Annotated in this window: 43 protein-coding genes and 1 pseudogene (1 of these 44 running past the window's edge); 23 read left to right on the top strand and 21 right to left on the bottom strand. The window is 71.4% G+C overall.

Annotated features, from left to right (window positions below):
• The 3 genes from AB0H52_RS21680 to AB0H52_RS21670 all read left to right on the top strand — a co-directional run.
• Nucleotides 1-577: the 3' portion of a hypothetical protein gene (locus tag AB0H52_RS21680; RefSeq protein WP_357949556.1), read on the top strand. It extends 527 nt beyond the left edge of the window; only the last 577 of its 1,104 coding nucleotides appear in the window; the start codon falls outside the window, past its left edge; it ends in the stop codon at nt 575-577.
• A gap of 64 nt (nt 578-641) precedes the next feature.
• Nucleotides 642-965, top strand: a complete 324-nt coding sequence (locus AB0H52_RS21675; protein ID WP_231640156.1) for a hypothetical protein — start codon at nt 642-644, stop codon at nt 963-965.
• Nucleotides 966-1,035: 70 nt separating this feature from the next.
• Nucleotides 1,036-1,833 carry an alpha/beta hydrolase gene (locus AB0H52_RS21670; protein WP_151490935.1) on the top strand — a complete coding sequence of 266 codons (798 nt, stop codon included), beginning with the start codon at nt 1,036-1,038 and terminating at the stop codon, nt 1,831-1,833.
• A 4-nt stretch (nt 1,834-1,837) separates the two neighbouring features.
• On the opposite strand, the gene AB0H52_RS21665 is transcribed toward AB0H52_RS21670, so the two are convergent.
• From AB0H52_RS21665 to AB0H52_RS21655, 3 genes are all read right to left on the bottom strand, one after another.
• Entirely contained in the window at nt 1,838-2,938 is a 1,101-nt protein-coding gene (locus AB0H52_RS21665) for an AI-2E family transporter (RefSeq protein WP_357949569.1), read from the bottom strand.
• Nucleotides 2,939-3,028: 90 nt separating this feature from the next.
• Nucleotides 3,029-3,217: a DUF397 domain-containing protein gene (locus AB0H52_RS21660; RefSeq protein WP_151490934.1), complete on the bottom strand. Its 189-nt coding sequence runs from the start codon at nt 3,215-3,217 to the stop codon at nt 3,029-3,031.
• Nucleotides 3,208-4,017: a helix-turn-helix transcriptional regulator gene (locus AB0H52_RS21655; protein ID WP_357949552.1), complete on the bottom strand. Its 810-nt coding sequence runs from the start codon at nt 4,015-4,017 to the stop codon at nt 3,208-3,210. Before AB0H52_RS21655 ends, AB0H52_RS21660 begins: the two co-directional genes overlap by 10 nt.
• A 314-nt stretch (nt 4,018-4,331) precedes the next feature.
• On the opposite strand from AB0H52_RS21655, the gene AB0H52_RS21650 reads away from it, so the two are divergent.
• On the top strand, nt 4,332-4,661 hold the full coding sequence (locus AB0H52_RS21650) for a hypothetical protein (RefSeq protein WP_151490945.1): 330 nt from the start codon (nt 4,332-4,334) through the stop codon (nt 4,659-4,661).
• An 89-nt stretch (nt 4,662-4,750) separates the two neighbouring features.
• On the opposite strand, the gene AB0H52_RS21645 is transcribed toward AB0H52_RS21650, so the two are convergent.
• The 4 genes from AB0H52_RS21645 to mce form a co-directional block, all read right to left on the bottom strand.
• Entirely contained in the window at nt 4,751-6,961 is a 2,211-nt protein-coding gene (locus tag AB0H52_RS21645; RefSeq protein ID WP_151490933.1) for a hypothetical protein, read from the bottom strand.
• Nucleotides 6,962-7,138: 177 nt separating this feature from the next.
• Nucleotides 7,139-8,401 carry a DivIVA domain-containing protein gene (locus tag AB0H52_RS21640; RefSeq protein ID WP_151490932.1) on the bottom strand — a complete coding sequence of 421 codons (1,263 nt, stop codon included), beginning with the start codon at nt 8,399-8,401 and terminating at the stop codon, nt 7,139-7,141.
• Between the two features lie 286 nt (nt 8,402-8,687).
• The gene (gene ccrA / locus AB0H52_RS21635; RefSeq protein ID WP_151490944.1) at nt 8,688-10,043 is read right to left on the bottom strand and encodes a crotonyl-CoA carboxylase/reductase; all 1,356 of its coding nucleotides are present in this window, start codon (nt 10,041-10,043) and stop codon (nt 8,688-8,690) included.
• A 364-nt stretch (nt 10,044-10,407) separates the two neighbouring features.
• Entirely contained in the window at nt 10,408-10,881 is a 474-nt protein-coding gene (gene mce / locus AB0H52_RS21630; RefSeq protein ID WP_357949548.1) for a methylmalonyl-CoA epimerase, read from the bottom strand.
• 62 nt (nt 10,882-10,943) lie between these two features.
• Here mce and AB0H52_RS21625 point away from each other — a divergent pair, with 62 nt between their 5' ends.
• From AB0H52_RS21625 to AB0H52_RS21600, 6 genes and pseudogenes are all read left to right on the top strand, one after another.
• The gene (locus AB0H52_RS21625) at nt 10,944-12,143 is read left to right on the top strand and encodes an acetyl-CoA C-acetyltransferase (RefSeq protein ID WP_151490930.1); all 1,200 of its coding nucleotides are present in this window, start codon (nt 10,944-10,946) and stop codon (nt 12,141-12,143) included.
• Between the two features lie 44 nt (nt 12,144-12,187).
• A complete protein-coding gene (meaB, locus tag AB0H52_RS21620) occupies nt 12,188-13,123 on the top strand; it encodes a methylmalonyl Co-A mutase-associated GTPase MeaB (protein ID WP_225854600.1) in 936 nt (311 codons plus the stop codon).
• A 93-nt stretch (nt 13,124-13,216) separates the two neighbouring features.
• A complete protein-coding gene (locus AB0H52_RS21615; RefSeq protein WP_357949543.1) occupies nt 13,217-13,627 on the top strand; it encodes an Asp23/Gls24 family envelope stress response protein in 411 nt (136 codons plus the stop codon).
• 94 nt (nt 13,628-13,721) lie between these two features.
• Nucleotides 13,722-15,410 carry a methylmalonyl-CoA mutase family protein gene (locus AB0H52_RS21610; RefSeq protein ID WP_151490927.1) on the top strand — a complete coding sequence of 563 codons (1,689 nt, stop codon included), beginning with the start codon at nt 13,722-13,724 and terminating at the stop codon, nt 15,408-15,410.
• 182 nt (nt 15,411-15,592) lie between these two features.
• A complete protein-coding gene (locus AB0H52_RS21605; RefSeq protein WP_151493346.1) occupies nt 15,593-16,516 on the top strand; it encodes a tetratricopeptide repeat protein in 924 nt (307 codons plus the stop codon).
• Nucleotides 16,517-16,585: 69 nt separating this feature from the next.
• Nucleotides 16,586-17,551 (top strand): annotated as a pseudogene (locus AB0H52_RS21600) (arginase family protein); the annotation flags it as partial.
• A 563-nt stretch (nt 17,552-18,114) separates the two neighbouring features.
• Here AB0H52_RS21600 and AB0H52_RS21595 read toward each other — a convergent pair.
• Complete coding sequence (locus AB0H52_RS21595) at nt 18,115-20,082, bottom strand: penicillin-binding transpeptidase domain-containing protein (protein ID WP_357949539.1); 1,968 nt, start codon at nt 20,080-20,082, stop codon at nt 18,115-18,117.
• Between the two features lie 290 nt (nt 20,083-20,372).
• Between AB0H52_RS21595 and AB0H52_RS21590 the strand changes: the two genes are divergently transcribed.
• A complete protein-coding gene (locus AB0H52_RS21590) occupies nt 20,373-25,454 on the top strand; it encodes an NAD-glutamate dehydrogenase (protein ID WP_151492695.1) in 5,082 nt (1,693 codons plus the stop codon).
• Nucleotides 25,455-25,524: 70 nt separating this feature from the next.
• Here the strand turns inward: AB0H52_RS21590 and AB0H52_RS21585 are convergent, their stop codons facing one another.
• A complete protein-coding gene (locus AB0H52_RS21585; protein ID WP_151492694.1) occupies nt 25,525-26,229 on the bottom strand; it encodes a class F sortase in 705 nt (234 codons plus the stop codon).
• 1 nt (nt 26,230) lies between these two features.
• A complete protein-coding gene (locus tag AB0H52_RS21580) occupies nt 26,231-27,364 on the bottom strand; it encodes a hypothetical protein (protein ID WP_357949534.1) in 1,134 nt (377 codons plus the stop codon).
• Between the two features lie 612 nt (nt 27,365-27,976).
• Between AB0H52_RS21580 and AB0H52_RS21575 the strand changes: the two genes are divergently transcribed.
• Nucleotides 27,977-29,731, top strand: coding sequence for a glycoside hydrolase family 6 protein (locus AB0H52_RS21575; RefSeq protein ID WP_357949531.1), 1,755 nt, complete (start codon nt 27,977-27,979; stop codon nt 29,729-29,731).
• A 122-nt stretch (nt 29,732-29,853) separates the two neighbouring features.
• Here AB0H52_RS21575 and AB0H52_RS21570 read toward each other — a convergent pair whose 3' ends face one another.
• From AB0H52_RS21570 to AB0H52_RS21550, 5 genes are all read right to left on the bottom strand, one after another.
• The gene (locus AB0H52_RS21570) at nt 29,854-30,240 is read right to left on the bottom strand and encodes a hypothetical protein (RefSeq protein ID WP_151490012.1); all 387 of its coding nucleotides are present in this window, start codon (nt 30,238-30,240) and stop codon (nt 29,854-29,856) included.
• 83 nt (nt 30,241-30,323) lie between these two features.
• Nucleotides 30,324-30,632 carry a hypothetical protein gene (locus tag AB0H52_RS21565; RefSeq protein WP_357949528.1) on the bottom strand — a complete coding sequence of 103 codons (309 nt, stop codon included), beginning with the start codon at nt 30,630-30,632 and terminating at the stop codon, nt 30,324-30,326.
• A gap of 15 nt (nt 30,633-30,647) precedes the next feature.
• A complete protein-coding gene (locus AB0H52_RS21560; protein ID WP_357949525.1) occupies nt 30,648-32,306 on the bottom strand; it encodes a sodium:solute symporter family protein in 1,659 nt (552 codons plus the stop codon).
• A gap of 190 nt (nt 32,307-32,496) precedes the next feature.
• Nucleotides 32,497-33,570, bottom strand: a complete 1,074-nt coding sequence (locus AB0H52_RS21555; RefSeq protein ID WP_357949522.1) for a hypothetical protein — start codon at nt 33,568-33,570, stop codon at nt 32,497-32,499.
• Between the two features lie 11 nt (nt 33,571-33,581).
• On the bottom strand, nt 33,582-34,178 hold the full coding sequence (locus tag AB0H52_RS21550; protein ID WP_151490016.1) for a hypothetical protein: 597 nt from the start codon (nt 34,176-34,178) through the stop codon (nt 33,582-33,584).
• 445 nt (nt 34,179-34,623) lie between these two features.
• On the opposite strand from AB0H52_RS21550, the gene AB0H52_RS21545 reads away from it, so the two are divergent.
• The 7 genes from AB0H52_RS21545 (at nt 34,624) to AB0H52_RS21515 (ending at nt 43,278) form a co-directional block, all read left to right on the top strand.
• Complete coding sequence (locus AB0H52_RS21545; protein ID WP_357949519.1) at nt 34,624-37,122, top strand: nitrate- and nitrite sensing domain-containing protein; 2,499 nt, start codon at nt 34,624-34,626, stop codon at nt 37,120-37,122.
• A complete protein-coding gene (locus tag AB0H52_RS21540; protein WP_151490018.1) occupies nt 37,122-37,544 on the top strand; it encodes a roadblock/LC7 domain-containing protein in 423 nt (140 codons plus the stop codon). Before AB0H52_RS21545 ends, AB0H52_RS21540 begins: the two co-directional genes overlap by 1 nt.
• Nucleotides 37,531-37,923, top strand: a complete 393-nt coding sequence (locus AB0H52_RS21535; RefSeq protein WP_151490032.1) for a DUF742 domain-containing protein — start codon at nt 37,531-37,533, stop codon at nt 37,921-37,923. Before AB0H52_RS21540 ends, AB0H52_RS21535 begins: the two co-directional genes overlap by 14 nt.
• Nucleotides 37,904-38,506: an ATP/GTP-binding protein gene (locus AB0H52_RS21530; RefSeq protein WP_151490019.1), complete on the top strand. Its 603-nt coding sequence runs from the start codon at nt 37,904-37,906 to the stop codon at nt 38,504-38,506. Before AB0H52_RS21535 ends, AB0H52_RS21530 begins: the two co-directional genes overlap by 20 nt.
• A gap of 139 nt (nt 38,507-38,645) precedes the next feature.
• The gene (locus AB0H52_RS21525; protein WP_151490020.1) at nt 38,646-39,683 is read left to right on the top strand and encodes a lactonase family protein; all 1,038 of its coding nucleotides are present in this window, start codon (nt 38,646-38,648) and stop codon (nt 39,681-39,683) included.
• Between the two features lie 138 nt (nt 39,684-39,821).
• Entirely contained in the window at nt 39,822-41,579 is a 1,758-nt protein-coding gene (locus AB0H52_RS21520; protein ID WP_151490021.1) for a substrate-binding domain-containing protein, read from the top strand.
• A 232-nt stretch (nt 41,580-41,811) separates the two neighbouring features.
• Nucleotides 41,812-43,278, top strand: coding sequence for a sugar transferase (locus AB0H52_RS21515; protein ID WP_225854502.1), 1,467 nt, complete (start codon nt 41,812-41,814; stop codon nt 43,276-43,278).
• 9 nt (nt 43,279-43,287) lie between these two features.
• Here the strand turns inward: AB0H52_RS21515 and AB0H52_RS21510 are convergent, their stop codons facing one another.
• Nucleotides 43,288-44,418: a PP2C family protein-serine/threonine phosphatase gene (locus tag AB0H52_RS21510; protein WP_151490023.1), complete on the bottom strand. Its 1,131-nt coding sequence runs from the start codon at nt 44,416-44,418 to the stop codon at nt 43,288-43,290.
• A gap of 97 nt (nt 44,419-44,515) precedes the next feature.
• On the opposite strand from AB0H52_RS21510, the gene AB0H52_RS21505 reads away from it, so the two are divergent.
• A complete protein-coding gene (locus tag AB0H52_RS21505) occupies nt 44,516-45,160 on the top strand; it encodes a MarR family winged helix-turn-helix transcriptional regulator (RefSeq protein WP_151490024.1) in 645 nt (214 codons plus the stop codon).
• Nucleotides 45,161-45,210: 50 nt separating this feature from the next.
• On the opposite strand, the gene AB0H52_RS21500 is transcribed toward AB0H52_RS21505, so the two are convergent.
• Both AB0H52_RS21500 and AB0H52_RS21495 read right to left on the bottom strand, forming a co-directional pair.
• Nucleotides 45,211-46,872, bottom strand: a complete 1,662-nt coding sequence (locus AB0H52_RS21500) for a PP2C family protein-serine/threonine phosphatase (RefSeq protein WP_357949516.1) — start codon at nt 46,870-46,872, stop codon at nt 45,211-45,213.
• A gap of 125 nt (nt 46,873-46,997) precedes the next feature.
• Nucleotides 46,998-48,236 carry an ROK family transcriptional regulator gene (locus AB0H52_RS21495; protein ID WP_357949514.1) on the bottom strand — a complete coding sequence of 413 codons (1,239 nt, stop codon included), beginning with the start codon at nt 48,234-48,236 and terminating at the stop codon, nt 46,998-47,000.
• A 78-nt stretch (nt 48,237-48,314) separates the two neighbouring features.
• Between AB0H52_RS21495 and xylA the strand changes: the two genes are divergently transcribed.
• The 3 genes from xylA to AB0H52_RS21480 all read left to right on the top strand — a co-directional run bounded on the left by xylA (nt 48,315) and on the right by AB0H52_RS21480 (nt 52,466).
• Complete coding sequence (gene xylA / locus AB0H52_RS21490; RefSeq protein WP_151490026.1) at nt 48,315-49,502, top strand: xylose isomerase; 1,188 nt, start codon at nt 48,315-48,317, stop codon at nt 49,500-49,502.
• A 9-nt stretch (nt 49,503-49,511) separates the two neighbouring features.
• Nucleotides 49,512-50,939 (top strand): xylulokinase, encoded by a 1,428-nt coding sequence (gene xylB / locus AB0H52_RS21485; protein WP_357949512.1) that lies wholly within the window; start codon nt 49,512-49,514, stop codon nt 50,937-50,939.
• A 93-nt stretch (nt 50,940-51,032) separates the two neighbouring features.
• Entirely contained in the window at nt 51,033-52,466 is a 1,434-nt protein-coding gene (locus AB0H52_RS21480) for an MFS transporter (RefSeq protein ID WP_151490028.1), read from the top strand.
• Between the two features lie 497 nt (nt 52,467-52,963).
• Here AB0H52_RS21480 and AB0H52_RS21475 read toward each other — a convergent pair whose 3' ends face one another.
• The 3 genes from AB0H52_RS21475 to AB0H52_RS21465 form a co-directional block, all read right to left on the bottom strand.
• Nucleotides 52,964-54,247: an aminotransferase class III-fold pyridoxal phosphate-dependent enzyme gene (locus tag AB0H52_RS21475; protein ID WP_192580274.1), complete on the bottom strand. Its 1,284-nt coding sequence runs from the start codon at nt 54,245-54,247 to the stop codon at nt 52,964-52,966.
• 58 nt (nt 54,248-54,305) lie between these two features.
• Nucleotides 54,306-55,838 (bottom strand): GMC family oxidoreductase, encoded by a 1,533-nt coding sequence (locus AB0H52_RS21470; RefSeq protein WP_151490030.1) that lies wholly within the window; start codon nt 55,836-55,838, stop codon nt 54,306-54,308.
• An 88-nt stretch (nt 55,839-55,926) separates the two neighbouring features.
• Nucleotides 55,927-57,174: an MFS transporter gene (locus tag AB0H52_RS21465; RefSeq protein WP_357949508.1), complete on the bottom strand. Its 1,248-nt coding sequence runs from the start codon at nt 57,172-57,174 to the stop codon at nt 55,927-55,929.
• Nucleotides 57,175-57,671: the final 497 nt, after the last annotated feature.

Here is a 57,671-nt window from a genome sequence, read left to right as displayed (position 1 = left end):
GTCCTTCGACGGCACGATCCACCCGACGAGTGGCGGCGCGAGTGGGCTGGTCACGTCCTGGAATCCCGCACCGGGTCTGTACGCCCGTGCCGTCATCCTGCAGGGGGACCGCGCCGGGCTGGAGCGGGCGGTCGGGGCACTGCGCTGGAACGAGGCCCGCTCGTGCGCCGTGCCGCTGCGGCTCGACGCCCTGCCCGACGGCGCGCCGATCAACACCTGCTCGGTCGACGTCAGCGCGTACCCGAAGCTGGTCACCTCGGACTTCACCCTCGGGCGGGCGGCGAACCAGATCATGTTCGTGACCTACCGTTACGCGAGCGGGGCCGGCACCCGGACCGAGGGGAACCGGACCATCGCTGGCCGCCCCGCGAACCTCTCCGCGGACGGGTCGACCCTGGATCTGCTCGGCATCCCCCGGACGACGGTGAGCGTCAACTTCAACTGGCAGTGGGAGGGGCGGCGGCCGGCCGACGCCGAGCCGGGCGCGACGAGCGGCTTCACCGAGGCGGACGCGACGACCGTGCTGGCGGGGGCGCGGGTCGTCGACGACCCGACGCGGCCGCAGAGCTGGAAGTGAGCGCAGCCGTCGGACGGACCGCCCCCGGGGCTGGTCCGTCCGGCGGAACGTACGCTTGGTGACTGTGAGCCCCCGTCGCAATCGCCCTCGCCGGGACGAGAACGCCAACCTGGATGCCGACCGGGTCCGGCAGGGTGTCGCCTCGGTGCAGCAGTGGACCGACGGTGCCTGGCAGGTGCGCGGGATCGGCGCGGGCGCGTCGGTCAAGACGTACCGCTGCCCCGGTTGTGACCAGGAGATCCGACCCGGGGTGGCGCACCTGGTGGCCTGGCCGGCGGACGGCCTGGGTGACCTGACCGACCGGCGGCACTGGCACAGCGGCTGCTGGCGTGCCCGGGAGCGGCGCGGCCCGGCGGTGCAGCGCGGCCGGGGCACCCCGCGCTACTGAGCGAGCGACCTGGATCACCCTCTTCCTGCCTGGGCGGGCGGCGGCGGCGACTTCGCGACAGACTTGGGCGGTGAGCACACCGATCCGCGCGTCGTCGATCCTGCCCGGTCGTCGGGAGGACATCGAGCTGCACACCGCCGACGGTCTGCGGCTGGTCGGCGAGTTGGCCCTGCCGGCGCAGCGACCGCCGGTCGCCACCCTGGTCTGCCTGCACCCGCTGCCCACCCACGGCGGAATGATGGACAGCCACGTGTTCCGCAAGGCGGCCTGGCGGCTGCCCGCGCTGGCCGACGTGGCCGTGCTGCGGTTCAACACCCGCGGCACCAGCAGTGTGCGCGGCACCAGCGAGGGGGCCTTCGACGGTGCGGTGGGCGAACGTTTCGACGTGGCCGCCGCCATCGAGTACGCGGAGTTCGCCGAACTGCCCAACATCTGGCTGGTCGGCTGGTCGTTCGGCACCGACCTGGCCCTCAAGTACGGGTGTGACCCGGCCATCGCCGGCGCGATCCTGCTCTCCCCGCCGCTGCGCTTCTCGACACCGGACGACCTGGCCACCTGGGCCGGCTCCGGTCGGCCGCTGGTGGCGCTGGTGCCGGAGTTCGACGACTACCTGCGCCCGGCGGAGGCGCGGGAGCGGTTCGCGGCCGTGCCGCAGGCCGAGGTCGTCGGGGTGCCGGGCGCCAAGCACCTCTGGGTCGGCGACGCGGAGACCGTGCTCGACGAGATCGTCCGCCGGGTCAACCCCGCGGTCGAGGTGCCCCTGCCGACCACCTGGGACGGCCCGATGGAGGCCGGCGACGTCAGCGCGTACGCCGACCGGACGGTGGCGGCCTTCGCGGACACCCCCGTGCCCCGGCCGGGCGACTGACGGGTCAGCGCCGCTCCTGCCGGGGCAGCACCACCTCACGCAGGATCAGTTGCAGCGCGGCCACCGTCGGGATGGCGATCAGCGCACCCACCACGCCCAGCAGGGCCACCCCGAGCAGCGCGGCCAGCAGGGCGGCCACCTCGTTGACCTCCACCGAGCGCCGCATCACCTTCGGGTAGATCAGGTAGTTCTCCACCTGCTGATAGATCAGGAAGAACACCGCGCAGGCGATGCCGGTGGGCAGGTCGGCGGCGAAGCCGACCAGGCTCACGATCACCGCACCGAGGGTGGCGCCGATCTGTGGGATCAGGTCGGTCACCGCGACGACCACGGCCAACGCGAACGGGTACGGCAGCCCGACGATCAACGCGAACACGAAGGTGGTCGCGCCGGCCAGCACCGCGATGCTCAGGGCCCCGACCATGTACGCGCCGACCTTGGTCAGGATCTCGTCGCCGATCAGCTGCACCCGCTCCCGCCGCGAGCGGGGCACCAACGCGTAGCCCAGGGAACGCAGCCGGTTGAAGTACGCCAGGAAGTAGATGGTCAGCACCAGCACGGTCAGTGTCCGGAACACCGTGCCGAAGATCAGTTGGGCCCCGCCGAGCACCCCGCCCAGTGCCCGGCCGATGGTGTCCGCGTTCGCCGCGCCCTGCACCCGCTCCACCACGTCGTACCGCTCCACCAGGTCGTTGACCGTCGGGTTGCGGCGCAACTCCTCAAGCAGGCTGGGGATCTGGTCGATGAACTGCCCGGACTGCGTCACGATCGGCGGGACCAACGCCACCACGCCGCCGCAGATCAGCAACACCACGGTCAACGCGACCACCGCGACCGCAAGGCCGTGCGGCACGCCCCACCGGCGCAGCCGCACCACCGCCGGGTTGAGGCCGACCGCGAGGAAGAGCGCGATCACCACCAGCACCAGGATGCCGCCGGCGTTGCGAATCCCCAGAAAGAGGGTGTACGCCAGCAGCACGCCCAACGCGCCGGTGAAGCCGATCAGGAAACTGCTGCGCCGCAGCGGACGCCCCGGAGTGCCGAACTTCCCGGACGGGACCGCCGGCGGCTCGTCGGGGTCGATTCCCGGGGCGGGGACCGGCACCGGCGCGGGTGCCTGGGCCGAGGAGGACTCGGGGGTCACGTCCGGGTCGTCGCCGGACGGGTCATGCTGCGGCACCAGGGACCTCCCGGCTCAGGCGGTGGGACGACGGGTGGCGGCCACGAACGCCCGCCACGCGGCCGGCGCGAAGACCAGCACCGTGCCGGACGGGTCCTTGCTGTCCCGCACCCCCACCACCCCGGGCAGGTTGTCCGCCACCTCGACACACTCACCGTTACCGCTACGGCTGGACGTGCGCCAGAGCGCGCCGGTCAGGTCCATGAGGTCACAACTTCCTTCATCAGTTCGATCGACTGGCGGCGGGACAACGCACTGCTTCTGATCATCTCCCAGCGCGCCAGCAGCGTAGCCACCTCATGGTCGCCATCCACGACGAGACCGTCAATCTGGTGCTCCATGTGCCCAACCCAACCACCGTCGGCACCACGGGCCAGGTTGAACGGCCCGGAGAGGCCGACGTGCAGCCCGACGTCGGCCGGAATGACGTGCAGGCTGACGTGTGGTCGCTCCATGCTCGCGACGAGGTGAGTGAGCTGCTCGACCATCAAGCCGCGGACCTCCTCGCCGGACCGCCGCAGCACCAACTCGTCCACCACCGCCACGAACTGCGGCGGATCCGGCTGCATCAGCAGCGACTGGCGGTCCAGGCGGGCGTGGACCCGGCGTTCCACCTCGTCGTCGCTGAGCAGGTCGTCGCAACGGATAACGGCGCGGGCGTAGTTCTCGGTCTGTAGCAGCCCCGGGATCAGCGTGGGTTGGAAACACCGCAGTTGGCGGGCGCTGCGCTCGGCGTCCAGCCACGGACGGAACCAGCTCGGCTGACCGTCCCGCTCCGCGAGCTCGAGCAGGTGGACGAGGAGGCCGTCGGTGGTCAGCACCTCGTCGGCGCGGGCCAGGAACAGCCGGTCCAGGGGTCGTTGGCCCCGCTCCAGTGCCGACACCATCGAGCCGGGATAGTGGACCAGACGGCCGAAATCCTCCTGGCTCATCCCGGCGGCGGTCCGCAGCCGACGCAACTGCGCGCGGATCATGTCAGCCGTCGGCGCGGCGTCGCCTTCCACAGTGCCTCCGCAGGTCGTGGGTCGATTCCACCAACTGTCCCGGCGCGCCGTGCCGTCGACACAGCGCCGCCGTCGAACACGGTGGTGCCTTCCGAACGTAGTGGCCTGGTCAGCAGACTGTCACGTACCGGATCGTGCGGCTGTCGTCGCCTCAAGCCCTGTTCCCGGCGGCGCAACCGTTTCCAGTCGAGGAGGTACCCATGCCCAGTTCTCGCCGTGCCGGTCGCGCGCTGCCCGTCACCGCGGCGCCCCGGTCGAGATGCACGCCGTCGGGCTCTGGATCGGGTGGCCGGGGCCGTACGCCGGCATCGGGGCTGCCCCAGCCGCGACTTGGGCCGTACCCCGCGTTCCCCCGACCCTGCGGTGCGCGGACGCCGCACACTCCGCTGCGACCCATGTGGCGCTGCCGGGCCGACGGCCGACCCTGGCCCTGTGCGGACGCCCGGCTGCTGCTCAAGGCGGAGTTCGACGAAGATCCTGCCGCGCTGACCATCTACCTGGCCGGGCTCTACCACGAGGCAGCACACGACCTGTACCAGCTCAATCCCTACGACGGGCCGACGCCCAGGGAGTTGTTCGAACGTTTCGTGGCGTGGGGGCCGTTCCGCCGCCCGATCATCGATCCACCCCCGCACGTCAGCTAGACCCTGCTGGCTCCGTGCAGATCTTGGACAGTTTCCGTCACGTCCTAACGGAAACTGTCCAAGATCTCGACGCTCGGTGTGGGCGTCCGTTAGTCCTTCTCGATCGTGACCTTGCTGGGCTTGGCACTGCGCTCGTCGGTGGTCGGCTTGCTGGGGCGCTTGCCGTTCTCGCCGGTGCTGGTGATCTTGGTCGGCTTGGCGTCCCGGCCACCCTCGCCCGGAACGGCCGCCACCGTCGGCTCGCCGTCGACCCCGGCGCTGGCCGTGCCACCGTCGACAGTGGTCACCGGCTCGGCCACCGGTCGCGTGGTCGACTGCCCGGAATCGTCGGCGCTGGCGTTCACCGGCTGCGCAACGCCGTCGGGCGCGACCTTGAGACCACCGGCCGCACCGTCGCCGCCGGCCGGGCCGTTCCCGCCGCCGGCCGCAACGGTCGCGGTCTTGGTCGGTCCGTCGGTACCGGCGTCGTCGGCCGGGCCGTTCCCGCCGCTGGTCGCCACGGTCGCGGGTACGGCGGAAGCCTCGCCGGTCGCCGGCGCGTCGTCGGGGCGATCGCCCGCCGCCGGCGCGGTCGGGCCGTCGATCGGGCCGGTGGTGCTGTGCAGCCGCACTTCGGCCATCCGCCGCTCGATCTCGTCGGACTCCTGCCGGGCCCTCCACGTCTCCTGCCGCAGGTCAGCGAGTTGCTGCTGGGCCTGCGCGATCTCCAACATCACCTGGGCGAGCTGCTGCCGGCCGGCCGCCGACTCCTGCTGGGTGGCCGCCAGGTGCTGCTGCGTGGTGGCGAGGTGCTGCTGGGTGGTGGCCGCGTACTCCTCGAACTGGCGACGCGACGCCGCGACGTGCTCGTCGGCCTTGCGGCGCTTGTCGCCCGCCTCGGCCTCGGCCCGGCTCAGCAGCTCGGCGGCCTCCGACTCGGCGCGCTCGCGCAGGGCCGACGCGTCCCGCTCGGCCGCCAGGCGGATCGCCTCGGCACCCTGCTCGATCTCGTTCTTGCGGCCGGTGTACTCGGTCTCCAGCGTCTCCTTGCGGGTCGAGTACTCGGTCTCCAGCTCGTCGCGGCGGGCGGTGAAGCTCGACTCCAACTCCTGCTGGCGGCCGGTGAAGGTGCTCTCCAGCTCCTGCTGACGGCTGGTGAACCCGGCCTCCAGCTCCTGCTGACGGGAGGCGTGCTGCTTGTCCAGCTCGTCGCGGCGCTTCGCGTACTCCTGCTCGGCCGTGGACCGCCGCTGGGCCAGCTCCCGGTCGGCCGCCTCCCGCCGGGAGTTGACCTCCTGCTCCACCCCGGCGCGCCAGGCGCCCAGCTCCTGCTGGGTCTGCGCGCGGGCGTGCTTGACGTACGCCTCGGTCTCGGTGCGCATCCGCTGGACGTACGCCTCGGTCTCGGCCCGGTTGCGCTTGGCCGACTCGGTGGCCTGCGTGGTCAGCCGCTCCGCCTCCTGCTGCGCCTTGGCCCGGGTGGCCCGGCCGGCCATCGACGCGTCGTCGATGATCTGCTTGGCCTCCTGCTGCGCCTTGGCGTGGGTGGCCCGGCCCGCCTCGGTCGCGGTGTCGGTGAGCCGCTTTGCCTCCTGCTGCGCCTTGGCGTGCACCTCCTTGGCGGCCTCGCGTAGCTCGCTGGCCTCCTGCCGGGCGGTGGTCAGCGCCTCGCGGGCCGCCTCGCGCAGCTTGGTGGACTCCTGCTGAGCCCGAGTGTGGATCTCCTTGGCGGTGTCCCGCAGTTGGGTGGCCTCCTGCTGGGCCTTCGCCAACGCGTCCTGTGCCGCCTTGCGCAGCTTCGCCGACTCATCCTTCGCCGCCTGAAGCGTCGCCTCCGCCTCGGCACGCCGGGAGGCGCTGTGCCGCTCCTCCTCCGCGCGCCGCGCGGCGAGGGCGATCTCGAAGTCCTTCAGTGCCCGCCCGGCCTGCTCCCGGGCCTCCTCGATGATGTGCTCGGCAGCGGTACGACGGGCCTCGATCTCCTCGTTGGCCGCCGACAGGATCTGCTCGGCCTGCTCCTCGGCGAGGGTGAGGATCGACTCGACCCGGGGGCCCAGGTGTCGGAACGACGCCCGGTCCACCACATTCATCTGCTTGCGTACCTGGGTGAGGTCGCGTTGCAGCACCTCGACCTGGCCGGCGAGTTTGTGGATCTGTGTGTAGGCCTGTTCCCGTTCGGCGGCGAGGGTCGCGATCTCGTGCTCGGCACGCGCGACGTACCGGTCGACCTGTTTCTTTTCGTACCCCCGCAGAGCGGACTCGAAGCTGGGCTCCGTCGTCACGTCCCCGCCGAGCGCGAACAGTTCCTCGCCGTGCGACATGCCCCCATCCTCACACGCATCGGCTCCGGCTGGGGCGATACGGACGCCCCTTGTGGGACCTACTTCACTCCATTCGCGGCACTGCGTGCCACGGGCTGGGAAACGCATACGGCGCGAGGTCACACCGGTTACCCGGTGTCACCTCGCGCCGTCGATGCCCCGACCTGACGCCTGGCGTCAGCCGGCGGTCTCCGCGGTCACCCGCTCCTGACCACCGTCGGTCTTCTTGGCCTCCGGCTTGGCCGCCGGAGCTGCCGACGCCGGCACCCCGGGGACGATCCCGGCGAGCCCGGAGAGCATCTGGCCGAGCTGCGAGGTGACCGCGTCCTTCTGCCGGGTGAGGTCCTCGACCTCGCGGCGGGCGGCCTGCGTGGTCAGCTCCGCCTCGGTGCGGGCCTCGGTGAGCAGGCGCTGCGACTCGGCCTTGGCCTCGTTGAGCGTCTTCTCGGACAGGGCCTTGGCCTTGTCCACCGTCTCGGCGGCGTTGCGCTCCGACTCGACCCGGCGGGCCTCGGCGCGCTGCTCGATCTCCTTGGCCCGCTCCTGCGCGGCCCGCGCCCGCTGCTCAGCCTCGCTGACCAGCTTCTGGGTCTGCGCGACCTGGGCGGCGTGCCGCTCGGACTCCTCGCGCTCCGCCTTCTCCCGCCGCTCGGCCAACTGGAGCTCCAGGGCCTGCAGATCCTTGTCGCGCTTGTCCCGCGCGTCGGTGAGCAGCTTGGTCGCCTCGGCGCGCTTCTCCTCGGCCTCGCGGGCCGCCTTGGCCCGCTGCTGGGTGATCTCCCGCTCGGCGGTGGCGCGCAGGGTGGCCACCTCCCGCTCCACGGTCGACTTCAGCTCGGCCACCTCGTGCGCGGTGACCGTGCGCAGTTGCTTGGTCTCGCGGTCGGCGTCCGCGCGCAGCGTGTCGGCCTCGCGGCGGGCCTGCACCCGGACCTCGGCGGCCTCGCGCTCGGCGGCGGTACGCAGGTTGCCGGCCTCGCGCTCGGCGCTCGCCTTCATCGCGGCGGCCTCGGCGCGGGCCTTGTCGGTGATCTCACGGGCCTCGAGGCGGGCGGCGGAGAGGATGCCCTCCGACTCGCGCTTGGCCTCGTTGCGGTGGTCGTTGGCCTGCTCCTCGGCGAGCCGGAGGATCTGCTCGACGCGGGTGCCGAGCCCGGAGAGGGTGGGCCGGCTGTTCTCTTCGAGCTGCTTGTTGGTGTCGGCGAGCTTCTGCTCCAGCGCACTCATGCGCTGCTCGGCCTGGCGGAGCCGACGCTGGGCGTCGTTCATCCGCTGTTCGGCCTCGGCACGGGCCTGCTCGGACTGGGTCAGCGCGGCGGTCATCCGGCCGAGGAAGTCATCGACCTGGTGAGTGTTGTATCCGCGCAGGCCAACGGTGAAATCTGGCTGCGAGTTCGCGTTATCGAAGAACGCGAGAGGGGAGGACTGCTGCTGGGGCATTGGGACATACTGGCAGACGCCCCAGGGTGCTTCGCAAGAGCGGTGCGCAGCTTTCGTGTCCTCTTTACATGGTCAACTCCCGCGCTCGGCGATGCCGGACCAATCGCCGATCTTGGCAGGTCCCGGGCGGGTCGGACGCCACGCAGCGTGACATGGAAAAGGGCCACGGGGATGTCCCGTGGCCCTTTGTTCGATCCCGAGCGGCGTTGCGCAAATGAGGGTGGAAGAACAATGGCCGATCACCGCATTGGCCATCCGGTGCTCATCCGTCCGGCCGGTGGCCCGGTCAGTGCCCCCGGAACCGGTTGATCGCGTCCTCGTGTCGGGCCCGCAGTTCCCCGTCGCGAACGCCCAGCCCGTCGGTGGGGGCGAGGCAACGCACCCCGACCTTGCCCTGGTGGGCGTTGCGGTGCACCTCGTACGCCGCCTGGCCGGTCTGCTCCAACGGGTACGTGCGCGACACCGTCGGGTGCACCTTGCCGAGCGCGACCAGCCGGTTGGCCTGCCACGCCTCGTGGTAGTTGGCGAAGTGGCTGCCGACGATCCGCTTGAGGTGCATCCACAGGTAGCGGTTGTCGTACTGGTGCTGGAAGCCGCTGGTGGACGCGCAGGTGACGATGGTGCCGCCGCGCCGGGCCACGTAGACGCTCGCGCCGAACGTCTCCCGGCCCGGGTGCTCGAAGACGATGTCCGGGTCCTCGCCGCCGGTCAGCTCGCGGATCCGTTCGCCGAGGCGCCGCCACTCGTCCGGGTCCTGGGTCTCCTCGTCCTTCCAGAACCGAAAACCTTCCGCGGCCCGGTCGATGACCAGCTCCGCGCCCATCCGGCGGCACAGCTCGGCCTTCTCCGGCGAGGAGACGACGCAGACCGGGATCGCGCCGCCGTTGAGTGCCATCTGGGTGGCGTACCCGCCGAGGCCGCCGGACGCGCCCCAGATCAGCACCACGTCGCCCTGCTTCATGTTGGCGCCGTGGTGCGAGACGAGCTGGCGGTACGCGGTCGAGTTGACCAGCCCCGGGCTCGCCGCCTCCTCCCAGCTCAGGTGGCGCGGCTTGGGCATCAGCTGGTTGGCCTTGACCACGGCCAGCTCGGCCAGGCCGCCGAAGTTGGTCTCGAAGCCCCAGATCCGCTGCTGCGGGTCGAGCATGGTGTCGTCGTGCCCGGCCGCGTCCTCCAACTCGACGGAGAGACAGTGCGCGACGACCTCGTCGCCGGCCGCCCACCGGGTGACCCCGGGGCCGGTGCGCAGCACCACGCCGGCGGCGTCCGAGCCGACCACGTGGTACGGCAGGTCGTGCCGGCGGGTCAGCTCGGAGATCCGCCCGTAGCGCCGGAGGAACGTGAAGGTGGACACCGGCTCGAAGATGCTGGTCCACACCGTGTTGTAGTTGATCGCGCTCGCCATCACGGCGATCAGCGCCTCGCCCGGCCCGAGTTCCGGGGTCGGCACCTCCTGCACGTGCAACGCCTTGCGGGGGTCCTTGTCCCGGGTGGCCATGCCGTCGAACATCCGCGACTCCTCGGCGCGGACGACCACACCCCGGTAGCTCTCCGGTACCGGCAGCCCGGCGACGCCGGCCAGCTCGCGGTCCGGATCGTTCGATTCCTCCGCCGCCATGATCGCTTCGAGGATGTCCTGCACGGTGACCTCCGGTTCGTCCGCACCCGTACGGGCCCGGGTGCTGCCATCGTCGGCGCCGGTGGGCACGACCGCCATGTCGGCATTCGACACATCCGGCACCGGTCGCGCTCCTGTGGGCCGGGACGTTACTGAACGGTAGCTAAAGCCGGAAGTCCTCTGTGAAAAACTGCATCCGCCGATGCGTGAAGGTGTCCAGGCGCCCCGCCAACCGCGCACTGACGTGCGCCGGACGCCGCCGGGTGGCCGCAACGTCAGGGATGTAGTGGCCTCACGGCGGGCGGAGACCACCACATCCCGGATGTTGTGCGGATCTTGGACGGCAGGGCGGTAGGACGGCGCCCGGCGGGGCGCCCGCAGGGGCGGGTCAGTGGCCGGCGGCGGGCTCGACCAGCTCGATCAGCACGCCGCCGGCGTCCTTCGGGTGCACGAAGTTGATCCGGCTGTCGGCGGTGCCGCGTCGCGGCTCGTCGTAGAGCAGTCGTACCCCGCGCTCGCGCAGTGCCGCGCAGGCCGCGTCGATGTCCGCCACGGTGTACGCGACCTGCTGCACGCCCGGCCCGTTGCGGTCGAGGAACTTCGCGATCGTCGACTCGGGGGTGAGCGGGGCGAGCAACTGCACGCAGCCACCCTCGGTGGTCGGCCCGACGGCCAGCATCGCTTCCCGGACGCCCTGCTCGGCGTTGGTCTCGACGTGTACGCAACGCATCCCGAACGTCCGCTGGTAGAAGTCGATCGCGGCGTCCAGGTCGGCCACGGCGATCCCGACGTGGTCAATCTTGCGAAGCCCGATGTCTGTGACGTAGTCCGCACCGGGCTCGGCGGGGGAGTTCTCAGCCATGGCGCTAGTCTGACCGAACAATCGTTAAGGCGTACAGCTCGGCACCCCCCTCGGAGGCAGGCATGGCTTCGGTGATCGTCAGCGGCGCGCGCACCCCGATGGGGCGGCTGCTGGGCAACCTCAAGGACCTCCCGGCCACCAAGCTCGGCGGGATCGCGATCTCGGCGGCGCTGGAGCGTGCCGGGGTCAGCCCCGACCAGGTCCAGTACGTGATCATGGGGCAGGTGTTGCAGGCCGGCACCGGCCAGATCCCGGCCCGCCAGGCGGCCGTCGAGGCGGGCGTGCCGATGTCCGTGCCGGCGCTGACGATCAACAAGGTCTGCCTCTCCGGCCTGGACGCGATCGCCCTGGCCGACCAGCTGATCCGGGCCGGCGAGTTCGACATCGTGGTGGCCGGCGGCATGGAGTCGATGACCAACGCCCCGCACCTGCTGTTGGGCCAGCGCTCCGGCTACAAGTACGGCGACGTGGTGGTCAAGGACCACATGGCGCACGACGGGCTCAGCGACGCCTGGGACTGCTGCTCGATGGGCGAGTCGACCGAGCGTCTCGGCACGAAGCACGGCATCTCCCGCGAGGAGCAGGACGCGTTCGCCGCGGCCAGCCACCAGCGGGCCGCCGCCGCGCAGAAGAACGGCCACTTCGCCGAGGAGATCACCCCCGTGGTGATCCCGCAGCGCAAGGGTGACCCGCTGGTGATCAGCGACGACGAGGGCATCCGCCCGGACACGACCGCCGAGTCGCTGGCCAAGCTGCGTCCCGCGTTCACCAAGGACGGCACCATCACCGCCGGCAGCTCCTCGCCGATCTCCGACGGCGCGGCGGCCGTGGTCGTGATGAGCAAGGCCAAGGCCAACGAGCTGGGCCTGACCTGGCTGGCCGAGGTCGGCGCGCACGGCAACGTCGCCGGCCCGGACAACTCCCTGCACTCGCAGCCGTCCAACGCGATCAACCACGCCCTGAAGAAGGGTGGCCTGAGCGTCGAGGACCTGGACCTCATCGAGATCAACGAGGCGTTCGCGCAGGTCGGCATCCAGTCCACCCGTGACCTCGGCGTCAGCCCGGACCGGGTCAACGTCAACGGCGGCGCGATCGCGCTGGGGCACCCGATCGGCATGTCCGGCGCGCGTCTCGTCCTCACTCTCGCCCTGGAGCTGAAGCGGCGCGGCGGCGGCACCGGCGCCGCGGCGCTCTGTGGCGGCGGTGGCCAGGGCGACGCGCTGATCATCCACGTGCCGGGTAAGGCTGAGACCGACAAGTGAGCGCAGAGGTGACCACGTCGGTGCGCCGCAGCCGGGACGTACCGATGCTGGTCGAGCGGGCCCGCGCGGGTGACCCCCGCGCGGTGGCCCGGCTGATCACGTTGGTGGAGAACGGCGACACGCTGCTGCCGGAGATCGCCGCCGCGCTCGCGCCGTACGCCGGGCAGGCCCAGGTCGTCGGGCTGACCGGCTCCCCCGGGGTGGGCAAGTCGACCACCACCAACGAGCTGGTCCGCGCGCTGCGGGCGCGCGGGCACCGGGTGGGGGTGCTGGCGGTCGACCCGTCCAGCCCGTTCACCGGCGGCGCGATCCTCGGCGACCGGGTGCGGATGCAGGACCACGCGACCGATCCGGGCGTCTACATCCGGTCCATGTCCAGCCGGGGGCACCTCGGCGGGCTGTCCGCGGCGACGCCCCAGGCGGTCCGCGTGCTGGAGGGCGCCGGTTGCGACGTGGTGCTGGTGGAGACCGTCGGCGTCGGGCAGGCCGAGGTGGAGGTCGCCTCGCTGGCCGACACCACGCTGGTGCTGCTCGCACCCGGGATGGGCGACGCGATCCAGGCGGTCAAGGCCGGCATCCTGGAGATCGCCGACGTGTTCGTGGTCAACAAGGCCGACCGGGACGGCGTCGACGCCACCGTCCGCGACATCCAGGGCATGATCGCCCTCGGTGAGCGCGGGCCGGGGCAGTGGCGACCGCAGGTGGTCCGCTCGGTCGCCGCGCGGGGTGAGGGCATCGACGACATCGCCGCCGCGATCGACAAGCACCGTGGCTGGCTGGTCGAGCACGGCGAGCTGCGCCGCCGCCAGGAGGCGCGGGCCGCCGCCGAGGTCGAGGCCATCGCGCTCGGCACCCTCCGCGCCCGGATCGGCTCCCTGCGCGACGGTACGGAGCTGAGCACGCTCGCCGCCAGGGTGGCCGAGGGTGCCCTCGACCCGTACGCGGCGGCGGACACGCTGCTCGCCCAGCTCGCCCGCTGACCGTCCACCGGGGACACCTCGGCGGCACCTCGTCCTTGTAGGCTCGCACCGCCACACGGCGGTGGGGTCGGCACGAGGAGCAGGGGAGCGGGCATGGATCACGAGGCGACGCAGGAGCTGAGCACGGCATCGGTGCCGGCCGGCGGTACGACGCATGTCTCCGACGAGGTGATCGAGAAGATCGCCGTGGCGGCGGCCCGCGCGGTGCCCGGCGTGGCCGAGCTGGGCGGGGACGTGGTCCGGTTCTTCAACTCGGTGCTCGACCGGGTCGGGCTGGACCAGGTGGGCGACGCCCGGCGGGGCTGCTCGGCCCACGTGACCGGGGACGCCGCCGTGGTCAACCTGGTGCTGGTGATCGAGGCCGGTCAGCCGGTGCCGGAGATCACCGGCGAGGTGCGTGCCCGGGTCACCGAGGCCGTCGAGGCGTACGGGCTGCGGGTCGACGAGGTCAACATCCGGGTCGACGACGTGGCGATGGGTGGCCCCGCCGCTCCCACCGTCTGACCTGGTTACCCGCCGGTACGGCGTGACTTAGCGATCGTTCAGGCGAGGGCTCTACACTCGACGTGCAGTCGAGGACCGAGGAGGAGCCCTGCGCATGGACGCCGACGAGATCGACGCCGGACGGGCACGCTGGCAGGCCCGGTACGACGCCGCGCGCAAGCGTGACGCCGACTTCACCACGCTCTCCGGGATGCCGGTGGATCCGGTCTACGGGCCGCCGGAGGGCAGCGCGTACCCGGGCTTCGAGCGGATCGGCTGGCCGGGCGAGTACCCGTACACCCGGGGTCTGTACCCGACCGGCTACCGCGGGCGGACCTGGACGATCCGGCAGTTCGCCGGCTTCGGCAACGCCCAGCAGACCAACGAGCGCTACAAGATGATCCTCGGTGCCGGCGGTGGCGGCCTCTCGGTCGCGTTCGACATGCCGACGCTGATGGGCCGCGACTCGGACGACCCGCAGGCCCTCGGCGAGGTCGGGCACTGCGGCGTCGCGATCGACACCGCCACCGACATGCAGGCGCTCTTCGACGGCATCGACCTGGCCGGCGTCACCACCTCGATGACCATCTCCGGGCCGGCGGTGCCGGTGTTCTGCATGTACCTGGTGGCCGCCGAGCGGCAGGGCGCCGACCTGTCCAAACTGGACGGCACCCTGCAGACCGACATCTTCAAGGAGTACATCGCGCAGAAGGAGTGGCTGTTCGACCCCGAGCCGCACCTGCGCCTGATCGGCGACCTGATGGAGTACTGCGCCGCCGAGATCCCGCGCTACAAGCCGCTGTCGGTCTCCGGCTACCACATCCGCGAGGCCGGCTCCACCGCCGCGCAGGAGCTGGCGTACACCCTGGCCGACGGATTCGGGTACGTGGAGCTGGGCCTCTCGCGCGGGCTGGACGTGAACGTCTTCGCGCCGGGGCTGAGCTTCTTCTTCGACTCGCACGTCGACTTCTTCGAGGAGATCGCCAAGTTCCGCGCCGCCCGCCGGATCTGGGCCCGCTGGCTGCGCGACGTCTACGGCGCGACCAGTGAGAAGGCGCTGTGGCTGCGGTTCCACACGCAGACCGCCGGGGTGTCGCTGACCGCCCAGCAGCCGGTCAACAACGTCGTACGGACGGCCGTCGAGGCCCTCGCCGCGGTGCTCGGCGGCACGAACTCGCTGCACACCAACGCGCTGGACGAGACCCTGGCGCTGCCCACCGACGAGTCCGCCGAGATCGCCCTGCGAACGCAGCAGGTGCTGATGGAGGAGACCGGCGTGGTCAACGTGGCGGATCCGCTCGGCGGCTCCTGGTACGTCGAGGCGCTGACCGACAAGATCGAGGCCGAGGCGGAGGAGATCTTCGCCCGGATCCGGCAGCTCGGCGGCGAGGGGCCGCACCAGATCGGCCCGATGACCTCCGGCATCCTGCGCGGCATCGAGGACGGCTGGTTCACCGGGCACATCGCCGAGTCGGCCTTCGTCTACCAGCAGGCCCTGGAGAAGGGCGACAAGAAGATCGTCGGCGTCAACTGCCACACCGGCACGGTCGCCAAGGAGCTGGAGATCCTGCGCATCTCGCACGAGGTGGAGCTGGAGCAGCGCCGGGTGCTCGCCGAGCGCAAGGGTGCACGGGACGAGGGCGCGGTCCGCGCCGCGGTCACCCGGATGGTCCAGGCCAGCAGGACGGACGAGAACATGATCCCCGCCATGCTCGACGCCGTCCGCGCCGAGGCGACCCTCGGCGAGATCTGCGACGCCCTCCGCGCCGAGTGGGGCACCTACCGAGAGCCCGCCCGCTTCTAACCCCCACCTCCCACCCCCACCCCCCGTCGATCTTGCGGTTCCTGTTGCCGGTACGCCGTTTTTGCGGCGAAATGTCGGGACGGGAAGTGCAAGATCGCGGGGGTGGGGGCGGGGGTGAGAGTTGCAACGTCGGGGTTGTGGGTGAGCTGAGAATCCTCGCCCGCGTGCGAGACTAGGTAACCATGAGCGACCCACGGATCACCTCGTCGATCTTCACCCGCGGCGCGGTCGACCTCAGCACGCTGCGCGGCCCCGCACCTGCCAGTTCCCGCCCCGGCACACCCCCGCAGGGCGGCCCGTCCACCGGCGCACCCGGCGGGCCCACCGCCGGCGGCAACGCCGCCATCGTCGACGTCACCGAGGCGACCATCCAGTCCGAGGTGCTCGAACGCTCGATGGCCATGCCCGTCGTCGTCTTCTTCGGCGCGGCCGGCTTCCCGGAGAGCGACGAGTTCGCCCCGGTGCTGGAGCGACTGGCCGCCGAGAGTGACGGCGCCTGGGTGCTCGCCCGCGTCGACGTGCAGCAGAGCCCGCGGATCGCCCAGATGTTCCGGGTCCAGGGCATCCCCATGGTCTACGCGGTGGTCGGCGGCCAGCCGATCGACGCCTTCTCCGGCGTGGTCGGAGAGGCGCAGCTGCGCCAGTGGCTGCAGGCCGTGCTCAAGGCCGGCGGCGTGACCGTCGCCGAACCGGAGGACCCGCGCCTCGACGAGGCGGACGACGCGCTGATGAGTGGTGACCTGGACGCCGCCGAGCGGGCGTACCGCAAGATCCTCGCCGACTCCCCGGCGGACGCCGCGGCCGAGGCCGGCCTCGCCCAGGTCGGTGTGGCCCGCCGGGTGGCCGGCGCCGACCCGGCCACCGCGCTGGCCGCCGCCGAGAGCGCCCCCGACGACGTGGCCGCCCAGCTGCTCGCCGCCGACATCGAGGTGCTCAGCGGCCTCGCCGAGCAGGCGTACGCCCGGCTGGTCGGTCTGGTCCGGCGCACCGCCGGTGAGGACCGGGAGGTGGTCCGCCAGCACCTGGTGTCGCTGTTCACCATCGCCGGTCCGGACGATCCGGCGGTCGCCTCGGCGCGTCGCGCCCTGGCCAGCGCCCTGTTCTGAGTTCGTAGCACGCCAGCGCGGGCCGGCGTTCCGGCCGGCCCGCCCGACCACCGAGGACGGGAGCTCACGATGCGCCGGATCGCCGTCCTCGACGCGCCGACAAATCTCGGTCTGCGGCCGCCGACGCCCACGTCGGTCCCGGGCTGCGCGAAGGCACCCGGAGCGCTGCGCGACCACGACCTGCTGGCCCGGCTGCGCGCCCGCGACGCCGGCTGCCTCACCCCACCCCGGTACGACCCGGGCGACTGGCGGCCCGGCGACGGGGTGTGCCACGCCCGGGAGATCGCCGACTACTCCCTCGCCCTCGCCGAACGGATCGGCTCGATCATCGACCGGGGTGAGTTCCCGGTGGTGCTGGGCGGCGACTGCTCGGTGCTGCTCGGCTCCGCGCTGGCCATGCACCGGCTCGGCGAGGCGGTCGGCGGGCGCATCGGTCTGGTCTTCGTGGACGGGCACTCCGACTTCCGGCACCCCGGCAACGCCTCCTACGTGGGCGCGGCCGCCGGCGAGGATCTGGCCCTGGTCACCGGGCGCGGGCAGGCCGACCTGGCGGCACTGGAGGGGCGCCGTCCCTACTTCCGTGACATCGACGTGGTGGTGCTCGGCATCCGGGCGCAGGACGAGTACCGGCTCGACCTCCAGGCGGCGGGAATCACCACCCGGCCGGTGCCGGCGCTGCGCGCCGAGGGTGCCGCCCGGACGGCCCAGTGGGCGCACGAGCAGCTCGCCGACTGCGCGGGCTACTGGGTGCACATCGACGTGGACGTGCTCGACCCGGCGGTGATGCCCGCCGTGGACGCCCCCGACCCGGGTGGGATCGCCTTCGCCGAGCTGGAGATCCTGCTCGCCGGCCTGGTCGACACCCCGCACTGCCTCGGCGTCGAGCTGACCGTCTTCGACCCCGACTACGACCCGGACGGCTCGTACGCCGCCGAGATCGTCAACACCGTGGTCGCGGGCTTGGCCCCGGTCACCGCCCCGGAGGCCGTACCGCCCCGGCTGCTGTCGCCCCGTCCGGCGCCCGCCCCCCGCCGCGGCCCCAGTCGACCCACGCTCGTCCCCGGGTCACCGCGTCCCGAGGTGGACGACGAGGAGCAGCACGAGGTGCCCGAGCCCACCGGTGTGCACCCGGTCGAGCGCAACGGCGCCGAGGTGGCGGGTCGGCTGAGCCGCGGCGTGCCCGTCCCGGCCCAACCGGAACCGCTCAGCCTCCTCGGACCGGCCGCCGCCGAGCCGGCCGTCCTGAGGCCGGCCGCCGCCGAGCCGGCCGGCGTCTCGGGTATGGCTCCTGCCGAGCCGGTGGGGGCGGAACCAGAACCGGTCGGCCCGCCCGCATCGGCCGGCCCGGGCCTGCTCCGCCGACCGGCCCCCACCAATGCGAACCCCACCGACCACCCCAGAACCGAACCAGCCTGACGCCCCACCCCGCCCGGGTGATCAAGAAGTTTGCGTCACATCCGCGCCGGATTCTGACGCAAACCTCTTGATCACCGGGGAGGGGCGGGGCAGGGCGGGGCAGGGAGGGGCGGGGCAGGGAGGGGCGGGGCAGGGAGGGGCGGGGAGGGGCGGGGCAGGGAGGGGCGGGGCGGGGAGGGGCGTCAGGGGTTGGGGAGGGCGCGGAGGAAGCGCTCGGCGATCGGGACGGCCGAGGCGGCGCTGGCGCCGCCCTTCTCCACGAACACGGCGAACGCGACGTCACCCCGCCAGCCGACGAACCAGGCGTGCGTGTGGGCCGGGTCGTTGTCGTACTCGGCGGTGCCGGTCTTGCCGTACACCTCGCCGCCCGGCACGTCCTTGAGGGCGGTGCCGGTGCCGGCGGTCACCACCTCGCGCATCATGGTGCGCAGCGCCGAGACGGACTCCGGCTTGAGTTGCTCGCCGGCCGCGGCCGGCTTGGCCGGCGCGGGGTCGACCAGCAGCTTCGGCTGCTCGAACCGGCCCCGGGCGACGGCCGCCGTGGCACCGGCCATGGCCACCGGACTGACCAGTGTGGTGCCCTGACCGAACGAGGCCGCGGCCTGCTCGGCCGGGCTGCCGCCCGTCGACACCTTGCCGGTGAAGGCGTCGGTGCCGAGATCCCACTGACCCTCCAGGCCCAGCGACCGGCCGGCGGCGGCCAGCCCGTCGCCGCCCAGCTTCGGCGCCAACGTGGCGAACGCGGTGTTGCAGGACTTGGCGAAGTCGGTGCGGAACGGCACCGAGCCGAGCTCGAAGTTGTCCGAGTTCTTGAAGGACCGGCCGTCGACGGTGGCCGTCTTCTTGCAGTCCACCGGCCCGTCGAGGGTGACCGCGCCCCGGTCCAGCAGGCCGAGCGCGCTGACCATCTTGAACGTCGAACCCGGAGGGACCTGGGCGTTGAACGCCAGGTTCTCGCCGGCCGGGCCGGGGCCGTTCGCGGCGGCGAGGACAGCGCCGTCGCTGATCCGTACCGCCACCAGCGAGGACCGGCGGGTCTCGGCGCGCAGCGCCTCGTCGGCGGCGTTCTGGGCGGCCACGTCCAGGGTGGTCTTCAGCGCCTGCCCCGGCTGGGGCTCCCGGCGGAACAGTTCGGTGCCGGTGGCCTCCAACGTGCCGCCCTCGGCGGGACGCTCGACGACCACGGTCAACCCGGGGGTGCCGCGCAGACGGTCGTCGTAGCGGCCCTGCAGTCCGCCGTGGCCGACCAGGTCACCGACCGCGTACCGGTCGGGGTGCGCGGCCAAATCGTCGGCCTGCGCCTGATCGACCGAACCGAGCAGCGCGCGGGCGAACTCCCGGGTCGGAGCCAGGTCAAGCTTGGCGGAGATGAACGTGGTGCCGGGCAGGTCGTCGATCCGTGGCTTGATCTGGCGGTACGCCTCCTCGCGCAGCGTCACCACCTCGACGAAGGCACCCGGCTCGGCCTTGGCCACCCGTTCGGGCAGGTCCGCCAGGTCGACCGCCGGGACCAGCGCCGGACGGATCGCCTTGAAGGCCGCGTCGAGGTCCTTGACCAGCTTCTTGATGTCGGCGACCCCGTCGGGCTGCACCCCCACCCGGATCACCGGGCGAGGGGCGACGATCGGCTGCCCGGCGGCGTCCAGCACCCCGGCGCGGGGAGCGGCGTCGCGGCGCAACCCCAGCCGGTCACCCTTGGTGAGCTGCTCGTGCAGGACCCGGGGCTCCCAGATCACCTGCCACTGGTCGTCGTCGCCCTGGGCGAGCCGCACCTCGCGGTCGTACGCCCAGCGGGTCTGACCGGGCAGGGTCCACTCCACCTGGACCGTCGCGGTCGCGATGTCCTTGGTGACCTTCGGTTCGCCGCGGCGGGTCAGCTTGGGCGGGCTGCCCGCCAGCTCGCCGGAGAGTTCCTTGATCTCGCGGCTCACCTCGGCGGCCGGCAGCTTGCCGCCCGTCGGGCCCACCAGCCCGACCGCCTGGAGGTCACCGCTGCGCCAGCCGGCCAGGAAGGCGTCGACGCTGCGCTCCGGGCCGTCGTCGCCCGAGCAGGCGGCCAGGACGCCGGCGGTGAGGAGCGCCGCCGTGACGGCGGCGACCCGCCGCCGGGCGGGGTTCGGTCGGTGGGGCCGGGGGTACGACAGGAGCATGACGCGAGGTCCTTCCGATCTCGGGCTGCCCTGCACGGTAGTACGAGAACCCTGTCCCCAACGTCCCCTCATGTGGCCGGACGTGCGGAAAGAGGGTGGGTGCCGGTGTGATGAACATCGCGCGGCGGGGTATCCCGCATCCGGCCAACCTCGGACCCGCAACGGGTGAAAGGACAAAGTCCCGATCCGGACGTCCGGCCAGTGGTCCGCCGACAAAGGCGAAGAACGTCAGGGCCTAGGCTGGGCGGCAGAGTGACCCACAACGCGGTGGGTCGAGGGGAGTGGCACCGATGGACCGGCGTCCGGCGATCAAACCGGAACCCGACCTCCGGCAGGATGACTCCGGCCGGGACGACGACAGCTTCGATTCCGCGACCGACGGGGACGGCTACGGCCGACTCGACACGGGCGTCACCGGCCTCACCGGGGCGAGCATCGACACCATCTACGATCTGGGCCTGCCGACCGAGGCGTTGGCCGACGACGTGGAGGACGCCGAGCTCGACGAACCGGTACCGAATGCGGAGCGCCTGGTAGCCCAGGCCGTCGCACTCGCCGGGGACGACCACGACGCGGCGACCCTGGTGGGTCGTTTCTGGCGGTTCGCCCCGGACGAGGAGCTGGTCGGCTTCACGGCGGAAGAGATGCTCGACGCGGCCCGGGCACACCGGGACCTCGCTCAACAACGGGTGCCCGGCGAGCTGAAGCTGCGGATCCACGAACCGTACGCGGACCAGCACCACACGGTCGTCGAGATCGTCACCGACGACATGCCGTTCCTGGTCGACTCGGTGACCGCGCTGCTCAACTCGTACCACCTGGATGTGCACCTGCTGGTGCACCCGCTGGTGGTGGTGCGGCGGGAGCCGTTGGGTCGGCTCACCGAGGTCTCCGCCGACGTGGAGCCGGACGACGCGATCGCCGGCGACATCATCGAGAGCTGGATGCGGATCGAGATCGACCCGGTCCGGGACGCGGCCGAGCGGGACCGGCTGCGCCGCGAGCTGCAGCGGGTGCTCACCGACGTCCGCGAGGCGGTGGAGGACTGGCCGAAGATGCGTCAGCGCGCCCTCGCGCTCGCCGACGAGCTGGCCTCGGCCCGCACCTCCGACGACCGTCCGCCGGTGCCGGAGAAGGACATCACCGACTCGGTGGAGCTGCTGCGGTGGCTCGCCCACGACCACTTCACCTTCCTCGGCTACCGCGAGTACCGGTTGGTCGACGCTCCCGGCGGGAACGCCGCGGACCCGGTCGACGGCAAGGCCCTCGAAGCGGTGCTCGGCACCGGTCTGGGCATCCTGCGCTCCGATTCGCCGGAGGCCCGGTCGCTGTCGTCCATGACACCCGAGGCACACGAGAAGGTGCTGGAAAAGCGCCTGCTCATCATCACCAAGGCCAACTCGCGGGCCACCGTGCACCGCTCGGCGTACCTGGACTACATCGGCTTCAAGATCTTCAACTCCGCCGGTGACGTGATCGGCGAACGGCGCTTCCTGGGTCTGTTCTCCACCGCCGCGTACCGCACCAGCGTGCGCGAGCTTCCGGTGGTGCGCCGTAAGGTCGCCGAGGTCCTGGACCGCTCCGGCCTGAGCCAGCGCAGCCACTCCGGCAAGGATCTGATCCAGATCCTGGAGACCTACCCGCGCGACGAGCTGTTCCAGATCAAGACCGACGACCTGTACCACGCGGTGGTCGGTGTGCTGCGGATGGCGGGGCGGCGGCAGCTGCGGGTGTTCCTGCGCCGGGACGCGTACGGGCGGTTCATCTCCTGCCTCATCTACCTGCCCCGGGACCGGTTCACCACGCAGAACCGGCTGCGCATGCAGGACATCCTGCTGCGTGAGCTGAACGGTGTCGGGGTGGACTACACCACCCGGGTCACCGAGTCGATGCTCGCCCGGATCCACTTCATCGTCCGCACCGATCCCACCCGGCCGCCCGGCGACATCGACGCCGACCTGCTGGCCGAGGAGCTGGCCGACGCGACCCGGCTCTGGGACGACGACTACCGGCTGGTGCTGGAGCGCAAGCTCGGCGACGAGCAGGCCAAGCACCTGTTCGCCCGGTACGCCGACGCGTTCCCGGAGGGCTACAAGGACGGGCACACGCCGTACGAGGCGATGAAGGACCTGGCCAAGCTGGAGCTGCTGGAGGAGCCCGGCCAGCTGGAGATGCACCTGTTCCGCAAGCAGCTCGCGCCCCGGCCGGGCACCCGGATGCCCGGTGCGGACCTGGCCGAGACGATGAACGTCCGGTTCAAGGTCTACCGGTACGGCGAGCCGATGATGCTCTCCGCCGTGCTGCCGGTGCTGCACTCACTCGGCGTGCGGGTGGTCGACGAGCACCCGTACGAGGTGGACCGGATCGACGGTCGGGTCTACCTGTACGACTTCGGCCTGATGCTGCCCGAGGGGCACCACGAGCTGGCCGAGGTGCGCCCGCACGTGGAGAACGCCTTCGCGGCGGCGTGGCGCGGTGAGGCCGAGGTGGACCGGTTCAACGAGCTGGTGCTGCGCGGCGGCCTGACCTGGCGGCAGGTGGTGGTGCTGCGGGCGTACGCGAAGTATCTGCGGCAGGCCGGCACGGTCTTCTCGCAGGACTACATGGAGCAGACCTTCGTCGCGTACCCGAAGCTGGCGAGTCTGCTGGTGGAGCTGTTCGAGACCCGGTTCGCGCCGGGCGACCTCAGCCCCGAGCAGCGTCAGCAGCGCAGCGGCGAGCTGGTGGAGACGATCCGGGGCGCGCTGGACGACGTGGCCAGCCTCGACCAGGACCGGATCCTGCGCTCGTACCTGACGCTGATCGAGGCGACCCTGCGCACGAGCTTCTACCAGAAGCGCGCCGACGGGCGGCCGAAGGCGTACGTGGCGTTCAAGCTCGACCCGCAGGCCATTCCGGACCTGCCGGCGCCGCGGCCGAAGTTCGAGATCTTCGTGTACTCGCCCCGCTTCGAGGGCGTGCACCTGCGGTTCGGGCCGGTGGCCCGGGGCGGGTTGCGCTGGTCCGACCGTCGCGAGGACTTCCGTACCGAGGTGCTGGGCCTGGTCAAGGCGCAGATGGTGAAGAACACCGTGATCGTGCCGGTGGGCGCCAAGGGCGGCTTCGTGCTCAAGCAGAAGCCGGGCGACCGGGACGAGGCGGTCGCCTGCTACCAGGAGTTCGTCGGCGCGATGCTGGACGTCACCGACAACATCGTCAGCGGGCAGATCGTGCCGCCCGAGGACGTGGTCCGGCACGACGCGGACGACCCGTACCTGGTGGTGGCGGCCGACAAGGGCACCGCGACGTTCTCCGACATCGCCAACGAGATCTCCACGGCGCACCACTTCTGGCTCGGTGACGCGTTCGCCTCCGGTGGTTCCGCCGGCTACGACCACAAGAAGATGGGCATCACCGCCCGGGGCGCCTGGGAGTCGGTGAAGCGGCACTTCCGGGAGCTGGGTCTGGACACCCAGACCGAGGACTTCACGGTGGTCGGCGTCGGCGACATGTCCGGCGACGTGTTCGGCAACGGGATGCTGCTCTCCGAGCACATCCGGCTGGTGGCCGCGTTCGACCACCGGCACATCTTCCTGGACCCGGAGCCGGATGCGGCCACCTCGTACGCGGAGCGGCGACGGCTGTTCGACCTGCCCCGTTCCTCCTGGGAGGACTACAACCCGGAGCTGATCTCGGCCGGCGGCGGCATCTTCGCGCGTACCGCCAAGTCGATCCCGATCACGCCGCAGGTCCGGGCGGCGATCGGCCTGGACGACGACGTCACGCAGATGTCGCCGCAGGACCTGATGAAGGCGATCGTCACCGCGCCGGTGGACCTGTTCTGGAACGGTGGCATCGGCACCTACGTCAAGGCGTCGACCCAGACCAACGCCGAGGTGGGCGACAAGTCCAACGACGCGATCCGGGTGGACGGGCGCAGCCTGCGCTGCCGGGTGGCCGGTGAGGGCGGAAACCTGGGTTGGACGCAGCTCGGCCGGATCGAGTACGCGTTGACCGGCGGCCGGATCTACACCGACTTCATCGACAACGCGGCCGGTGTGGACACCTCCGACCACGAGGTGAACATCAAGATCTTGCTGAACACCGCGGTCGCCGACGGCGAGCTGACCACGGCGGAGCGGGACGAGCTGCTGGCCGGGATGACCGACGAGGTCGCGGAGCTGGTGCTGCGGGACAACTACGACCAGGCTCGGGCGATCAACAACGCCCAGGCCCAGGCCGCCTCGCTGCTCCCGGTGCACCGCCGCATGATCAACGAGCTGGAGCGTTCGGGTGCGTTGGACCGGGCACTGGAGGCGCTGCCGCCGGACGAGGAACTGGCGGTCCGCGGCGAGTCCGGGCTGACCGCGCCGGAGTTCGCGGTGCTGCTCGCGTACGTGAAGATCGTCCTGGAGCGGGAGATCCTCACCGAGGGGTTGGCCGACGAGGAGTGGACGACCGAGGTGCTGGTCAACTACTTCCCGACGCCGATGCGCGAGCGGTTCGCCGACCGGATGGGCCGCCACCGGCTGCGCCGGGACATCGTCACGACCGTGCTGGTCAACGAGGCGATCAACCGGGGTGGCATCTCGTTCATCTTCCGGGTCGTCGAGGAGACCGCGGCCAGCGCGGCCGACGTGATCCGGGCGTACGTGGTGGTCCGCGAGGTGTTCGGGCTGCGTGACCTCTGGGACGCGGTCGAGGCGCTGGACAACAAGGTCTCTCCGGAGTTGCAGACCAGCGTCTACCTGGACACTCGCCGACTGCTGGACCGCGCGGTGCGCTGGCTGGTGACCAACCGGCGCTCGCCGATCGACGTGCCCACCGAGATCGCCCGCCTGCGGGACGGCGTGGCCCAGCTGCTGCCAGGGCTGGAGGAGCTGTTCTACGGCAGCGAACGGCAGGCCATCGGGGCGCACATGGACTCGATGACCGAGCGGGGGCTGCCCCGTGAGCTGGCGGAACGGGCGACCCGACTGATGTACAGCTTCGGCCTGCTGGACGTGGTGGAGACCACCACGCGCAGCGGCCGGGACGTCGGCGAGGTGGCGTCGGTCTACTTCGTGCTCTCCGACCTGTTCCGGGTGGACTCGCTGCTGTCGAAGATCTCCCTGCTGCCGAGGGAGGACCGCTGGCAGACTCTCGCCCGGATGGCGTTGCGCTACGACCTGTACGCCGCGCTGGCCGCGCTCACCGCCGAGGTGCTCGGTTCGACCGCGGAGGATGTGCCGCCGCACGAGCGGGTGCGGCAGTGGGAGCAGTCGAACGCCACGTCGATCCACCGCGCCCGACGGGCGATGGGTGAGTTCGACGAGTCGCGGGCGGATCTCGCCGCCCTGTCCGTGCTGCTGCGCCAGATCCGCACCCTGGTGCGGACCTCCGCCGCCGCCTGAGTCGGTACGCCGGACGCGGTCCGGCCGGTCGGGTCACCCCGGCCGGCCGGACCGCGTTCGTGTGGGCCGGTCACGCCACCAGGGTGGCGAAGACGACCACGTTGTCGCGGTAGCTCCTGGCGGCCTCGTCGAACTGTCCGCCGCAGGTGACCACCCGCAGGCCGGGCCGGTCGTTCGGCCCGTACACCACCTCGGTGGGGAAGGACGTTTTCGGGTACGACCGCACCGAGTCGACCTGGAAGGTCGCCGGTTGACCGTCGGCCCGCCGTACGGTGATCGTGTCACCGGGCGTGAGGGCGCCGAGGTCGAAGAAGACGGCCGGGCCCAGCTTCGCCGAGTCCACGTGCCCGACGATGACCGCGTTGCCGGTCTCGCCGGGGCTCGCCCCCGGCTCGTACCAGCCGGCCTGGTCGGCCTGCTCCAGCGGGGGGACCTGGACGGTGCCGTCCGGGTTGGTGCCCAGCGACATGATCGTCGCGTCGACGCCGATCCGGGGGATCTCGATGCTGGTGGGGGTGGAGCGCGCCAGTCCGGGTGGCGCGTCCCCCTGCGCGACGGGTGCGCCATCGAGCGGCGGAACGTCGGTGGCGGTGACCGCCGGTCCGGTGACCTCGGGGCCGGCCTGGGACAGCGGCTGCGGTGGGCGGGGAGCGGACGTGGTCTTCAGGGCCGCGCCGATCATGCCGGCCCCGATCATGGCGAGGGTGACGACGACGGCCGCGCCGGCGGCACGCCACGGTTTCCCGTGACGGCCGCCGGCCGGTGTCGCCGTCACGTCAGACGAGCGAACCATCGGTCCGCCGACGACGCATCAGCACGATCCCACCCAGCGCGGCAGCGCCGAGCAGGCTCGCCCCGCCGGTGGCCAGGCCACGGTCGGTGCCGGTGCTCACGCCACCGTCACCACCGTCGACACCGCCGTGCGGCAGCACGACCAGCTCACCCTCGCCGCAGGAGCCCTTGAGCTCGTAGCGACCCGGCTTCGCGTCCTTGTCGACCTTGGCCTCGCCGTAGTAGACGAACTCCCGCTCGTCGTCCCAGCGGTCCTCGTCCTTGCCGTAGTCACCGCGCTCGTCGGAGCCGTACTCGTCGCGGTCCTTGGACTCCCAGCCCTTGTCCGAGCCGTACTCGTCGGAGCCGCGTTCGTCGGAGCCGTACTCGTCGCGGTCCTTGGACTCCCAGCCCTTGTCCGAGCCGTACTCGTCGGAGCCGCGTTCGTCGGAGCTGTACTCCTCGGGGCTCTTGGACTCCCAGCCCTTCTTGTCCTCGTGGCCCTTCTCGTCGCGGCTGTCCTCCGCGTCCTGGCCGTGCTCCTCGCCCTTCCAGTCCTTGCTGTCCTCGTCGGCGTCGGCGTTGGCGTCGGCGGCAGCGCCGCCGCCCTGACCACCGGGCTGTTCGCCGTCGGCGGGCTGCGGCGTCTCCTCGCCGTTCTCGCCCCTGCCGTTCTCGCCCCTGCCGTTCTCGTCCTTGCCCTCGTGGTCCTTGCCGTGCTCGTCCTTGCCGTGCTCGTCCTTGCCCTTGTCGTCCTTGCCGTGCTCGTCCTTGCCCTTGTCGTCCTTGCCGTGCTCGTCCTTGCCGTGCTCGTCCTTGCCCTTGTCGTCGTGGCCGGAGTTCTCCTCCTCGCGCCACTCGCCGCGGTCCTCGCCCCGGTCGTCCGCCGGCTTGAGCTCGACCTTGCCGGTGACCTTGGACCACACGTACGCGTGCTCCTGCCGATCCGGGCAGATCTCGAGGAGCTTGACCTCGTCGCCAGCCTTGACGACGTGCGGCTTGGCGTACACCTTGCCGTCATGGTCCTTGCCGCCGTCGTGGTGCCCATCTGCGAACGCGATTCCCGGCGCGAACACCAGGAGCGACGCGCCGCCGAGCGCGGCGCCCGCAACGACCTTCCCGAGCATCTTCTTAGCCATGACCTGCGTCACTCCATCCCTGTTGTCCTGAGCCCGGCGACAACCGAGCTAAGACCGACGTTAGACGGTTTCATGACCTATGAAGGGAAAGATTCGCGTTTTGACCTTTGATGCTGGTAAGAGGTGAAGGGGTGCTACGCGGCTTTCACGGCGTGCCGTGTCGTCTCGGATGCGTCGAGCCCTTGCGGGTGGCCCACGGTGTTGTGCGCCTCCCGTGTTCAACCCTCCGCTGCCACCCGGTAGTGCCGGGACTGATCCGCTCGTGCCGCCCGGCCTCACTCGGGGGGTATCGTCCGAGTCTGAGGCGGATTCCCGTGGCCCGACGCATCGAGTCATTGCCATGGAAGCGCTCCCATGCAAGAATCGGCGCACGCGGTTCGGGGAGCCACACCGCGCAGGCAGGCAGCCGAGGGCATCCGGTTCACCGGACGGCGTCCTGCCGCCGACCGCCCGGCCGCGTGCCGGTCGATCACCCCACCACCACCATCGCCCGTCCGGGTCGGGCACCCCCGAAGAATCCCGTTGGCGCCGGCGGCCGTCCGTGCAGGACGCCCACCGGGCCGTCCCGCCGGGCCGTACCTGGGCCCGGTCTCGCCCAAGGAGATCAGTGGCATGAATGTGTGGAGAAGGCTGTCCGGCCCACGCCGGGCCCTCGCGCTCGCCGGCGCGGGTGCCCTGGTCGCCGGCGGGCTGGTGACGATTCCCGTCACGGCGGCGCAGGCCGCCACGCAGTGCGACGTCGCATACACGAGCAACGACTGGCCCGGCGGCTTCACCGCGAGCATCACCATCAAGAACGTCGGCGACCCGCTCAACGGCTGGACCCTGGGCTGGACCTTCCCCAACTCCAGCCAGCGGGTGCAGCAGGGCTGGTCGGCCGAGTTCACGCAGTCCGGCAGCCAGGTCACCGCCCGGAGCCTGTCCTACAACGGCAGCCTCGCCACCGGCGCGTCCACGAGCATCGGCTTCAACGGCGCGTGGAGCGGCAGCAACCCGAAGCCGACCTCATTCACCCTCAACGGGGTGGCCTGCAACGGTGGCACCACCCCGCCGACCACCACACCCCCTCCGACCGACCCGCCGCCCACCACCACCCCGCCCCCGACGGGGACGAAGGTGGACAACCCGTACGCCGGAGCGCGCGGCTACGTCAACCCGGAGTGGAAGGCCAAGGCCGACGCCGAGACCGGCGGAAGTCGCGTCTCCAACAACCCCACCGCCGTCTGGCTGGACCGGATCGCCGCCATCAACGGCACCCCGGACAGCAGCTCCAACGGCGCCTTCGGGGTACGCGACCACCTGGACGAGGCGCTGCGCCAGGGCGCCGGGTACATCCAGTTCGTGATCTACAACCTGCCGGGTCGGGACTGCTCCGCGCTCGCTTCCAACGGAGAGCTGGGTCCGAACGAGCTGCCTCGCTACAAGGCCGAGTACATCGACCCGATCGCCGCGATCCAGAGCGACGCGAAGTACCGCAACCTGCGGATCATCAACGTCATCGAGATCGACTCGCTGCCCAACCTGATCACCAACACCTCCGGCCAGGCCGGCGGCACGGCGATGTGCGACACGGTCAAGGCCAACGGCGCGTACGTCAACGGTGTCGGCTACGCCCTGGCCAAGCTGGGCGCGATCGGCAACGTCTACAACTACATCGACGCTGGCCACCATGGCTGGCTCGGCTGGGACACCAACTTCGGCCCGACCGCCGACATCCTGAAGACCGCCGCGGTCGCCTCCGGCAGCACGGTCAACAACGTGCACGGCTTCATCACCAACACCGCCAACTACTCGGCCCTGCGTGAGCCGTACTTCAAGGTCACCGACACGGTCAACGGTCAGACGGTGCGGCAGTCCAAGTGGGTCGACTGGAACTTCTACGTCGACGAGCTGTCGTTCGCCCAGGCGTTCCGCGACAAGCTGGTCTCGGTCGGCTTCAACTCCAACATCGGCATGCTGATCGACACCTCCCGCAACGGTTGGGGCGGCTCCGCCCGGCCCACCGGCCCGGGTGCGACGACCAGCGTCGACACCTACGTCAACGGTGGCCGCATCGACCGCCGGATCCACCTCGGCAACTGGTGCAACCAGTCCGGCGCGGGCATCGGCGAGCGGCCCCGGGCGAACCCGGAGCCGGGCATCGACGCCTACGTCTGGGTGAAGCCCCCGGGTGAGTCGGACGGCTCCAGCAAGGAGATCCCGAACACCGAGGGCAAGGGCTTCGACCGGATGTGCGACCCGACGTACGGCGGCAACGCCCGCAACGGCAACAACCCGTCCGGAGCGCTCGCCAACGCGCCGATCTCGGGTGCGTGGTTCTCCGCGCAGTTCCAGGAGCTGATGCGCAACGCGTACCCGGCGCTCTGACCGGATCGCTCCCGCACCCACCCGCCGCCGGCAGTAGGTGAGGCACTGCCGGCGGCAGGTTCCCCCGGGTCCCCGACCCGACCGTGACGGTCGGGTCGGGGACCCCCCTTGTCACGCGCGGATCAGGGCACCGTGCGCTCGATCGCCGCCCGACCCTGCTCGGCCAGGTCGCGGCGGGCCTTGTCCAGGTTCTCCGGCGTGAGGTCCTGCCCGCGGGCCATCACCAGATCCTCCGGCTCCCACGGCTGCTCGGCGCCGGTACGGATGTTGTCCCCGCCGGCCCCGGTGCCCGTCCCGGTCGCCCCGGTGCCCGCGGCGTACGGGTCGCCGATCAGTTCATCGGTGTCCGGCGCGAGGTCCGGCGGCCGATTGCGGGGCTCGGCGAAGCCCGGGGTGTCCCGGTCGGGCCCGCCCCCGCCGCGCAGCTGCGGGACGGTGCTGTCGTCGTCCGCCGCGGCGGCCATCTCCGGGCTCTCCTCCAGCGGCGGTCGGCGGTCGCGATCGGTCATGGTGTCGCCTCCTGTGTCCGGCGCGTTGCCCTATCCCCCTCGGCTACCCGGTGCGAGGGCCGCCATGCGCGCGGGTCGGTCGATCAGGCACCGGGCTGCTGCTCGTTCGGCGGCGGCGGTTCCGCCGGGCGCAACCACTGCCAGAGCAGCATGAACAGCCCGAAGGCGAGCATCACCAAACCCGCCCACAGGTTGATCCGCACCCCCTCTGCCTTGTCGATCTCGGCCCGGCTGTCGAAGATGCCGATCAACGTCACGATGATCCCGTACGCCACGAAGAGGCCCCCGATCACCCGACGGATGTCGAACAAGCGGGCGGCCGCGGAACGACGCTGCTCCGCCTGCGTCTCGTCGATCAGCGGATCCTGCGCCGGCTGGCCGTCGTTGCTCATCTGCCGACTCCTTTCCTAGAAGACCGGGATGTAGAAGAGAGCGGCCAGCGCGACCGCGATCACGCCGAGCAGAAGGGGGGAGCGGTACCAGACGGCGTCCCCGGCGAGCACGTCGCCCTTCAGGTCGACGCCGCCCAGCCCGTACACCAGGCCACGCAGTTCCTCGTCGCGCTTGGGCGCGGTGAGCGGGGTCATGATCACGGCGACCACCGCCACGGTGACGAACGCGATGCCGGCCCCCCAGAAGCTCTCCTCCAGGTCGGAGTTGAAGTCGATGACACCGCCCTTGTAGAGCAGGTAGGTGGCCAGCGACGCCAGGGTGCCCAGCAGCAGCGACCAGAAGCCGGCGAGGGCGCTCATCCGCTTCCAGAACATGCCGATGATGAAGGTGGCGAACAGCGGCGCGTTGAACAGCGAGAAGAGCGCCTGGATGTAGTTCATGATGTTGCTGAAGCCGGCCGCGATGAACGCGGTGCCGATCCCGACCACCACGGCGGCGACCGTCGCCCACCGACCGATCCGCAGGTAGTACTCGTCCGACCGGCCGGGACGCAGGTACGCCTGCCAGATGTCGTAGGTGAAGACGGTGTTGAAGCCGCTCACGTTGGCCGCCATGCCGGCCATGAACGAGGCGAGCAGGCCGGTGACCGCCACCCCGAGCACGCCGTTGGGGAGCAGATCACGCATCAGCAGCGGGATTGCGTTGTTGTACTGCAGGTCGCCGCTCTCCGCGCCCAGGCCCTTGACCGTCACCAGGGCCACCAGGCCCGGGATGATCGTGACCAGGGGGATGAACAGCTTCGGGTACGCGGCGATGATCGGCGTACGCCGGGCGGCGCTCATGTTCTTCGCCGAGAGGGCGCGCTGCACCTCGGCGAAGTTCGTCGTCCAGTAGCCGAACGACAGCACGAAACCGAGGCCGAAGACGATACCGATCCACTGCGCACCCAGCGGGTTGGCGGTGCTGCCGGTGTCCTGCCAGGCGTGCAGGCCCGCCTCGCCGAGCTTGGAGTCCCGCACCGCGTCCATCAGGCCGTTCACCCCACCGACCTTGACCAGGCCGATCACGGTGACCGGGATGAGTCCCGCCAGGATGACGAAGAACTGGAGCACCTCGTTGTAGATCGCCCCGGACAGACCACCGATGGTGATGTACGCCAGCACGATCGCCGCGCCGACGACGACCGCGGTCCAGAGCGGCCAGCCGAGCAGCGCCTGCATCACCAGGGCCAGCGCGTAGAGGTTCACGCCGGCGATCAGCACCTGGGCGACGGCGAAGCTGAGCGCGTTGAGCAGGTGCGTGGGGCGGTTGAACCGCAGCCGCAGGTACTCCGGCACGCTGCGGACCTTGGAGCCGTAGTAGAAGGGCATCATCACGATGCCCAGGAACACCATCGCCGGCACCGCGCCGATCCAGTAGTAGTGGACCGTCATCACGCCGTACTGGGCGCCGTTCGCGGCCATGCCGATGATCTCCAGGGCGCCCAGGTTCGCCGAGACGAAGGCGAGACCGGTCACCCAGGCCGGGAGGGACCGGCCGGAGAGGAAGAAGTCGACGCTGGTCCGGATCGCCCGTCGGGCCGCGAAGCCCACCCCGAGGACGGTGACGAAGTACAGCGCCAGAATCAGGTAGTCCAGCCCGTTCATGTTGAGCCGAAGACCGCCGCCGTCCATCCCGTCACCCCTCGTCCCGACGCTGGCACCGGTTCGATGCGCGCGCCCTATTACCCCGGTACGCGCGGTTTCACGCCTGCACGGCGGTTCCGGTTGTGTTCCGGCCCGCTCGGGCGGTCTCGCGACCCGCGACCGCACGCCGAAGGGCGCCCCGGCCTGACGGCTGGGGCGCCCTTCGGGTCGGGTGACGTCAGCGACCGAGTACGCGGTCCAGGAAGTCGCGGTAGTTGCGGACCGCCATCCGTAGCTGCTCGGTGTCCGCCGAGCCGGCGTCCTGCCAACCACCCAGCGTGCTCTTCTGCGCGGCGAGCGCCGAGGAGAGGGCCTGGATGGCCTCCTCCACCAGTGACTGCGCCTCGCCGGCCGCGGCCTGCGGGTCGTCGACGAACCGCAGCTGCACGTCGCGCCACCGGTCCCGGAAGCCCTGCGCGGTGTCCCCGTCGAGGAGCGTGGCCGGCTCGGCCGCGACGGTCGACCCGGCGGGCCGGGACGTGCCGGCAGACTCCAGCGAGGTGCCGCTGGCCTCGGTGGTGACCGGTTCGGCGTCCGCGTCCGGGTCGACCATCTCCGGTGTCGCGCTGCCGTAGCCGACCGCGCCCGCGGTGGCGATGTCCGAGCCGTCGGTCAGGTCGTCGCGCCGCTCCGGTGCGCCGTCCGTCGCCCCCGGCGGTACGACCGTCCGCGCGGACGTGTCCGCGTCGGCGCGGCCGTCGCCGTCCGTGTCGTAGCCATCCGTGTCGGGCCGGTCCGCGTCGTGCCGGTCCGCGTCGTAGACGTCCGTGCTGTCCACGTCCGCGTCACGGCGGTGCAGCTCGGCGGTCGGGTCGGCCCGCAGGCCCTCACGCTCGCCGTCCTCGGCACCGTCGCCCGGCTCCGCGGTCCGCTCGGCCCGAGGGTCCGGCTGGTCCTGTCGACGCGGGCTGGCCAGTGCGGAGGCGGCGACCGCGTCGCCCACCGTGGTGGCGCCGAAGACCGTCGGCAGCGGCCCCGGCTCGTGGAACCCACCCTCGTCGGTGGACCGGTCGTCCCCCCGGTGGCGGGTGTCGGTGTCGTCGGTCAGGTCCTCGTCGGCGGGGTCGTACGCGGCGTCCCGTCCGGTGCCGTCGGTGGGCTCGCGGCCGGCGTCCGGGTCGTCGAAGGCACCCCGCTCGTCCAGGGCGTCCTCGGGCGAATCGGCACGGTCACCGGTTGGCGGTACCGGAACCGGCGTTGACCGTACGGCCTCCGGGTGGTCGTTGCTCACCTGCTGCTCTTCCTGGCGCATCGGCGGCCTCCTCAGCGGCTCGTGGCGTCGTGCGGGGTGTCCGGGTGGCGCTGTTCGGGTGCGCGGTGACCGACCGGTTCCTCACCGAGCAGGTCGGTGAAGAGGGACCGGTAGTGCACCACCGCCTGGCGCAGTTCCTCGGTGCTCGCCTCACCCCGGGTGTTGCGCAGGTGGATCTCGTGCGCGTCCCGGTAGTTGGTCAGAGTGCGGGCGTGGTCGACGGAGAGGTGGGCGATGTGGTCGGAGAAGTCCCCGGTCGGGTAGCCCTGCTCCTCGATGAGCCGGGTGACCAGTTCATCCGCGTCGCCCACGGTCTCGCCCGGCGAGTCGATGAAGCGGACCTGGATCTCCTCCCAGGCGGCGGCGTAGCGGGCCCGGGACTCCGGGCTGAGCGGGGTGAGCGTGAGCTCGGCGTGCCGGCGTTCCCGGTCGCGCAGCTCGCGCTCCGCGGCGGACCGGCTGTCCTGCTCGGCCACCACCCGGTCGTACTCCGGCCCGAAACGGTTGCGCAGCGCGCGGCGCCGGCCGAGCGACCGGACGGCCACGGCCAGCGCGGCGACGATCACCAGCACGACGAGCACGATGACGATTACCTGCGTGGGCGACATGGGCTCCTCCTTCGTCACCTGGTATTCCCTCGGCGTACTGATCGCCAATCCCGTTCCGGGGCACTTTCCTCGTCGGCCCGCGTCCGCCGTCCGGAAACGTCCCTCCGGTCCGCTTCCGATTGCGGCCCTGACGTGGGGTGCCGCCCTCCCGCGAGGCAAAACTTGACTCGTTCCAGAAGTGCGTTTGGTGAAACGGCGCGCAGCGCCGACGACACCTGAGCCGTCCCGTACCGAAACGGGCGCCCCGCCGACCAACCGGCGTGGAGGCGGCGCATTCCGGAGCGTCGATGTCGGCGCGACGGGCGGTAGTGCAACCGGCCGCGATTACGTATCCTGCCCAAGGCGCGCGCGCCGATGTCCGGCGTCGCCGCCGGGCCCAGCCGGTCCGCGCGCTGCCCGGCCGGTGCCGGCGCCCCTCCTGCCACCCCTGTACGGGCGAGGTCTGATGAGAACCCGCGACTGGCCGATCCGCTCGAAGCTGACCGCGTTGGTCGTCGCTCCGGTGACCGCGTTGCTGGCACTGTGGATCTTCGCGACGACGTTGACCTTCGGCCCCGCTCTGAACCTGCTCTCCGCCCGCACCCTGCTCTACGACCTGGGGCGCCCCGGCGAGGCCGTGGTCAGCGAGCTGCAACGCGAACGCCGGCTGTCGGTGGTGCAGCTCGCCGGCACCACCGAGCTGCCGGCCCTCGCCGAGCAGCGTCAGCGCACCGACCGGGCGATCACCGAGCTGCGCCGTCGGGTGGACGGGGAGGCGTTGCGCGACGCCGCCGACGACCTGTTGGAGGACCGCGTCGACCGGCTGCTCACCGCACTGGCGGCGCTGCCCACCGGCCGGGACTTCATCGACGACCGCATGATGGACCGCACCGGCGCGCTGGGCCTGTACAGCGGCATGGTCTCCGCGGCCTTCCAGGCGTTCGCCGGGATGGCGACCCTGAACGATCCCGCCATCAACCGGCAGGCGCTGGCGCTCACCGCCCTGGGACGCTCGCGGGAACTGCTCGGCCAGACCGACGCCATGCTGGCCGGCGTGCTGACCGCCGGCCGGTTCGCCGACGGGGAACACGCCCAGCTCGTGCAGGCCATCGGCAACCAGCGGTGGCTCACCGAGAGCGCGGTGGCCGACCTGCCCGAGGCCGGGCGCACGGCGTACCAGCGGTTGACCGAGAGCGCCGCGTTCACCAGCCTGCGCGCCATGCAGGACGCGCTGGTCGCGGCCAACCGGTCCGGTCGACCACCGGTGGACGCGGCGGCCTGGCAGGCCAGCTACGACGCCGTCCAGCAGCAGTTGCGCGACTTCGAGCTGGCCGAGGCGGACGGTCTCACCGACCGCTCGGTGCCGATGGCGGTCCGGATCCTGGTCCGGCTGGCCGCCGCCGGGGTGCTCGGTCTCCTCGCCGTGGTGGTCTCGGTGCTGGTGGCGTTGCGGGTGGGCCGCACGCTGGTCCGACGGCTCAGCGGGGTGCGCACCGCCGCGCTGGAGCTGGCCGAACACCGCCTGCCGGACGTGGTGGCCCGGCTGCGTCGCGGCGAGCAGGTCGACGTGGCCCGGGAGGCGCCCCCGCTGGAGTACGGCCACGACGAGATCGGCGAGGTCGGGCGGGCCTTCACCGAGGTGCAGCGGACGGCCGTCCAGGCGGCGGTGGACGAGGTCACCCTGCGCCGAGGGCTCAACGAGGTCTTCCTCAACATCGCCCGCCGCAGCCAGGGCCTGGTGCACCGGCAGCTGCACCTGCTGGATCGGATGGAGCGGCGCGCCGAGGACCCGGACGAGCTGGCTGAACTGTTCCAGGTGGACCACCTGGCCACCCGACTGCGCCGGCACGCCGAGGACCTGGTGATCCTCGCCGGCTCCGCGCCCGGCCGGGGCTGGCGCAACCCGGTCGCGATGGTCGACCTGATCCGGGGCGCGATCAGCGAGGTCGAGGCGTACGACCGGGTGGACATCACCGCCGTGCAGCCGGCCGGCGTGCTGGGCCGGGCCGTCGGCGACGTCATCCACCTGCTCGCCGAGCTGATCGAGAACGCGACCGCCTTCTCCGCGCCGGACACCAGGGTCACGGTCTCGGGGGAGCAGGTCGCCAACGGGTACGCCCTGGAGATCACCGACCAGGGTCTGGGGATGTCCGCCACGGCGCTGGAGAGCGCCAACAACCGGCTGACCAGCTCGCCCGAGTTCGACCCGGCGCAGAGCGCCCGACTCGGCCTGTTCGTGGTGGCCCGGCTGGCGGCCCGGCACGGCGTCCGGGTGCGCCTGCGATCGTCCGGGGACAGCGGGGTGACCGCCGTGGTGCTGGTCCCCGCCGAGCTGGTCACCACCGAGCCGCCGGCCGGTCCCGACCCGGCCACGCTGGGTGCCGCGCCGGCCGGCCCGGACCGGCGGCTGGCCCGCACCGTCCGTCGCGGCAGCGTTCCCCGCCCCCGGACCGGCCGTACCCGGTCGCTCACCGTCGACGCCCCGCCGGCCAGCCCTCCGCCCGTCGCGGCACCGGCGCCGGTCGCGCCGACCGGCGAGGCATCGCCGGACGCGGCGGGCGACGAGCTGGACGGCCTGCCCCGCCGGGTACGTCGGCAGACCCCCGCCACCCGATCCCGCTCGACCGTCACCGACACCCCGTCGCCCCGCTCTCCGGAGGAGGTACGCCGGGTCATGGCCGCCCTCCAGGCCGGCACCGCCCGGGGGCGCGCCACCGTCGTCACCCCGGCGGCGGCGACACCGGCCCCGGAGACCAGCTCGGGCGACGCGGACACGCAGCCCATCCCAGCCGCTCCGGTGGGTCGCGCCAACCCGGCGAGCCCGGCCACCCGACCGAATCCGACCAGCCCGGTCAGCGCCGACCCGGGTACCGATCCGGCTGCCGAGCCGGGGGCCGTCGCACCGAGGCATCCCCGGCCGGTGCCGGCCCCCGAATCACCGACCGCGACTGAGAGGGACGCCTAGTGCCGCATTCGACGAAGCAGAGCGCCGGCCTCGACTGGCTGCTCGACGAGTTGGTGGAACGCGTCCCGGCCGCCCGGGAAGCAGTGGTGCTCTCGGCGGACGGGCTGCTGCTCGGCTCCTCGGCCGAGCTGGAGCGCTCCGGCGCCGAGCACCTCTGCGCACTCGCCGCCGGGTTCTCCAGCCTGGCCCGGGGCGCCAGCCGGCACGTCGACGGCGGTCCGGTCCGGCAGACCGTGGTGGAGATGGAGTCGGCGTACCTCTTCGTCACCGCCGCCGGCCAGGGCACCTGCCTGGCCGTGGTGAGCGACGCCGACGCGGACATCGGTCTGGTCGCGTACGAGATGGCGATGTTGGTCATCCGGGTGGGGGAGAACCTCACCGTTCCGGCCCGACCGTCGGCGGGTGCCGGTGACGTGGGCTGAGCCACCCGGCCCCCAGCACGAGTGGCTGGACAACGACGCCGGGCCGGTAGCGCGTCCGTACATCCTCACCGGCGGTCGGGTGCGCTCCGCCGCCGACGGGTTCGACCTGGTCGCGTTCGTGCTCGCCGGATCGGATCTCGACCCGGCGGCCCATCCCCGGCTGCTCCCGGAGCATCGGCGGCTGGTCGCGCTCGCCCGCCGACCGGTGTCGGTGGCCGAGTTGGCGGCCGAGCTGGATCTCGCGGTCGGGGTCGTCCGGGTGCTGCTCGGTGACCTCCTCGCCCAGGGCCTGGTCGCGGTGCACGAGCCGCCGGGCGCCGGCAAACTTCCCGACGACGACATTCTCAAGGCGGTGGTCAGTGGACTCCGTGAACTTTGACCATGCGGGCTCCGGCGTCACCATCCCGCTGGCACTGAAGATCCTCATCGCCGGTGGCTTCGGGGCCGGCAAGACGACCCTGGTGAGCGCGCTCAGCGAGGTCCGCCCGTTGCAGACCGAGGAGGTGTTGACCGGGGCGGGGATCGGCACCGACGACATCTCCGGTGTCGAGGGGAAGTCGACCACCACGGTGGCGATGGACTTCGGCCGCATCACCATCAACGATGATCTTCAGGTCTACCTCTTCGGCACCCCGGGCCAGGACCGGTTCTGGTTCCTCTGGGACGAGCTGGCCTTCGGCGCGCTCGGCGCGGTGGTGCTCGCCGACACCCGGCGGCTGGCCGACTGCTTCCCCTCCATCGACTACTTCGAGCAGCGCGGCATCCCGTTCGTGGTGGGCGTGAACTGCTTCGACGACGCCCGCCGGTTCAACCTGGACACCGTGCGCCGGGCGCTCGACCTGGATCCGGACGTGCCCATGGTGCTCTGCGACGCCCGCGACCGGCAGTCCGGCAAACTGGTGTTGATCTCCCTGGTGGAGCACGTGGCCCGCCAGCGTGGAGAGCCGGTGCCGGCCGCCTGACCCGCGCGCGTCCCACCCGGATCGGCGTCGGCGACCACGCGGCGGCGTCGATCCGGGTGCCGGAAAGCCGGTTAACGCGCGGGATTCGTGGGCAGCCTCTGGTTGGATCGACGAAGGAAAACCGGCGGAGGGGTGGGACGTGAGTGCTCAGGGCGAGGTCGTCCACATCGGGGGTTACACCGCGCAGAGCGGCGGACGGGGTAGCGGCATCGTCGCGGCCCGCCGCGACCCGGCCACCGGGGCACTGACCCCGCTCGGCACGGTCGCGGTCACCCCGTCCCCCTCCTTCCTGGCGCGGCACCCCACCCAGCCCGTCCTCTACGCGGCCAACGAGCTGAAGGACGGCGAGATCAGCGCCTGGCGGGTCGGTCATGACGGCGCGTTGGACCCGCTCGGCAGCCGGCCGACCGGCGGGGCCGAGCCCTGCCACCTGGCGGTGCTCCCGGACGGCACGCACCTGGTGGCGGCCAACTACGGCGGTGGCAGCATCGCGGTGTTCCCGCTCGACGAGCAGGGCGTCCCCGGTGAGCGCACCGACCTGGTGGTGCACGAGGGGCACGGTCCGGACCCGGAGCGTCAGGAGCAGGCGCACACCCACATGGTCTCGCCGGGGGCCGGCCGAGGGCCGCTGCTCGCGGTGGACCTCGGCACGGACTCGGTCTACCGGTACGACCTGGACGTCGCGACCGGGCGGCTGGTGCCCCGCGGGCCGCGGGTGCGGACGGCACCCGGCACCGGCCCACGGCACCTGGCCCGGCACCCGGACGGACGCCGGTGCTACCTCGTCGGCGAGCTGGACGCCTCGGTCACCGCGTACGAGCTGACCGAGGACGGCGCGCTGCATCAGCGTGGTCGGGTGGAGGCGAGCGAACGCTCGGGTCACGTCCAGCCGTCGGAGGTCGCGGTCGGCCCGGACGGCCGTTTCCTCTACGTCGCCAACCGGGGAGTCGGCACCATCGCCGTCTTCGATCTCGCGGGGGAGTTGCCCGAGCTGGTCGCCGAGGTGGACACCGGCGGCGAGTGGCCCCGGCACTTCGCATTGATCGGCGAGCATCTCTACGTGGCCGACGAGCGGGCGGACATGGTGCGCGTCTTCCGGCGCAACGTCGACACCGGTGTGCCGGAGCCGGTCGGGGAACCGGTGCCCGTGCCGAGCCCGACCTGCGTGCTGCCGTGAACCGTTATGCCGGCTTCGCAACACCACGGGACTGTGTCGTCACGCTGAGTCGTTAATCAGTGATCAACTGTCTCTTCAGTGTAACTTTAGTCCGAACGGTTATGGCACGGACGGCACGTTGTACGCAAGATGGTCACCGTGTCAGCAGGCCGCCATCGCATGCGTTCGAAACTCCATCTAGCAGCCGCCGCCGCGACGGCGACGGTGCTCGTCGTCACGACCGGTGTCTGGTTCGGCTATCGGGAGTTGATCCAACCGAGCTGCTCGGGCGAGATCCGGCTCGCCGTGGCGGTCGCACCCGAGCTCGCGCCGGCGGTGGACGCCGCCGCGTCCCAGTGGGTCAAGGACGGCGCCGCGGTGGGGCCCACCTGCATCCGGGTGGACGTGTCCGCGTCCGACCCGGTCGACGTTGCCGCCGTGGTGGCGGCGAAGCACGGTGCCGTGCTCGCGGGTGTGGGGCAGGCCAGCGGCACCGCCGTGAGCCCGGACGTGTGGGTGCCCGACTCCTCGACCTGGCTGCTGCGGTTGAAGAAGGAGGCGAGCGCGTTCGCGCCGACGAACGGCGCGCCCATCGCGCGCAGCCCGATCGTCGTGGCGATGCCCGAGCCGATCGCCGCCCGCCTGGGCTGGCCCAACAAGAAGTTCAACTGGACCGACCTGCTCAAGCAGGTCAGCAACACCAGCGCCCCGCTGCGCACCGGGATCGTCGAGCCGACCCGGGACGCGGCCGGCCTGTCCGGCCTGCTCTCGCTGACCGCGGCCGCCAGCGCCTCCGGCGGCGACACGCAGGGCACGACCGTCGGCGCGCTGCGGGCGCTGGCCACCGGGCGGTCCTCGCTGCGCAACGACCTGCTGGCCCGCTTCCCGACCGCGAACGACGCCACGTCGATCGCCAGCGGCCTCGGTGCGGCGGCGCTCTCCGAAGAGGACGTGATCGCCTACAACAGCAAGAAGCCGCCGGTACCGCTCGCCGCGCTCTACATGGAGCCGGCCCCGATGCCGCTGGACTACCCGTACGCGGTGCTGCCCGGCATCGAGCCGACCAAGGCGTCGGCGGCCCGGGTGCTGTTCGAGCTGCTTACCAGTCCCAGCTTCCGCGACCGCCTGGCGGCGCAGTCGCTGCGCGCGCCGGACGGCAACTGGGGTGACGGCTTCAATGCGCCGCAGGGTGCTCCGAGCCCCTCCGGCGGCGCGCCGACCGCACCGGCGAACGGCGGCACCGCGGCGGGTGGCCTGGACCCGGCCGCCATCCAGCGGGTCGTCTCCAGTTGGTCGATCGCCACCCAGTCCGGTCGGATGCTGGCCGTCATCGACGTGTCCGGCTCGATGAAGGACCCGGTGCCCTCCGCCAACAACCGGAGCCGCGAGGAGGTCACCGTGGACGCGGCGCGCCGCGGCCTCGGCCTCTTCGACGACTCCTGGTCGATCGGCCTGTGGACCTTCTCCACGAAGCTGGTCGGCAGCCGGGACTACAAGGAGCTGGTCGGCATCGGCCCGCTCTCCGGGCAGCGGGCTCAGCTGGAGGCGGCACTCGCCACCATCAAGCCCTCCGACGGCGGCACCGGCCTGTACGACACCACCCTGGCCGCCTACAAGGCGGTACAGGAGGACTGGCAGCCCGGCCGGGTCAACTCGATCGTGCTGTTCACCGACGGCGAGAACGAGGACAGCAACGGCATCTCCCAGGGCCAGTTGCTCGCTGAGCTGAAGCGGGTCGCCGATCCGGAGCGGCCGGTCCAGGTCATCATGATCGGTATCGGTGAGGGCGTCAGCAAGGCCGAGCTGGAGTCGATCACGAAGGTGACCGGTGGCGACGTCTTCGTCACGAAGGACCCGAACGAGATCGGCAGCATCTTCCTCAGCGCCATCGCCCGGCGCCCCCCGGCGCCGCGCTGAGCCGACGCACAGCAACGCACGGGCCCGTCGTACCTGATCAGGGGTACGGCGGGACCTTTCGGTCGTCCATCGCCGCTGAAGAAAAGTGACGGCAATACGTCCGAAGCAATCGGCCGCCATAGTTGTCGGGGCAGGATGTCGACGTGTTCCGGCATCGTCGGTCCGCCTCCGGTCCGACGCGTCGGCCGGGGCCGTCCTGAGCAGAGTGGGAGGGCCGGTGAGTGCGTCGACGCTGTTGACCCCCGCGAGCACCGCGACGCCGAAGCCCCGCCCCGCCGGGCTGGTGGAGCGCGCCGACGAACGGGCGTACGTCCGGGTCCTCGTGGTGCTGGACACCACCATCCTGATCATCGCGTTGCTCGTCGGGCACATCGCCCGGTTCGGTGACGAGGAACCGAGCGGCTCGAAGATCCCGTACGTGCTGGTGGCGCCAGGTCTGGTGCTGGCCTGGCTGCTCTCGCTCAAGGCGTTGGGCTGCTACGACGACCGGGTGGTCGGCTACGGCGCGGACGAGTACCGCCGGGTCAGTTCCGCCAGCCTGCGACTGGCCGGCGCGATCGCCATCGCCGGGTACATCGCCGACGTCGGTGTCTCGCGAGGCTTCCTCGGCATCTCCTTCGCGGTGGGCACCGCCGGGCTGGAGGTGGCCCGCTTCGCCGCCCGCAAGCGCCTGCACCGGGCCCGTTCCCGTGGGGCTGGCTGGTCCCGCAAGGTGCTGGTGGTCGGCGACACCGCGCACGTGCTGGAGTTGGTGCACACGCTGCGCCGGGAGCCGTACGCCGGCTACCAGGTCGTCGGAGCGTGCATCCCGGACGCGCTGCTGGCGCCGGTGGCGCAGCGACTCGGCGACGTACCGGTGGTGGGATCGTTCCGGGGCATCCCGGAGGCGGCCACCGCGATCGGCGCGGACACCGTCGCGGTCACCGCCTCCGGTGAGCTGACCGCGGCCCGGCTGCGCCGGCTCGGCTGGCAGTTGGAGGGGACCGGCGTCGACCTGGTGGTGGCGCCCGCGCTGACCGACGTGGCCGGCCCCCGCATCCACACCCGGCCGGTCGCCGGACTGCCGCTGATCCACGTCGAGGCACCCGAGTTCCGTGGCGCACGCAAGCTGGTGAAGGGCTTCGTCGACCGGTCGGTGTCGTCGCTGGCGCTCGCGCTGCTCTGTCCGCTGATCGCGGTCATCGCGTTGGCCATCAAACTCGACAGCCGGGGGCCGGTGCTGTTCCGCCAGGTCCGGGTCGGCCGGGGCGGGAAGGAGTTCGGGGTGTTCAAGTTCCGCACCATGGTGGTGAACGCCGACGCGCTGCTCGCCGAGCTGACCGCCCGTAACGAGACCGACGGCCTGATGTTCAAGATGCGCGACGACCCCCGGGTGACCCGGGTCGGACGGCTGCTGCGCAAGTGGTCACTGGACGAGCTGCCGCAACTGGTCAACGTGCTGCTGGGTCAGATGAGCCTGGTCGGGCCGCGTCCGCCGCTGCCCTCGGAGGTGGCCCGCTACGACGGCGACGTGGCCCGGCGGCTGCTGGTCAAGCCCGGCATGACCGGTCTGTGGCAGGTCAGTGGGCGGTCCGACCTGAGCTGGGAGGACGGCATCCGACTCGATCTCTACTACGTGGAGAACTGGTCGCTCGCCGCCGACCTCACCATCCTCTGGAAGACCTTCGGCGCGGTGCTGAACAGCCGGGGCGCGTACTGACGTCGTCGGTCAGGTCTGCGGGCCGGTCCAGTCCAGGCAGACCACCACCGCGTCGTCGACCAGGTCGCCGGCCACGAACGCCCGCAGGTCGCCGATCAACGACCGGACGGCGTCCAACGGCTCCATCGGACCGGTCCTTCGCAGGAACCGGTCCAGCGCCGTCTCGCCGTAGCGTGCGTCCTGCCCGGTGGCCTCCAGGACCCCATCGCTGACCACGAAGACCCGATCGCCGCGCTCCAGCGCGAACTTCTGCTCGTGGTAGTCCGTCGCCTCGAACATGCCGAGCGGGAACTGCGCCTCCAGGGGCTGCGGGGTGACCTCACCGTCGCGCAGCAGCACCAGCCGGGGAGAGCCCGCGTCGACCACGGTCATCACGCCGGAGCGCAGGTCCAGTTCCATCAGCAGCGCCGAGATGTGCTGCTGACCCCGGTACAGGTCGTAGATCGCCTGGTCGGCGAGGGCGGCCTGGTCGGCCAGGTCGAGTCCGGCCCGGCGGGCGTTGCGCAGCGCCTGGGTGGCCAGCGAGGTGAGCAGCGACGCCGCGACACCCTCACCGGTGCCGTTGACGGTCGACAGCCAGAGCCGTTCCCCGTCGTCGGACCAGTCGAAGCTGTCGCCGCGCACCGCGTACGCCGGTTCGAGCTGGCCGGCCAGGCTGAACGACGGTCGGATCCGGCTGCGGCCGGGCAGCAGGTCCCACTGCATCTCCGCGGCCAGAGTGAGTCGCTGGCTGCGCCGCGCCGCGCGGTAGACGTCGGTGCCGGCGGAGACGGCGGCCAGTTCGTGGGCCAGCGCGGTCGCGATCTCGTCCAGCTCGCTGAGGACGGCCGGGTCGTTCGGCACCGGTGACAGTCGCAGCACCCCCCGTCGCTCACCGCGCATGCTGACCGGGAACCAGCCGGTGTCGTCGGCGAGCAGCGGCGACTGGTGGTCGAAGGAGCGCCACGCGGGGTGCCCGGGGCCGGTGATGGGGTCACCCTCCGTGAGGGGTAGCAGCTGCGAAAGCCGGTAGTCGACCTGGTACAGCTCGGCGTCGGTGATCCCGTACGCGGTGGCGAGGACATCCGCGACACCGCCGACGATCCGGTCCGCGGGTGTCTCGTTCAGGGCACGTCGTGCCCGATTGACCGGTTCGCTCATCACCACTCCCTCGCTCAAAGCCCAACCACCTGTGGGTTCGGAGTAGTCTCGGGCCACCATGGCCGAAGTGAACGGTCCACCGGACCCTGAGACGAGTATGGCTGCCGCACTGGACGCGGCGGCGGCTGCCCTGCTGAGCGTGTGGGAATCCGCCCGGGAGGAGACCACCAACCGGTTGTCCGGAGTCCAGTTACGGGCTGTCATGGTGGTGGAGCAGTACGACGCTATCAACCTGCGTCGGCTCGCCACCCGGCTCGACATGCTGCTCAGCTCAGCGAGCCGACTCTGCGACCGGTTGGTCGCCGCCGGGATGTTGGAGCGGGAGCCCGGTCGCTTCGACCGGCGGGAGATCGCCCTGCACCTCACCCCGGAGGCTCGCCGGCTCCTCGCCGAGCTGCGGGCGGACCGTCAGGCGCGGCTGACCGCCGTGTTGACCGGGATGAGCCCGGCCGGCCGTGACGCACTGCTGCGCGGGATGCGGGAATTCGACGAGACCGCTCGTCGGCAGCAGGCGCAGAACGCGCCGGTACCGGGTGGACCGGAGGACCCGGACCGACCGACCGGCCGGGCGGACTGGCTGGACGACCCGGACCGGCCCCCGGGCCGGGCGGGGGAGTTGCCGCGCGATCCGGACCGGCAGCCCCGCGGGATGTGGACGAGTGCGCCCGGCACCCCGGACCGGCCGGTCGACACCCACCGGGAGTGGCCCACCGGCGAGCCGCCGGTGGCGCGGACCGCCTGATCCGACCGGTCGGGCGGCGACGACGACGACGACGACCGTGAGGCTCGTCGTCACCGGGGCGCCGACGCGCACACGGCCAGCATGGCGATGTCGTCGTGGGCCTGCCCGTCCTGCCACTCGTCGATCATCTGGAGCAGCCGCTCGACCAGCGCGACCGGCGGCAGCCCGGCCGCCGAGGCGAGCGCGGCCCGCAATCGGTCCTCGCCGAACATCTCCACGTCACGCCGGCCGCCACGCGCCTCGGTCACCCCGTCGGTGTACGCGAGCAGCAGGTCGCCCGGGTCGAGGTGCACCCGGGTCTCGGCGAATCGGGCGGTGGCCAGCGCGCCGACCGGCATACCGCCGATCGGGACCGGGGTGACCGTGCCGCCGGGTGTGACCAGCAGCGGCGCCGGGTGGCCCCCACCGGCGATCCGCACGTCCACGCCGGTCGGCCCGCGTTGCAGGGAGCCGAGCAGCAGGGTGGTGAACTGGCTGCGCCGGGCCGCGTCGGGTGCGTCGAACAACGCGCGGTTGAGCAGCCGGATCAGCTCCAGCGGGCGCTGTTCGACCAGCCGCAGCGTCTGCATCGACTGGCGGACCCGGCCGGTCAGCACGGCCGCGCCGACGCCCTTGCCGCACACGTCACCGAGCGCGAACAGGGCGCCGTCGCGGTGTGGGAACACCTCGTAGAAGTCGCCGCCGATGCGCAGGGTGTCGCCGGCGGCCCGGTAGCCGCCGGCCAGGCTGACGCCGGGCACCGTGGGCAGCTCCGGGGGGAGCAGGCTGGTCTGCAGCACCCGGGCCAGGTGGGCCTGTTCGCCGTACAAATCGGCGGTGGCCAGCGCGGCGCCGGCCCGGGCGGCGAACTCGCGGGCCAGGTCGATGTCGCGCCGGTCGAAGCCGGCCCGCCCGGCCTGGCGGATCAGCAGCAGGGCGCCGGCCGGGCCGCCGGCGGCGCGCATCGGGCTGACCAGCACGGTGCCGGGGCGGCCGAACCCGGGTGGCAGCACGGCGGCCAGGTCGGCGAGGTCGGCGTCCAGCCAGGGGCTCGGCTCGGTGAGGTCGCCGGCCAGCGCCTCGGTCAGCCCGGGGACGGTGTCGGTCAGCTCCGGCCCGGCGAGCCCGGTGCTCGGGGACGGCTCGCCGTCGGCGTACCGGACCCAGCGCAGGTGCGGCTCGTTTGGCGCGGACGGCCGGTGCAGGGCAACGGCGGCGTCGGCCAGGTAGGGGACGGCGAGCGTCGCGGTGGCCCGCAGCGTCTGGTCGCGGTGCAGGGACGATCCGAGTCGGCTGCCGGCCCGGGCGAGGAACGCGGTGCGGGACCGCTCGGCCAGCAGGGCCTCACTGCGGGCCTGCTCCTCGGTGACGTCCCGGATGTACCAGGCGTACCGGTGGCCGGCGAGCTGCCGCCGCGCGCCGCGCAGCCGGCGGCCGCGATGATCGCCGTCGAAGCGCTCGGCGTCGTCGGTGACAGCCCGGGCCAGTGCCGGCACCGGGCACCGGCCCAGCTCGGTGCCGGCGGTGATCTCCGGGAGCAGCTCCGTCGCCATCGCGTTGACCAGGGTGACCCGGCCGGCCTCGTCGGTGGTCAGCACGGCCTCGGCGAGCCCGTCGAGCAGCTCGCGGGCCAACCGGGAATCGGCCGGGAGCGGTTGGTCGGCCCGCCGACGGGGTACCCGCCCACCGCCGCTGACCGGACCGGCGATGCCGCCCTGTCGGGTCGTGGTCACCGCCGGACGCCGGCCCGCGTCTGACGACCTGTGCGCATGGTGCCGTGGACTCCTCGCCTGCGGATCGTTGCCTGACGGCAAGCGTACCGAGGCCCTGTGACAGACGCCCAGCGTGCCGGGGACGGTCAGCCCGTGCGGGCCAGCCATCCGGCGGGCCGGGCGATGATGTGGCGGACCACCGAACCGGCGGCCCCGACCGCTGCGGCCTCCGCGCCGAGTGTCGAGGGCCGCACCGTGACCGGCGACCAGGCGGCGGTGAGCACCCGGGCGGCGATCTCGGTGAGCACCGGCGGGCACAGCCAGGGCGCCAGCGGGGCGTACCCGCCGCCGAGCACCACGGTGTCCAGGTCCAGCAAATTGACCACGCCGGCCACCGCGACACCGAGTGCCGTCCCGGCATCCTGCAGAGCCCGCAGCGCGTCCGCGTCGCCCGCCCCGGCCAGCTCGGCCAGCCGGGCCGTGGCGGTGTCGGCGGGCAGCTCCGCCCGGGCCAGCCCGGCGGCGGCCACGATCGCCTCCTGGCCGGCGTACTGCTCCAGGCAGCCCCGTCCGCCGCAGCGGCACGGGCGGCCCTGCGGGTGGACCGGCAGGTGCCCGATCTCGCCGCTCCAGCCGCGGACGCCGCGGAACAGGGCGCCGTCCAGCACGATCCCGGCGCCGATGCCGACCTCGCCGGAGATGTGCAGGAAGCTGGCCGGGCCGGGCGGTCGGGAGTGCAGCTCGCCGAGAGCGGCGAGGTTCGCCTCGTTGTCCACCACCAACGCCGGTACGCCGGGCACCTGCTCGGTCAGCGCCGGGTGCGCGGCGAGCAGCGCGGGCACCGCGACGTCGCGCCAGCCGAGGTTGGGTGCGAGCCGGACCAGCCCCGCGTCGTCCACCAGGCCGGGCACGGCGAGCGCGGCTCCGGCCAGGGTGAGGCCCTGCCGGGCGGCGTCGGTGCGGGCCTGGCCGGCCAGCTCGACCAGTCGGGCCAGGGCGTCGGCGGGAGCGACCGGGCGCAGGTCGGCCCGGTGCACCGTGCGGTGCCGGACCTGGCCGGCGAGGTCCACCACGCAGACCGCCAGGTAGTCGACGTTGACCTCCAGGCCGAGCCCGGCCGGTCCCTGGTCGGCCAGCACCAGTCCGCGGGCCGGGCGGCCGGCGCCGGCCCGGGGGGCGGGGTCGGCCTCGTCGACGAGGCGGCCGGCGAGCAGGTCCTCGACCACCGCGGAGACGGTGGCCCGGGTCAGGCCGGTCGCCGTGGCCAGGTCGGCTCGGGACGGGGGGCGATCGGCGGCGGCGATCCGGCCGAGCACCAGGGCGAGGTTGAGTTCGCGCAGGCTGCCCTGTCGGACCGCGCCGGCCGGGGCGTGGGTGCGGATCACCCCTTGACAGTGCCATACGGTGGGCAAATAATTCAATCGCTGAACAAATAGCGGACACCACCACCCCGGAGGTTGCTCATGGCACCCCGTCCCACCCCCGCCGACAAGTTCTCCTTCGGGCTCTGGACCGTGGGCTGGCAGGCCCGCGACCCGTTCGGCGACGCGACCCGCCCCGAGCTCGACGCGGTCGAGGCGGTGCACCGGCTCGCCGAGCTGGGCGCGTACGGCATCACCTTCCACGACGACGACCTGATCCCGTTCGGGGCCGACGCCGCCACCCGCGACCAGCACATCGCCCGGTTCCGCAAGGCCCTCGACGAGACCGGCCTCGTGGTGCCGATGGTCACCACCAACCTCTTCACCCACCCGATCTTCAAGGACGGCGGCTTCACCAGCAACGACCGCGACGTCCGCCGCTACGCCCTGCGTAAGGTGCTGCGCAACGTCGACCTGGCCGCCGAGCTGGGCGCCAGCACGTTCGTCATGTGGGGTGGCCGCGAGGGCTCCGAGTACGACGTCGCCAAGGACGTCCGCGCCGCCCTGGACCGCTACCGCGAGGCCGTCGACCTGCTCACCCAGTACGTCATCGACAAGGGCTACAACCTGCGGTTCGCCCTGGAGCCCAAGCCCAACGAGCCGCGCGGCGACATCCTGCTGCCCACCATCGGGCACGCGCTCGGTTTCATCTCCCAGCTGGCCCACCCGGAGATGGTCGGCCTCAACCCCGAGGTCGGGCACGAGCAGATGGCCGGGCTCAACTACGCCCACGGCATCGCGCAGGCGCTCTGGCAGGGCAAGCTGTTCCACCTGGACCTCAACGGCCAGCGCGGCATCAAGTACGACCAGGACCTGGTCTTCGGCCACGGTGACCTGATGAACGCGTTCGCCCTGGTGGACCTCCTGGAGAACGGCAGCCCGAACGGCGGGCCGACCTACGACGGCCCCCGGCACTTCGACTACAAGCCCTCCCGGACCGAGGACATGGACGGGGTGTGGGCGTCGGCGGCTGCCAACATGAGCACGTACCTGCTGCTCAAGGAGCGGGCGGCGGCCTTCCGCGCCGACCCGGAGGTCGTCGAGGCGCTGGCCGCGAGCAAGGTCGGCGAGCTGAGCACGCCGACGCTCAACGACGGCGAGGGTTACGACGAGCTGCTCGCCGACCGGTCGGCGTTCGAGGATGTCGACGTGGACGCGGTGGCCGCCCGGGGCTTCGCCTTCGTCCGGCTCAACCAGCTCGCCGTCGAGCACCTGCTCGGCGCTCGCTGAGGCCGCGCCATGCCGCTGGTCGCGGGCGTCGACTCGTCCACACAGTCCTGCAAGGTGGTCATCCGGGACGCGGAGACCGGCGCCCTGCTCCGGCAGGGCCGGGCACCGCACCCGGACGGCACCGAGGTCGACCCGGAAGCCTGGTGGCAGGCGCTGCGCAGCGCCGCCGACCAGGCCGGCGGGTTGGCCGACGTGGCTGCGGTCTCGGTCGCCGGCCAGCAGCACGGCATGGTCTGCCTCGACGAGGACGGCCGGGTGGTCCGTCCGGCTCTGCTGTGGAACGACCCCCGATCCGCTGACGCCGCCGCCGACCTGATCGAGGAGGCCGGCGGCGGCGCGGTGGGAGGTCGGTTCTGGGCCGAGGCCACCGGCAGCGTTCCGGTGGCCAGCTTCACACTCACCAAGCTGCGCTGGCTGGCCACGCACGAGCCGGAGCGGGCAGCTCAGGTGGCGGCCGTCTGCCTGCCGCACGACTGGCTGACCTGGCGGTTGGCCGGCGCACCGGGGCTGGACGCGCTGCGTACCGACCGGGGTGATGCCAGCGGCACCAGCTACTGGTCGCCGGCCACCGGGCAATACCGGCTGGACCTGCTGGAGCGGGGCTTCGGTCGGCGGTTGGTGGTGCCCGAGGTGCTCGGTCCGGCGGAGTCGGCGGGCAAGCTGTCCGACGTACTGGGTGGGCCGGGCGGAGCGCTGCTCGGGGCTGGCACCGGGGACAACGCCGCCGCCGCGCTCGGCGTCGGCGCCGGCCCGGGTGACGTGGTCGTGTCGATCGGCACCTCCGGCACCGTGTTCAGCGTCGCCGACGTGCCGGCCGCCGACGAGAGCGGTGCGGTGGCGGGCTTCGCCGACGCGTCCGGTCGCTTCCTGCCGCTGGTCGCCACGCTCAACGCGGCCCGGGTGCTGGACGCCGCCGCCGCGATGCTCGGGGTCAGTCTGGACGAGCTGGCCGAACTGGCGCTCTCCGCGCCGGCCGGGGCGGACGGGCTGGTCATGGTGCCCTACCTGGAGGGTGAGCGGACGCCGAACCGACCGCTCGCGACCGGTGCCGTGCACGGCCTGACCCTGCGCACGTCGACCCCCGCGCACCTGGCGCGGGCCGCCGTGGAGGGCATGCTCTGCGCGCTCGCCGACGGGCTGGACGCGTTGACCGCGCAGGGCGCCACCGCCTGCCGGGTCATCCTGGTCGGCGGCGGGGCCCGGTCGGCCGCGGTGCGGCAGATCGCCCCGCAGGTCTTCGGCTGCCCGGTCGTCGTCCCGCCAGCCGGGGAGTACGTCGCCGACGGTGCCGCCCGGCAGGCCGCCTGGGTCGCCCTGGGCGGCGACGCACCGCCCGTCTGGGCGGTCGAGGGCACCGAGGAGTACGCGGCGGCGGCCGTCCCCGCCGTGCGCGACCAGTACGCCGCGGCGCGCGGGTTGGTGCTCGACCGGCGCTGACCGTCGGGATCGACGCGGGTGGGTGCCGGTCGACGGTGACCGGCACCCACCCGCGTGACGATCTCCTTCACGCGGTCTGGTTGGCTGCCGGTCATGACGGTGACCAGTGGCGGGCCCGGCCTGCGCCCGCACGGTCAGGGCGGTGGGCCTGCGCACCGGTTGTACAGCGTCGTGGTGTTCGTACTGCTCGCCTCACTGGACAACGTGGCGATCGGGCTGCTCCCCCCGCTGTACGGCCCGATCTCCGACGCGTTCGACGTGTCCGGGCGGCTGCTCGGCGTGGTCACAGCGGTCAGCTTCCTGGTCAGCGCGGTCGCGGCGGTCGGTTGGGCGTACGTCGGGGACCACACCAACCGCAAACCGCTGCTCATGGTGGGCACACTGCTCTGGGCGGCGGGCACCGGCGGAAGCGCGCTCGCCGGCGGCTACCTGACGTTCCTGGCCGCGCAACTGGTCGCGGCGGTCGGCCTCGGCGCGGTCGGCTCGGTGGGATTCTCCGTGGTCACCGACCTGATCTCGCCGACCCGGCGTGGGCTGGTGATGAGCTTCTGGGGGCTCTCCCAGGGGGTCGGCACCCTCGCGGGCACGCTCGTCGGCGGGCTGCTCGGGGCGGCCGACTGGCGGCGGCCGTTCCTGCTGCTGACCGGCGTCGGCCTGGTCGCCACGCTGGCCTACCTGTTCACGTACGACGTCCGGCGTGGCCAGAGCGAGCCGGAACTGGCCGGCAGGTTGGACGCCGGCACCGAGTACGACTACCGGATCAGCCGCGCCGACCTGCCGCGCATCCTGGCCCGGCGGACCAACCGGTGGCTGATCCTGCAGGGTCTGACCGCGCAGGCCGCGTTCGGTTCGCTGGTCTGGCTGCCGGTGCTCTTCGCCGAACGGGCCGAGGCCCAGGGTTACTCCACGTCGACAGCGGTCGTGGTGGGCAGCGTCTTCGCCACACTGTTCCAGCTCGGTGGGGTGCTGTCCATCCTGGGCGGGCTGATCGGTGACGCTGTGCAACGGCGTACCCCGCGAGGGCGGGCACTCGTCGCCTCCATCGGCATCCTCGCCGCGCTGCCGTTCTACCTGGTGTTGTTCTTCGTACCGGTGACCATCGACGTGCCGGACGGCGCGGGCGGCGGCGCGGTGGTGGGTGCGGTACTGGCCAGTGTGTTCACCGAGCCGTCGGTCGGGCTGAGCCTGCTCACCGCCGTCGTGGCGCTCGCGTTGACGTCGGCCAACTCGCCGAACTGGTTCGCGTTGATCGCCGACGTCAACCCACCGGAGCACCGGGGCACTGTGTACAGCCTGGGCAACCTGGTCAACGGGGTCGGTCGCGCGGCCGGCAACGGGCTGGTCGGGGTGGCCTTCCAGGCGCTTCGAGCGGCATTCCCGCCACCGCTGAACTTCGCCGTCGGGCTGGCCGCGTTCCAGCTCTTTTTCATCCCGACCGGTGTCATGTACTGGCTCGCCTCGCGAACCTCACCGACGGACATCGACAACGTGCACGACCTGTTACACACCCGAGCCGACCGCCTCTGACCCCGCCCGCCCGCGCACTACATCGGATGCAGGGGTCTCGTGTTCGCGTACCGGTAGCTTTCCGGACGAAAAACAACTCCAGCCTGGTGAGAAGGGATAATGATCCGGCTCCAAGCATTCGGTGGTGGTGGGGTGTGGTGCGGCGGGCGGTGCGTGATGCCGCGCGGGTAGCAGAGTTGTTTTACGCGGTGCAGTTGCTGCCCGACCGTGTCGATCGACGTGTGACGCGCTGGTCCTCGGCGACCGGTCGGGACGAACGCGCTGACGGCGTCCACGGGCGAGCCGCCCGTGGACGCCGCAGGGTGGGGAGCTGGCAGACGAGACCGGCTGCGCCTGCGCCGTCATCGATGCGTTCTCGGCTGGGCAGCACTGCCTCCGGCCGGTTTCGGTCCCGTCCAGCAGGCACTAGGCCCTGGAATCCGTCGCCGTTGACCTGCCAGTCGGTCGGATGCGCCCTGGCGCAGTTTCAGCGCGGCGAGCCAACCCTGCTCTCTGGTTCAGCGCTGTACACCACTTCTGGCTGTGCACCACTTCTGGAGGGTGTTCCTTGTTGCGCCGAAGGCCCGTTCGGCGAGCGCGAACACGTGCTCGTCGGTGACCGAGGTCGGGCCTGATCGGCCGACTTCAGGTCGCGCCGTCCGGAGCACCTCATTCAGGCTCTCCTCGGCGGCCTCCAGGGTGTATGCGAGGTCTTGGTCGGATGTCGCGGCCGAGATCATGTGTACGCCGCCGTACTCAATCAGCACGCCGCGACGCAGCAGGCCGGCGTAGAACTCCTGCCCGATGTCGTCGTTCACGAACAGCACCCGGAACATTGACGGCCAACCGAACGCGATGGCTGGTACGGCGGAGCGCTCGAAGAGTCGGTTCAGCCCTTCGATGAGTACGGTGCCGACCTTCTTCATAGCCGTAAACGGCTCACCGGAGCGGAACACCTCCAGGCTGGCCTTGGCTGCGGCGAACGGCATGACCTCACGCTGGTATGTGTAGCCCAGGTAGGCTGATTCCGCGCCGTCGAAGATCTCGCCCCGCCCGGCAACCGCCGACAGGGCAATGCCATTGGCCAGTCCCTTGCTCAGAGTGAACAGGTCCGGTTGAATGCCGGCGGCGGTGGCGTAACCGCCCTGGTCGTACCGGAAGCCGGTCATCACCTCGTCGAGGACGAGCAGGCAGCCGTGACTGCGGACCAACTGCGCGAGCTCAATGTGGTAATCGTGAGAGAAGAAACAGACCTCCGGGGTGACGATGACGCAGGCAACCTCCTGCCACCGCTCGGAGAGCAGGGTGCTGAGTTGCTCCAAGTCGTACCCGAAGTCCACAGTCTCGGGGTCCCGGCCAGGCAGTCCGCCGAACGCGGATTGGAGGTGCCAGTCGTGCCAGCCGTGGAAACCGCTGGTCAGGACCAGCCGGCGCCCAGTGTGTACGCGGGAGATGCGGACCGCCGCCGTGGTCGCGCACGATCCCGTCCGGAAGAACCGGACCCGTTCGGTGCCAGGGAAGAAGCTGAGCAAGGACTCGGCCGTCTCGATCCGAGGCAACGAAAGGGTGTTCGGGACGATGCCGCCCCGTTGCAGCGCGTCGATCGCGGCCTGCACCACGGATGGGTGTCCGATGCCGAGCGGCGCCGCACCGCTGCAAGAGGTGTAGTCGATGTAGCGGTCGCCGTTGGCGTCCCAAACGTGGCACCCTTCGGCGCGGTCCGCTACTACCGGAAATCGTTTCTCCAGATCCCACCGGGGGCTGGCGGTAACCAGTTTCGCCCGCTCGATCAGGGCTGACATGGAGGACATCTGCATCCTTTCGACAATCAGGTCAGGTGCGCGGATTCTGGTCTGCGGGTCAGTCGACGCAGTTGGGATCGGCCGGGCGTGCGGCGGCCGGCCGGGCGGAGAGATTCCGGGCGATGCGCAACGCGTTCGCCTGGATGGTGAGTACCGGGTTGACGCCACCAGCGAAGGGGAACAGGCTCGCGTCCACGACGTGGACGTTTTCGACGTCGTGTAGTCGGCCGTCCGGCGTGGTCACCGATTCCTTCGGATCGGGGCCGGAGCGGCAGGTGCCGTGCAGGTGGCGGCTGCCGCGGTGGAACTCGGTCGGTTCGAACCGGATCCGGGACACCTTAGCCGCGTGCAACAGGTTAGTGGCCTGCTGCGCGAGGAATCGGAGGCGATCACCGTCGCGGGGGTGAATCCGGTAGTCGAGCACCGCCTTCGGTATCCCCCATGTGTCCCTCTGGTGGGCCAGGCGTACCCGGTTGCGTTCGACGGGCTGGTCACCAGCCAGCACGTGCACCCGCACGGTGCGGCCGTCGTCATCGACTACCGGGTTGGCCTGGTACATGATCCCTCCAAGTTGGCCGGGGATGTCGGGATGCAGGTAGTAGTCGCTGAACGCCACGGTCGAGTGAGGCCCTCCAGGAGGTGCGCCCTTGGAAACCGCCCGTACCCCGCTGACATAGCCACTGAGCTTCACCGACAAGCCCGCGCCGACCAGGCCGGAGCTGTTGCCGATGCCGTCTGGCGCCCACTTCGCGGTCGAGTTGAGCAACAGACGCGCGGTCTGCACGGCGTTGGCAGCGAGAATGAACTGCCGGGCTTGGGTGAGGTGCCGGGTCTTCCCGTCAGCGTCGAGCCACTCCACCGCCCGAACCTGCTCCCTCCTGCCCGGAATCAGCCGAAGCACGCGTGCGCCCGTGCGCACCGTCATATCCCTCGCCGAGGGCAGGACATCGAGGACGCGACGGACCGCATCCCCCTTCGCCCCTGACGGGCAGACATGTTCGGTGCAGCCGCTGCACCCCGTGCAGGCCGGGTGGCCCTGGAAAGCACGCGAGTTGATCGCCAACGGCGTAGGGAACGGGTGCAGGCCGAGCCCTCGCGCGGCCTCAGCGAGTATCTGCCCCCGCTCGTCGTGGTCGTGAGGCGGCAGTGGTGCGCCGGCGGATGGCGGTTGCCACAGATCCCCGCTCAGCGTCCGAGCCACGCCGAGTCGTCGTTCCATCTCGTCGTAGTAGGGACGAAGATCGGCGTATCTGACAGGCCAGGTTCCGTCGAGCGCGTCGCCTGCCAAAAAGCGACTAGGAGCGAAATCGATTTCGCGGTAACGGAATGTGATGCCAGCGAAGAAAACGGTGCCGCCGCCAAGCGCGCTCGCCGTCCATGGATTGGACGACTTACGCGGATCTCCCGGCGACAGTGCCCGTTCCCAGGCCTGCTCGGCAGTACGCAGGTTGGCACCCGGTGCGATTCGGTCTCCCGCCTCCAGCACCAGTACCGATTTGCCGTTCGTCGCGAGCTCCACAGCAGCCACCAGCCCGCTGGCCCCGCCACCAAGTACACAATAGTCGTAAGTACGACTTGATTCGTCGCTCAACTTCTCCCCCGGGTTGGTAGTCGACTCATGTAGCTATTTCATTGCAGGTAATCGACTGGCGCTGAGGATGAACTTGTTGCGATGAGGTTTATCTGTAAGTTTGACTCCTGTCTCCGGAGGGCGTGATGGCGACTGGGCCTTGTTCCCGTATGTTTACCGCCCGCGCGCCTAGTCCCGCGAGAAAAACGAACGCGACGGGCACCGCGAGACCGATGGCGAGGCTCGTGGGGGTAGCCACTATCCCGATGAGCATCGGTCCGGAGAAGAACCCCATGTAACCAAGAGTGGATATGTTGGCTATCGCTCGGGTCGGATGAACTTCTGAAACGTCACGACTGGCGGACAGCGCGACCGGCAGCGTGTAGGAAATACCGAAACCGAATAACGCGAAGCCGACAATCCCGATCCACATTCCACCGATAATCAGCGCTGCTCCCATGCCAATGCCGGCGGTCATTGTGCCGAGCAGGAATGGACGTACCGGCCCGAACCGAGAGACCAGGTGGTCACCCGCCAGCCGACCGAGAAACATCGCGGTTACGAAGGCGCCGAAACCGACCGCTGCCAGGGAGCTACTGGCACCGCGCTCGTGCAGGTAAACCGCAGCCCAATCATTTGCCGCGCCCTCGGCTAGAGCGACGCAGAACGCCACTCCGCCGAGTATCACCAGCCGTTTCGGCCAGTGCCGCGCTCGGCGTGGCGCCGTGAATCCATCCGGCACCGGGGCTGACGCGGTATCGACTGCCGAGGGGAGCAGTGCGCGGGACCCGAAGAGGGCAATTACGGCGATGAGCAGGCTGACGACGGAAAAATGTAGCCGGATGGAGAGTCCCGCCTGGGCTGCCAGCGCACCTAGACCGGCGCCACTGATCATGCCGAGGCTATGGTACGCGTGCATGCTGCTGAGGAGGGGGCGGCCAGCAATCCGTTCGACCGCGACGCCGTGAGCGTTCATGGAGACGTCGACCAAGCTGTTGGCGAACGCAAACACCCCGAGGGCGATGGACAGGCCGGTCAGGTTGTTGGCCAGTAGTACCACTGAGAGACTCAGGGCGAACAGCGGCATCACGAGGCGGAGGACTGCGCGACTGCCGAACCGGGGGGTTATAAAACCACCCGCCTGTAGTCCGACAATAGCGCCCAGGTTCAGTCCAGCGAATGCGATAGCTAGGCCGGTATGATCGACGTCCAACTGCGACTGTATCGCTGGAATGCGAGCCGCCCAGGTGGCGAACAGCGCCCCAGTAAGAAAGAACATCAGGCGCACCGACCACAATGCCGGTCGGCAGGTGGACGTCATAGCGGGCATGCTGTTGAGATGATTCGGCAGCATCATTGCGCTTTCCCTCTAGGTGGAAGGGGAGATCGCCGGCTCCCTCTAGGGCGGGCAGCGCGAGACCAATTTCCGGCGTTGATCACGTCTGGTGTCCGGAAACCGATTCCCCGGCGTCATTGCTGAAGGGGTGGCACGCTCGCGACGGCCGTATATAGAGGTTAGCGTTCGATCTCTCCGAAAGGCATGGACGGTAATGGTTGGATGTGTGATCCATCTAACAGTCGCTCCGGACTGCCGTGAGTGTCGAGTCCGGAGGCGTCTTGGTATCGACAGATCTCTATCCCCGAAAAGGTTGCTGGACCCGATCTCGCCATTATTAACGACTGGTGACTTCCCCGTAATCGTGGTGAGCCTCTTTTTGCGCCACCCCCGCGAACGCGCCTTTGCAGCCGCCCAGCGGGAGGCGAGTTCAGGCGGTCGTAGCATTTGATCTTGGTGGGTCGGTGGGACAGGATTCCCGCTGTGCGCAACATGTTGACCTTGACCGATCGTGAGGA

The organism is Micromonospora sp. NPDC050695, from assembly GCF_040654415.1.
In the GTDB taxonomy this organism is placed as follows: domain Bacteria; phylum Actinomycetota; class Actinomycetes; order Mycobacteriales; family Micromonosporaceae; genus Micromonospora.
Note: the sequence above shows the minus strand (reverse complement) of the source record. Positions and strands in the feature narration are given on the sequence as shown.

Bases quoted from the DNA above. Each gene is read 5' to 3' on its own strand.
- AB0H52_RS21625 (WP_151490930.1), top strand. From the start codon at position 10,944: ATGGCTTCGGTGATCGTCAGCGGCGCGCGCACCCCGATGGGGCGGCTG.
- AB0H52_RS21610 (WP_151490927.1), top strand. From the start codon at position 13,722: ATGGACGCCGACGAGATCGACGCCGGACGGGCACGCTGGCAGGCCCGG.
- AB0H52_RS21645 (WP_151490933.1), bottom strand. From the start codon at position 6,961: ATGTCGCACGGCGAGGAACTGTTCGCGCTCGGCGGGGACGTGACGACG.
- xylB (WP_357949512.1), top strand. From the start codon at position 49,512: ATGCCGCTGGTCGCGGGCGTCGACTCGTCCACACAGTCCTGCAAGGTG.
- AB0H52_RS21475 (WP_192580274.1), bottom strand. From the start codon at position 54,247: ATGTCAGCCCTGATCGAGCGGGCGAAACTGGTTACCGCCAGCCCCCGG.
- AB0H52_RS21505 (WP_151490024.1), top strand. From the start codon at position 44,516: ATGGCTGCCGCACTGGACGCGGCGGCGGCTGCCCTGCTGAGCGTGTGG.
- AB0H52_RS21465 (WP_357949508.1), bottom strand. From the start codon at position 57,174: ATGATGCTGCCGAATCATCTCAACAGCATGCCCGCTATGACGTCCACC.
- AB0H52_RS21565 (WP_357949528.1), bottom strand. From the start codon at position 30,632: ATGAGCAACGACGGCCAGCCGGCGCAGGATCCGCTGATCGACGAGACG.
- AB0H52_RS21555 (WP_357949522.1), bottom strand. From the start codon at position 33,570: ATGCGCCAGGAAGAGCAGCAGGTGAGCAACGACCACCCGGAGGCCGTA.
- AB0H52_RS21480 (WP_151490028.1), top strand. From the start codon at position 51,033: ATGACGGTGACCAGTGGCGGGCCCGGCCTGCGCCCGCACGGTCAGGGC.
- xylA (WP_151490026.1), top strand. From the start codon at position 48,315: ATGGCACCCCGTCCCACCCCCGCCGACAAGTTCTCCTTCGGGCTCTGG.
- meaB (WP_225854600.1), top strand. From the start codon at position 12,188: ATGCTGGTCGAGCGGGCCCGCGCGGGTGACCCCCGCGCGGTGGCCCGG.
- AB0H52_RS21560 (WP_357949525.1), bottom strand. From the start codon at position 32,306: ATGGACGGCGGCGGTCTTCGGCTCAACATGAACGGGCTGGACTACCTG.
- AB0H52_RS21570 (WP_151490012.1), bottom strand. From the start codon at position 30,240: ATGACCGATCGCGACCGCCGACCGCCGCTGGAGGAGAGCCCGGAGATG.
- AB0H52_RS21510 (WP_151490023.1), bottom strand. From the start codon at position 44,418: ATGAGCGAACCGGTCAATCGGGCACGACGTGCCCTGAACGAGACACCC.
- AB0H52_RS21590 (WP_151492695.1), top strand. From the start codon at position 20,373: ATGGACCGGCGTCCGGCGATCAAACCGGAACCCGACCTCCGGCAGGAT.
- AB0H52_RS21605 (WP_151493346.1), top strand. From the start codon at position 15,593: ATGAGCGACCCACGGATCACCTCGTCGATCTTCACCCGCGGCGCGGTC.
- AB0H52_RS21595 (WP_357949539.1), bottom strand. From the start codon at position 20,082: ATGCTCCTGTCGTACCCCCGGCCCCACCGACCGAACCCCGCCCGGCGG.
- AB0H52_RS21660 (WP_151490934.1), bottom strand. From the start codon at position 3,217: ATGGACCTGACCGGCGCGCTCTGGCGCACGTCCAGCCGTAGCGGTAAC.
- AB0H52_RS21545 (WP_357949519.1), top strand. From the start codon at position 34,624: ATGAGAACCCGCGACTGGCCGATCCGCTCGAAGCTGACCGCGTTGGTC.
- AB0H52_RS21580 (WP_357949534.1), bottom strand. From the start codon at position 27,364: ATGGCTAAGAAGATGCTCGGGAAGGTCGTTGCGGGCGCCGCGCTCGGC.
- AB0H52_RS21575 (WP_357949531.1), top strand. From the start codon at position 27,977: ATGAATGTGTGGAGAAGGCTGTCCGGCCCACGCCGGGCCCTCGCGCTC.
- AB0H52_RS21550 (WP_151490016.1), bottom strand. From the start codon at position 34,178: ATGTCGCCCACGCAGGTAATCGTCATCGTGCTCGTCGTGCTGGTGATC.
- AB0H52_RS21615 (WP_357949543.1), top strand. From the start codon at position 13,217: ATGGATCACGAGGCGACGCAGGAGCTGAGCACGGCATCGGTGCCGGCC.
- AB0H52_RS21640 (WP_151490932.1), bottom strand. From the start codon at position 8,401: ATGCCCCAGCAGCAGTCCTCCCCTCTCGCGTTCTTCGATAACGCGAAC.
- mce (WP_357949548.1), bottom strand. From the start codon at position 10,881: ATGGCTGAGAACTCCCCCGCCGAGCCCGGTGCGGACTACGTCACAGAC.